We start from the raw sequence: 57,671 nt of genomic DNA on the forward strand, positions 1-57,671 counted from the left end.
AAATATATACCCTAAATAATTCGAGTTGCTTAAAGGCGGCAAGGGAGTGAATCCCCAGGAGCATAGATAACTATGTGACTGGGGTGAGCGAGCGTAGCCAACACATAAGCAACTTGAAGTATGACGGGTATAATTGTATCCAACATGTTAACGTTCTATTTTATTATTGACAAACATCACACTGTTTTTAATTTCAAAATCACTAACAAAAGTTAATTAAGTATTATCTAACTCGCAGAATGTGTATTTTTACCTCTAAAGGATTAGTCTGAAATTAACCAGACATAAAAATCTATATCGGTAGCAATGGAGAACATGCTACGTACTATGGACACCGAACATTTTTGTGAGCAAATAAAAGTATCCGTACGCCAACCTCATAACACCATGAATTGGCGTGAGCGAGATCACATCAATAATGCACTCACCGATTCTGCCGGTGGTTCACGTAATAGTAGAGAACGTAAAGCTGACGATAAGTTTCCGGATAACCGGGACAACGCATCTACATTACAACGTCAGCCAATGCTCTTCATAACAAGCTCCGCTTCCCATCGCCTGAGGATTCTCTCCTCTGAACAAAGTCACAGAAAAAAGTTAAATATTTCCAATAACGTTTAAAAATTTTCTAGCCAGACATTTGAACATTAATCGCAAATACGGACATACCGAATATTGACCGCTTTCTGATGCTTATTCCAGCATAAAAGAATGTGGCACAGATCCATTTATCAAATATTGACTGGGTTTTTCGCGAGGGTAAATAAAATGTTATTTAGTATACAACTTCTTATAATATTAATATGTTTGTTTTATGGTGCCAGAAAGGGCGGTATCGCACTGGGTTTGTTAGGCGGTATCGGTCTGGTCATTCTGGTTTTCGTTTTCCATCTCCAGCCAGGTAAACCACCTGTAGACGTTATGCTGGTCATTATCGCCGTGGTTGCTGCCTCCGCAACCTTGCAGGCCTCCGGCGGTCTTGATGTTATGCTGCAAATTGCTGAAAAGCTGCTGCGTCGTAACCCAAAATACGTCTCCATCGTGGCACCGTTTGTCACCTGCACCCTGACTATCCTTTGTGGTACAGGTCACGTGGTGTACACCATTCTGCCTATCATCTATGACGTTGCGATTAAGAACAATATTCGCCCGGAACGTCCGATGGCGGCGAGTTCTATCGGTGCGCAGATGGGTATCATTGCCAGCCCGGTTTCCGTGGCCGTCGTGTCACTGGTTGCCATGCTGGGTAACGTAACGTTTGAAGGCAAGCACCTCGAATTCCTCGACCTGCTCGCTATCACCATCCCCTCTACCCTGCTGGGTATTCTGGCGATCGGTATCTTCAGCTGGTTCCGTGGTAAAGATCTGGACAAAGACGAAGATTTTCAGAAGTTCATTTCCGTTCCTGAAAACCACCACTATGTCTATGGCGACACCGCCACGCTGTTAGATAAGAAGCTGCCTAAGAGCAACTGGCTGGCAATGTGGATCTTCCTGGCCGCTATCGCTGTCGTTGCCGTGCTCGGTGCGGTATCTGAATTGCGTCCTTCTTTTGGCGGTAAACCACTGTCAATGGTTCTGGTTATCCAGATGTTCATGCTGCTGACCGGCGCACTGATTATCATCCTGACCAAAACCAACCCCGCATCTATCTCTAAAAATGAAGTCTTCCGTTCAGGTATGATCGCGATTGTAGCGGTGTACGGTATTGCCTGGATGGCGGAAACCATGTTCGGCGCGCACATGTCTGAAATTCAGGGCGTACTGGGCGAGATGGTGAAAGAATATCCGTGGGCCTATGCGGTTGTCCTGCTGTTGGTCTCCAAGTTTGTAAACTCCCAGGCTGCGGCGCTGGCGGCTATCGTGCCGGTCGCGCTGGCTATCGGCGTTGATCCAGCGTACATCGTTGCCTCTGCTCCGGCATGCTACGGTTACTACATTCTGCCGACCTACCCGAGCGATCTGGCTGCCATTCAGTTTGACCGTTCCGGCACAACCCGCATTGGCCGCTTCGTCATTAACCACAGCTTTATTCTGCCTGGTTTGATTGGCGTAAGCGTATCCTGCGTATTTGGCTGGGTGTTCGCTGCAATGTACGGTTTCCTGTAATCACACTTCGCGTGCCGTCCCTTTTTGTACGGCACGCCACTCATAAAATGCAGAACAATTTACGTTTCTGATAAAAAAGAAAAGGCTGGAAGCAAATGTCAAAAGTTGAATTCACTTACCAGGCGCCTTTCCCGCTGGGGGAAGACAAAACTGAGTACTATCTGCTGACATCCGATCACGTCAGCGTCGGCGAGTTTGAAGGCGAGACAATCCTGAAGGTAGAACCAGAAGCGCTGACGCTCCTGGCCCAGCAAGCCTTCCACGATGCCTCCTTCATGCTCCGCCCGGAACACCAGCAGCAAGTCGCCTCCATTCTCCACGACCCTGAAGCCAGCGAAAACGATAAGTACGTGGCGCTGCAATTCCTGAGAAACTCTGAAATCGCCGCCAAAGGCGTACTGCCGACCTGCCAGGATACCGGCACGGCAATTATCATGGGCAAAAAAGGCCAGCGCGTCTGGACCGGCGGCGGCGACGAAGCTGCGCTCTCCAAAGGCGTCTTTAACACCTACATTGAAGACAACCTGCGCTACTCGCAAAACGCTGCGCTGGATATGTACAAAGAGGTCAATACCGGGACTAACTTACCCGCACAAATCGACCTGTACAGCGTTGATGGCGATGAATACAAATTCCTGTGTGTGGCCAAAGGCGGCGGCTCTGCCAACAAAACGTACCTCTATCAGGAAACCAAAGCACTGCTGACCCCCGGCAAACTGAAAGATTACCTGGTCGATAAGATGCGCACGCTCGGTACGGCGGCCTGCCCGCCTTACCACGTCGCCTTTGTCATTGGCGGCACCTCAGCAGAAAGCACCCTCAAAACGGTGAAACTGGCCAGCACGCACTACTATGACGCGCTGCCGACCGAAGGTAATGCCCATGGTCAGGCGTTCCGTGACGTTCAACTGGAACAAGAACTGCTTGAAGAAGCACAGAAACTGGGTCTCGGCGCACAGTTTGGCGGCAAATACTTCGCACACGATATCCGCGTGATCCGCTTACCTCGCCACGGCGCATCTTGCCCGGTAGGCATGGGTGTATCCTGCTCTGCCGACCGTAACATCAAGGCCAAAATTAATCGTGACGGTATCTGGATTGAAAAACTGGAGCATAATCCAGCCCAGTACATTCCAGAATCGCTGCGTCAGGCAGGTGAAGGTGAAGCGGTTAAGGTTGACCTGAACCGCCCGATGAAAGAGATCCTCGCCCAGCTTTCTCAGTACCCGGTATCTACGCGCCTGTCGTTAAGCGGCACCATCATTGTGGGTCGCGACATTGCCCATGCGAAGCTGAAAGAGCGTATTGATTCCGGTGAAGGCCTGCCACAGTACGTGAAAGATCACCCGATCTACTACGCGGGTCCGGCAAAAACACCAGCGGGTTATCCATCAGGCTCCTTAGGCCCAACCACCGCAGGTCGTATGGACTCCTACGTTGATCTACTGCAATCCCACGGCGGCAGCATGATCATGCTGGCGAAAGGGAACCGCAGCCAGCAGGTAACCGACGCCTGCCACAAACACGGCGGCTTCTACTTAGGCAGCATCGGCGGTCCGGCAGCGGTACTGGCACAGCAGAGCATTAAGCATCTGGAGTGTGTGGAGTATCCGGAATTAGGAATGGAAGCAATCTGGAAAATCGAAGTTGAAGATTTCCCGGCTTTCATCCTGGTCGATGACAAAGGCAACGATTTCTTCCAGCAAATTGTCAGCAAGCAATGCGCTAACTGCGCGAAGTAACCTATCTGGCCCGGCACCGGACTGTTCCCAATAGTTGGACTCCCAACCTTTGAGGACAGCCCGGTGATCCCCCCGGGCCACTCTCCCCTCCCCCTCAAAAACGGATATTGAATTTTTATCACACCCGATAAATAGTAGCCTTTTCGACTACTCGCAAAATCACCATGATCCGCACACTAAATACTTCAACGCTAAACGCTGGCGCACTAGTACTGGCGCTAATCCTTGTCTATACCGGCTTCTGCGCCACAGAAAAAATCACCTGGCTGATGGAAGTCACTCCAGTCATTATTGTCGTGCCGCTACTCCTTGCCACAGCCAGGCGCTATCCGCTGACGCCGCTGCTCTACACGCTGATTTTCCTGCATGCCATCATTCTGATGGTGGGCGGTATGTACACTTACGCTAAGGTGCCGATTGGCTTTGACGTTCAGGAATGGCTGAATCTGAGCCGCAACCCCTATGACAAACTGGGCCACTTCTTCCAGGGTCTGGTGCCAGCCTTGACGGCCAGAGAGATTTTGCTGCGTGGCAATATTGTTCGTGGCCGTAAGATGCTGGCATTTTTAGTCTGCTGTGTCGCGCTGGCGATCAGCGCCACTTATGAACTGATTGAGTGGTGGGCGGCGCTGGCGATGGGCCAGGGTGCAGATGATTTCCTTGGCACGCAGGGCGACCCGTGGGATACCCAGTCAGATATGTTCTGCGCCCTGCTTGGCGCGTTAACTACGGTGATGCTGCTGGCGCGAGTTCATTGCCAACAGCTGCGCCGCTATAAGTTAATAACCATGAACTGATTGCCGGATGTCGCTGACGCTAATCCGGCCTGTACGTCTCCGTCTTATCGATGTAACCAGGCCGGTAGCCAGTCACCGTGTGAAGCGATCAGGTCGTCCACCAGCGCATAAATCTCCTCAATACCCAGTACCGCTGCGGTGTGGGGGTCCATCATTGCCGCGTGATACACCCGATCACGGTTTTCCGTCAGGATGGCTTCCGTCAACAGAGTCTGCACATTGATATTGGTTTGCATCATTGCCGCCAGATGCGATGGGAGAGTGCCCACCTTAGTCGGTTGAATGCCGTTGGCATCAACCAGACACGCCACTTCCACACAGCAGCCCTGTGGCAGGTTATCGATCAGGCCGTCATTACGCACGTTGCCATAAATCACGCTCGGTTCACCGGTCCAGATAGCATTCATGATCGTGCTGGCATATTCCCGCGACGGATTGATATCAATCCGCTCCGCCGTTTTGTACTCCTCCAGCTCTTTATGCCAGTTCGCCAGTTGTTCCACGCAACGTTTCGGGTATTCATCCAGCGGCACCTTGTAGCGCTCAATCAGGTCTTCACGTCCCGGCTTAATAAACCACGGCGTATATTCAGCAAAATGTTCTGAAGACTCGGTCACGAAGTACCCCAGTTTTTTGAGCATCTCATACCGCACGATGTTCTGGCAGCGGTTGTTCCCGTGAATATTAGGCTTCGGCGCCTGACCGGTGTCATAAGCGGCCAGCAGTTCCGGGTACAGATCCACATAGCGGCCCTCTGCCGTTTTTCGTTCCAGCTCCAGGTAAAACGCCATATGGTTGATCCCGGCACTGCGATAGCGCAACGTGGCAGGATCGATATTCAAATCACGCGCCAGCTCCTCCGCTGTCCCCTGAACGGAATGGCAAAGCCCAACCTGTTTTATCTGCGGATAACGTGCATACATAGCCCAGGTGTTCATCGCCATCGGATTGACGTAGTTAAGCATCGTGGCATGCGGGCAGACGTCGGTCATGTCTTCACAAATCTGCCATAAATGCGGGATGGTACGCAGCGCGCGCATGATACCGCCCGGCCCCAGGGTATCAGCAATGGTTTGTTCCAGACCATGACGCTTACACACATCAAAATCAGTGACGGTACACGGCTCATAGCCGCCAATCTGGAAGGCGACAACCACAAAGTCGGCATCCTGCAACGCCGCTTTCCGATCGGTATGGCAGGTGATGTGACCGGATGCACCCGCGGAATCCATCAGTTTGCGCACCACAATATGCGATTCCTCAAGGCGTGTGGGATCGATATCCATTAAAGCAATATGCGCAGATTTCAGTGCATCGCGGTGAAAGACATCCCCAAGAATGTTTTTGACGAAAATCGTTGAACCGGCGCCGATAAAGGTAATTTTGGGTGCAGACATCATCACTCTCCAGAACGTTATTGAACATTGTCAGGATGACACGCGGTGACGATGAAAACCTCCGGCTTCTGTAATGAGCATTCCCAAAAACTCAGATCATCTTTCCGCTCGCACAAAATCTGAGTTAACAGGATAAAACTAGCTAAAAAGCAGAGAATACGGCTCAAAACATTCACTAAGATGAAATACAGTTACCCGATTTGCGTCCCGATTCTCAGTCTTACCTGTGCGCAAATGGCATGATTATGAGCATTCAGGAAATGGAGTGACCATGACAACACTGCCAATACCGCTTCTCCCCCCCGATCCGCACATGTGCAGTAGCGATGAGCAGCAGACCCGCAGCCCTCTGACGCTGTACTCAGAGTATCAACGCATGGATATCGAACTACGCCCACCGCATGCCATGGACAACAGTCACTGGCACGGCCAGGTGGAGGTGAACGTACCGTTCGACGGTGACGTTGAGTATGTAATCAATAACGAAGTGGTGCAGATAAAACAGGGGCATATCACATTATTCTGGGCCTGTACGCCGCATCAACTCACTCGCCCCGGTACCTGCCAGCAAATGGCAATTTTCAACTTACCGATGCACCTGTTTCTCTCCTGGCCGCTGGATCGTGAACTGATCAACCACGTCACGCATGGCATGGTCATTAAATCACTGGCGACACAGCAGCTCAGCGCCTTTGAAGTTCAGCGCTGGCAGCAGGAACTGAGCAATCCAAACGAACAAATTCGCCAGTTGGCGATCGACGAAATTGGTCTGATGCTTAAGCGCTTTAGCCTGTCAGGATGGCAACCGATTCTGGTCAGTAAAACCTCGCGCACGCACAAAAACAGCGTCTCCCGGCATGCCCAGTTTTATGTCAGCCAGATGCTGAGTTTTATTGCCGACAACTACGATCAAGCGCTCTCCATCAACAACGTCGCAGAACACGTGAAGCTCAATGCCAACTATGCGATGGGGATTTTCCAGCGCGTAATGCAGCTCACCATGAAGCAGTACATTACCGCGATGCGGATCAACCACGTCCGCGCGCTACTGAGCGATACCGATAAAACTATTCTGGACGTGGCGCTGACCGCCGGGTTTCGCTCCAGCAGCCGCTTTTACGACACCTTCAACAAATTTGTCGGCATGTCACCACAGCAATACCGCAAGCTGAGCCAACAGCGGCGACAATCCTCAGCCCTCTGACCCCCGGCAATATCACTATCAGCCAAAAAAATAATTCCCCTGTCGATAAACGGCAGGGAAAAACCACCACACACACTAATCAACAATTTGTTTTTGAAAGATAAAATCACAAAATAGTCTATTTTTTAACCACTTTACTCCCGTATTTATCAGGTAAATACTTGCCCTCGTCACACATCCTCCACTACGGGAAAAAGACGATGAAAGTATTAATTGTTGAAAGTGAATTTCTGCATCAGGACACCTGGGTCGGCCATGCGGTCGAACGTCTGGCGGATGCCCTGAGTCGGCAAAATGTGACCGTCATTAAGTCCACATCATTCGATGATGGTTACGCCATCCTGGCCGCCAATGAAGCCATTGACTGCCTGATGTTCAGCTACCAAATGGAACAACAGGATGAACACCTCAACGTCAGGCAATTGATCGGCAAGCTTCACGAACGCCAGCAAAACGTTCCCGTTTTCCTGCTGGGCGATCGGGAAAAAGCCACCGCATCGCTGGATCGCGATCTGCTGGAGCTTGTCGATGAATTCGCCTGGATTCTGGAAGATACCGCCGACTTTATCGCCGGGCGCGCCATTGCGGCGATGACTCGCTATCGCCAGCAGCTTCTGCCACCGCTGTTCAGCGCGTTGATGAAGTACGGCGACATCCATGAATATTCCTGGGCCGCACCGGGCCACCAGGGCGGCGTCGGATTTACCAAAACTCCAGCCGGTCGTTTCTATCATGACTACTACGGCGAAAATCTGTTCCGTAGCGACATGGGTATCGAACGCGCCTCCCTGGGCTCTCTGCTTGACCACACCGGCGCATTTGGCGAGAGTGAAAAATATGCCGCCCGCGTCTTTGGCGCTGACCGTTCATGGTCCGTGGTGGTCGGCACATCCGGCTCTAACCGCACCATCATGCAGGCCTGCATGACCGACAACGACGTGGTCGTTCTGGACCGTAACTGCCATAAATCTATCGAGCAGGGGCTGATCCTCACCGGGGCAAAACCGGTGTATATGGTGCCAAGCCGTAACCGTTACGGCATTATCGGGCCTATCTACCCGCAGGAAATGCAACCGGAAACGTTGCAGAAAAAAATCAGCGAAAGCCCGCTGACGCAAGGCAAAACTGGGCAAAAACCGTCTTACAGCGTGGTCACCAACTGCACCTACGACGGCGTCTGCTACAACGCGAAAGAAGCACAGAACCTGCTGGCACAAACCAGCGATCGTATACACTTCGATGAAGCCTGGTACGGCTATGCGCGCTTCAACCCGATTTACAACGACCACTACGCCATGCGTGGAGAGCCTAGCGACCATAATGGCCCCACCGTATTTGCCACCCACTCCACCCACAAACTGCTGAATGCACTTTCTCAGGCCTCGTACATTCACGTGCGTGAAGGCCGTGGAGCGGTGAATTTCTCTCGCTTTAACCAGGCGTATATGATGCACGCCACCACTTCGCCGCTGTATGCCATCTGCGCCTCAAACGACGTGGCGGTCTCGATGATGGACGGTAACAGCGGCCTGTCGCTCACTCAGGAAGTAATCGACGAAGCGGTTGATTTCCGCCAGGCAATGGCGCGGTTATACAAAGAATTCACCGCCGAGGGCGACTGGTTCTTCAAACCGTGGAACAAAGAGGTGGTTACCGATCCAAAAACCGGTAAAACCTACGATTTTGCGGATGCACCAACCCAACTGCTGACCACCGACCAGAATTGCTGGGTGATGCGCCCGGGTGAATCCTGGCACGGCTTTAAAGACCTACCGGATAACTGGAGCATGCTGGACCCAATTAAGGTCAGCATTCTTGCCCCGGGAATGGGTGACGACGGCGAGCAGGAAGAGAACGGTGTGCCCGCGGCGCTGGTTACCGCCTGGCTTGGACGTCACGGTATCGTACCGACCCGTACCACTGACTTCCAGATTATGTTCCTGTTCTCAATGGGGATCACCCGCGGGAAATGGGGCACGCTTATCAACACGCTGTGTTCCTTCAAGCACCATTACGATGCCAATACCCCGCTGTCACAGGTGATGCCAGAACTGGTAGAGGAGCATCCTGACACTTATGCCAACATGGGCATTCACGATCTGGGCGACACCATGTTCGCCTGGCTGAAAGAAAACAACCCTGGCAGCCGCCTCAATGCGGCCTATTCCGGCCTGCCTGTCGCTGAAATCACCCCGCGTGAAGCCTATAACGCCATCGTGAGCGACAACGTTGAGATGGTGGCCATCGAAAATCTGCCGGGCCGTATTGCCGCCAATTCCGTTATCCCTTACCCACCGGGAATCCCGATGCTGCTGTCCGGGGAAAACTTTGGCGATGCCAATAGCCCACAGATCAGTTACCTGCGTTCGTTGCAATCCTGGGACCATAACTTCCCTGGTTTTGAACATGAAACCGAAGGAACGGAAATTATCGACGGCATGTATCACGTCATGTGCGTGAAAGCATAATGTCGCTTTATAGATAGTCCGATGTTTAAGGTAGACATGTCATGCTTGAGTAATTCCTGAGTATTGCTGCAAAACAATAACACTGTCATACCTTTTGCGCGGGGCCACCCCGCGCTTTTTTTATACAGCGAAAGCACGTTGCCACTCACGTAAATTATTATGTACACCCCAATAATCCCTGAAGATATTGTAATTGCTCCAAATCACGCTATTTTATCGCAGGTTTTGATTCATCATACAATTCCATTTGACCGGTATTACTCACCCTTCGGCGAGCGACGGTATTTTATATTCATATTCCAGGAGTTCGGGTATGAGGGTTTGCAGCAAAGCAGCTTGTGTTGTTGTATTAACGGAGAAAGATGTTTGGTTAAGGATTAACGGTAAAGAAGCCATCAGTTTAAAAGCCAACCACATGGCACTGGTGGCATGTGATAATAATATTATCGACTTTTCTTCACTCAATAATGCTCTGGTGGTTCACATCAGTCGCGACATTATTAAAGATTACTTACGATTTTTAAATAAAGATCTCTCGCAAATCCCCCTCTGGCAACGCAGTGCCAATCCGGTAATGACCGCCGTCTGCCTGACGCCGGATGTGTTTCGGGTCGCCGCCCAGCACAGTGTAATGGATACGCTGAACGAAGGGGAAGCAGAGCGGACGCGTGCGCTGCTGTTCACCGTGTTATCACGCTTTCTCGACAGCAAAAAGTTTCTCTCATTGCTGATGCATATGTTACGCAGCCGCATCAGCGACAGCGTTTATCACATCATTGAAAGCGATATTCATAAAGACTGGAATTTGAGTCTGGTCGCCAGTTGCCTGTGCCTGAGCCCCAGTTTGTTAAAGAAAAAGCTCAAAAATGAAAACACAAGTTACAGCCAAATAATTACCACCTGTCGCATGCGTTATGCTGTCAATCAATTATTGATGGACGGAAAAAACATATCTCAGGTATCACAACTGTGCGGATATAACAGTACGTCATACTTCATCTCTGTATTCAAAGAGTTCTACGGGATGACTCCACTGCATTATGTCAGTCTGCACCGGGAACAAACGGCCGCCTGATTTTTAATCATTTAGCAATAAGCCATAATAATATCAGCATTGGCGATACTCCCCTTTCGCCATAATTTAATTATCTTCTGCGGAGGTATGATACGTCGTCATTTATCCTTATCAGGAGTTAAGAAATATGTCGACGGATGCTGATGCTCACAAAGTGGGCTTAATCCCCGTCACCTTAATGGTGTCGGGGAATATTATGGGTTCCGGTGTGTTCCTGCTACCTGCCAACCTGGCGTCAACTGGCGGGATTGCAATCTACGGATGGCTGGTCACAATTATCGGTGCGCTGGCGCTATCGATGGTGTACGCCAAAATGTCGTCCTTAGACTCCAGTCCCGGTGGTTCTTATGCGTATGCCCGCCGCTGCTTCGGTCCCTTCTTAGGCTACCAAACCAACGTCCTGTACTGGCTGGCCTGCTGGATCGGTAACATCGCTATGGTGGTCATTGGCGTGGGTTACCTGAGCTACTTCTTCCCCATTTTAAAAGACCCGCTAGTGTTAACACTGACCTGCGTCGCCGTACTGTGGATCTTCGTCTTGCTGAACATCGTCGGGCCAAAAATGATCACTCGCGTACAGGCCGTTGCCACCGTGCTGGCGCTGGTGCCGATTGTCGGGATTGCCGTCTTCGGCTGGTTCTGGTTCCGTGGTGAAACCTATATGGCGGCCTGGAACGTCAGCGGCATGAACACCTTTGGTGCGATCCAAAGCACCTTAAACGTTACCCTGTGGTCATTCATCGGGGTGGAAAGTGCCTCCGTCGCCGCAGGCGTGGTCAAAAACCCTAAACGTAATGTTCCTATCGCCACCATCGGCGGGGTGCTGATTGCCGCCGTCTGCTATGTGCTTTCCACCACCGCGATCATGGGTATGATCCCTAACGCGGCGCTGCGCGTTTCGGCCTCCCCGTTCGGCGATGCCGCCCGCATGGCGTTGGGTAACACCGCTGGCGCGATTGTCTCCTTCTGTGCGGCAGCCGGTTGTCTCGGTTCACTGGGCGGCTGGACGCTGCTTGCCGGACAAACCGCAAAAGCGGCGGCCGATGACGGTCTGTTCCCACCGATTTTCGCCCGCGTAAACAAAGCCGGAACGCCGGTTGCCGGGTTAATTATCGTTGGGGTCCTGATGACCATCTTCCAGTTCAGCAGCATGTCGCCGAACGCCGCCAAAGAATTTGGTCTGGTGTCTTCTGTCTCGGTCATCTTCACGCTGGTGCCTTACCTGTATACCTGTGCCGCCCTGCTGCTGCTGGGCCATGGTCACTTTGGTAAAGCACGTCCCCTGTACTTGCTGGTGACCTTCGTGGCATTCATCTACTGCATCTGGGCAGTGGTCGGCTCTGGCGCCAAAGAAGTGATGTGGTCATTCGTGATGCTGATGATCATCACCGCGTTGTATGCCCTTAATTACAACCGGATCCATAAAAACCCGTATCCACTGGATGCCCCGGTTAACAATAATTAATGTAAGTTACCGTGGTGCATATAGGTCGGATAAGACATCACCGCCATCCGGCCTCAAGCCAATCTTAAGTTCTTAAGGTTGGCTTAACTTTACTTTGCGAGGATCTGCCCCACTTAGTCGATGGAATTTCCTCTTCATGTTAAAGCATCTGTTTAAAAGACCGATTCTCGGGCACATCAGCTGGCTTCTGCTGATCTCTTTTTATCTGGCCACCTTCCTGAACATTGCGTTCTATAAACAGGTGCTGCAAGACCTCCCGCTGGACTCACTGCGCAACGTACTGGTGTTTTTATCCATGCCGGTGGTGGCCTTTAGCGTTATGAACATTGTGCTGACGCTAGCCTCATTTCTGTGGCTTAACCGCCTGTTGGCCTGCATTTTCATTCTGGTGGGTGCCTCTGCCCAGTATTTCATCATGACCTACGGCATCATCATTGACCGCTCGATGATCGCCAATATGATGGATACCACACCGGCAGAAACCTTCGCCCTGCTGACGCCGCAAATGATCCTCACGCTCGGGCTGAGCGGTATTCTGGCGGCGATCATCGCCTGCTGGATAAAAATTAAACCGACGACACCGGTATTGCGCAGCGTGCTGTCTCGTGGCGCAAATATTCTGGTATCCGTACTGCTGATCGTGCTGGTCGCCACCTTCTTCTACAAAGATTACGCCTCGCTGTTTCGCAACAACAAAGAGCTGGTTAAATCCCTCAGCCCGTCCAACAGCATCGTAGCCACCTCATCCTGGTATTCCCATCAACGTCTGGCAGATTTGCCGCTGGTGCGTATTGGCGAAGATGCCCACCGCAATCCGTTAATGCTGAAAGAAAAGCGTAAAAACCTCACCATCGTGGTGCTCGGCGAAACCTCGCGCGGGGATAATTTCTCACTGTCGGGGTATTCACGCCAGACCAACCCGTTGCTGGAAAAAGATAACGTGGTCTATTTCCCACGCACCACCTCCTGCGGGACGGCGACGGCGGTGTCTGTACCCTGCATGTTCTCCGACATGCCGCGCGAGCACTATGATGAAGAACTGGCACACCACCAGGAAGGTGTGCTCGATATCATTCAACGGGCAGGAATCAACGTGCTGTGGAATGACAACGACGGTGGCTGCAAAGGCGCATGCGACCGCGTACCGCATCAGAATATGACCAAGCTGAATCTGCCGGGGCAGTGCATCGACGGTGAATGTTACGACGACGTTCTGTTCCACGGGTTGGAAACGTACATTAATAACCTGCAAGGCGACGGCGTGATTGTGCTGCACACCATCGGCAGCCACGGCCCGACCTATTACAACCGCTATCCGCCGCAATTCAAGAAATTCACCCCGACCTGCGACACCAACGAGATCCAGACCTGCTCGCAGCAACAGCTGGTGAACACCTACGACAACACCCTTCTGTACGTTGACTATATTGTTGATAAAGCAATCAATATACTGAAAGCACATCAGGATAATTTCACCACCAGCCTGGTCTATCTTTCCGATCATGGAGAATCGTTAGGAGAAAACGGCGTCTATTTGCACGGCCTGCCGTATTCCATTGCGCCAGAAACACAAAAGCATGTGCCGATGCTGCTGTGGTTGTCAGAGGACTACCAACAGCGCTACCAGATCTCACAGACTTGTTTGCAAAAACGGGCCAGCACAGAAGATTTCTCACAGGATAATTTATTCTCAACACTGCTGGGATTAACGGGCGTACAGACCAGGAATTACCAGGCCGCAGATGATATTCTGCACCCATGCCGGGGAGGCTAACTGAATGAAAATTCTGATTGTTGAAGACGATACGCTGTTACTACAGGGACTGATCCTTGCCGCTCAAACAGAAGGCTATGCCTGCGACGGCGTATCAACCGCCCGTGCCGCAGAGCAGTGTCTGGAGACCGGGCATTATAGTCTGGTGGTGCTGGATCTCGGCTTGCCCGATGAAGACGGTCTGCACTTTCTCAACCGCATCAGGCAGAAAAAATACACGATTCCGGTGCTGATCCTCACCGCCCGCGACACGCTCAAAGACCGTGTTGCCGGGCTGGACGTAGGTGCCGATGACTATCTGGTCAAACCGTTTGCGCTGGAAGAGTTGCATGCCCGTATTCGGGCGCTGCTGCGTCGCCATAACAATCAGGGTGAGAGCGAGCTGATTATCGGTAACCTGACGCTGAATATTGGCCGTCGCCAGGTGTGGATGGATAGCCAGGAGGTTATCTTAACGCCGAAAGAGTACGCGCTGCTGTCGCGCCTGATGCTCAAGGCGGGTAGCCCGGTACACCGGGAAATCCTGTATAACGACATCTACAGCTGGGATAACGAACCGTCAACCAATACGCTGGAAGTCCACATTCATAACCTGCGCGACAAAATCGGTAAAGCCCGTATTCGCACGGTCAGGGGATTTGGCTACATGCTGGTTGCTACTGAGGAAAGCTAAGTGAAGCTGATGCGTTTTTTAAAGCAGCCGTTGCCCCTACGCCATCGTTTAATGCTGACGATCGGCCTGATTCTGGTGGTCTTTCAGCTGATTAGCACCTTCTGGCTGTGGCATGAGAGCACCGAACAAATACAACTGTTCGAACAGGCGTTACGCGAAAACCGTAACAACGATCGCCATATCATGCATGAGATCCGCGAGGCCATCGCCAGCCTGATCGTCCCCGGCATTTTTATGGTCAGTCTGACGCTGCTGATTTGCTATCAGGCCGTGCGGCGGATCACCCGCCCGCTTGCCAACCTGCAAAAAGAGTTAGAAGCGCGCACCGCTGATAACCTGACTCCCATCGAAATCCGCAGCTCCACCGTTGAGATACAGGCGGTCGTCTCGGCGCTCAATCAGCTGGTGGCGCGCCTGACCAATACCCTCGACAATGAGCGTTTATTTACTGCCGACGTCGCCCACGAGCTGCGCACACCGTTATCTGGTGTTCGCCTGCATCTGGAATTACTGTCAAAAACCCACAACGTGGACGTTTCGCCGCTTATCGCCCGCTTAGACCAAATGATGGACAGCGTGTCGCAGCTGCTGCAGCTTGCCCGCGTGGGTCAGTCGTTTTCTGCGGGGAATTACCAGCATGTCAAACTGCTGGAGGACGTCATACTGCCTTCCTACGATGAGCTCAGCACCATGCTGGATCAGCGGCAACAAACGCTTCTATTACCCGAGAGCGCTGCCGATATCGTGGTGCGCGGCGACGTTACGCTGTTGCGTATGCTGCTGCGTAACCTGGTCGAAAACGCACATCGCTACAGCCCGGAAGGCAGTAATATTAGAATTAGCCTGAATACTGACCCGGAGGCGCAGATGGTCGTTGAGGACGAAGGGCCTGGCATTGATGAAAGTAAATGCGGGGAGTTAAGCAAAGCGTTTGTGCGCATGGACAGCCGTTTTGGCGGTATTGGGCTGGGACTGAGCATTGTCAGCCGTATTACCCAGCTCCATCGCGGGCAATTTTTTTTGCAAAATCGTACTGGAGCCACCGGCACCCAAGCCAGCGTAGTGCTGGAGAAAGATCAGTAAGAGCTCACCCAAACGTACAAAAAGCTGCTCACGATCAGCACGCTGCACACGGTGGTTAAACTTTCATAGATACGGGTTTTCATGACACTCTCCTCCGAAGATAAGGAGGAGAGTGTATCTGGCAGAGATTAAGCCAACCTTAAGGGATAACCCGTAGACTGGATAAGCGTAGCGCCATCAGGCACTAAGTTTACTCATCAATACGTGGATGTTGCTGGACCAGGCGCGTACGCTTAACCTGTAAATCCGCAATTTCCTGATCGATATCTTCAATCTTCTGCTCAATATTATCGTAGTGCTCACCGAGGATTTCTTTCGCTTCCTGAATATCCGAAGCGGCAGGCGTCGCGCCTTTCAGCGGCTGATTAGCGGTCTCTTTCATCGTCATGCCGGTAATTAAACCGACCACCGCAACCACCATCAGATAGTAAGCCGGCATCATCAGATTCTGCGAACTTTCCACCAGCCAGGCGGCCAGCGTCGGTGTCAGACCAGCAATCAATACCGAAATATTAAATGCCGCAGCCAGCGCACTGTAGCGGATGTGCGTCGGGAACATCGCCGGTAACGTTGACGCCATTACCCCGGTAAAACAGTTAAGAATTACCGCCAGCATCAGTAAACCGGCAAAAATCAGGCCGATGACGTTACTGTTAATCAGGATAAAGGCCGGGATCGCCAGCACAAACAGCGCAATACTGCCCATGATCACAAACGGACGACGCCCAAAACGGTCACTGAGCAGCCCCATTATCGGTTGCACAAACAGCATACCAATCATAATGGCAATAATAATCAGCACACCGTGATCTTCAGAATAATGCAGGTTATGCGACAGATAGCTCGGCATGTACGTGAGCAGCATGTAGTAGGTGACGTTGGTAGCAATCACCAGACCGGTACACGCCAGCAGGCTGCGCCAGTGTTTAGTGGCAATTTCTTTAAATGAGACTTTCGGTCCTTCTTGCAGACCCTGGCGGTCTCCCTGTTCCAGTTTTTCGACGTGCTGCTGGAACGCAGGGGTTTCTTCCAGTGCGTGACGCAGATACAGGCCAATCAGCCCTAACGGCAGCGCAATGAAGAACGGAATACGCCAACCCCACTCAAGGAAGTTTTCCTCACCAACGACGGTCGAGATCAACACGACTACGCCCGCACCCAGCACAAACCCGGCGATCGAGCCAAAGTCCAGCCAGCTGCCCATAAATCCGCGTTTACGGTCCGGGGAGTATTCCGCGACGAAAATCGAGGCACCGGTGTATTCCCCGCCTACCGAGAATCCCTGCGCCATCTTACACAGCAGCAGCAATATCGGCGCCCAGATACCAATCGAAGCATACGACGGGATAAGCCCGATACAGAAGGTGCTTATCGACATAATCACAATGGTGATAGCGAGGATCTTCTGGCGACCGTACTTATCGCCGAGCATACCGAAGAACAACCCGCCAAGCGGTCGAATCAGAAAGGGAACGGAGAAGGTAGCGAGTGCAGCAACCATCTGCACGCTGGGGTCAGCCCCCGGGAAGAACACTTTACCTAATGCGTAGGCAACAAATCCATAAACACCAAAATCGAACCATTCCATCGCATTACCCAGCGAGGCTGCGGTAATGGCTTTTCGCAGTTTACCGTCATCAATAATGGTGACATCGCGAAGCGTAATGGGTTTTATTTTTTTCCTTTTTAGCATACCAGTCCTCATAGACTTAGCCCTGTCGCGCACAGAGATTCTCCCAACGCAGCATGCGCTAAGGTCATCGCCGAGCGGGGAATGCACAGGCGCAATCCCTGTAACAAGCGTAGCAGGTTTACTTACACTGAACGGAAATGCGCAGTACAACCGAACCTGTTGACGCCTGATTGGGCGGTTAATGACCTCTTTACCCTAACAGTGTTTAAATCTGTGATCAACTTCACACATAGTATTTCATTTCGTCAACCTGCGTAAATAAGGTCATTCTGAGTCAACTTTTTCACATGGAAGGGTTGCGATTAATTACCTATTCACTACAAGAAAATATTGCTTATTTACGCCAACAATCACGGTGGTCACTATTATCCAGCCAGGCAAAATAACATCTAATCTCTTCACAAATAATTTACAGGTTTTTTAATAATCAGAAGCTTTGGGAGTTTTTGCATGAAATATGTGACAAAGATAACTAAAACACTGTTTTATTTTGATTGAATCATCGTTCTTATGAATGCACACTAATTCCAGACGCACTACCCCTGGGAGCAATGACACGCTCAATGTTTACCGCGTTAGATTTTAAAAACAAAGAGATAGCAACTTTTCTTTGTTATGAAACACAAATAACTTGTTGAATTTAATTACTATTTTGTTTTCTTTCGCGTTTATTACCAGCGACAAGACATGAGGACGTTTATGAAAATCAAGGCCACGATTGAACGCATCCCCGGCGGAATGATGTTGATTCCTCTGTTATTAGGTGCGGTGTTAAATACGTTAGCTCCTGATACCGGTGCATATTTTGGTTCATTTACCAAAGGGATGATTAGCGGCACCGTTCCCATTCTGGCAGTGTGGTTTTTCTGTATCGGTGCTTCTATTGATTTACGGGCTACCGGCACGGTATTACGCAAGTCCGGTACGCTGGTATTAACCAAAATAGCTGTGGCCTGGGCAGTGGCAATGATTGCCGCATCATTCATTCCTGATACCGGTATTCAAACCGGATTCTTTGCAGGTCTTTCCGTGCTGGCAATTGTCTCTGCAATGGACATGACTAACGGTGGCCTGTACGCCAGCCTGATGAACCAGTATGGCACCAAAGAAGAGTCCGGCGCCTTCGTTCTGATGTCTCTGGAATCTGGTCCGCTGATGACCATGGTTATTCTGGGTTCTGCGGGTCTCGCTTCCTTTGAGCCACACCATTTCGTCGGGGCCGTATTGCCGTTCCTGATTGGTTTTGCGCTGGGTAACCTGGATCACGATCTGCGTTCCTTCTTCAGCAAAGCAACGCCGGTACTGATTCCGTTCTTTGGCTTCGCACTGGGGAATACCATTAACCTGAGCGTCATCGTTGACACCGGTCTGCTGGGTATCCTGCTGGGCGTTGCGGTCATCGTGATTACCGGCATCCCACTGATTATTGCTGACCGCGTGATTGGTGGCGGGAACGGTACGGCAGGCGTAGCGGCCTCTTCTGCAGCCGGTGCTGCGGTAGCAAACCCGGTGATTATCGCCCAGATTAACCCGGCATTTGAACCTGTTGCCGCCTCCGCTACCGCGTTGGTTGCCGCCAGCGTGATTGTCACGGCGATTCTGGTCCCGATTATCACCGCCCTGTACGCCAGACGGTTTAATAAAGCGCCGGCCGCCACAGAAACGGTAACGACACCGGCTGACTCACTGCACCACTAAGTCCGTTCTATCGACTCACCGTCCCTTCTCAGCCCCTGAGCAGGGACGGTGCAAAAATCTCCTCAACCATCGCATCCACCAGCCGTTTTGCCGAACATAGTCTCGGCATCCCCAGCGCCACATTCTGCCACCGCTGCGTCACCGACCCGCTCACCGGGTGCTGCTCCGTATCACACCAGTCGCCCAACCAACTCAGCATATCGTTGTGCTCGCTCGAACCGCCAACGGCAGGCGAATTCAACCATTGATGATAATAATGACGCGTAGTAGGCGCGGCATTTACACTGTGCGCCAGGGCCTGGGTCGCCATCGTGCGTAGATTATCTTTGAGCATCGACGCTACGTCAGCGTTGCCCAGTCGACAGGCATCGCCAAACGCGCCCCAGCGCAACTCTTCCAGCGCGACAAAGCAACGTCCCGGCAACGACCAGCCGTCATATGCCCCCGCCCGCCAGCGGGTAAAAATTTGTTCGCTGTGCGCGCCCGCCTGAACGGTTAGCCCGCGCTGCGTCAGCGCCTTCTCTTTATAGGCACTGCGTTGCTTAAACCAGCTGGAGAGCACATCGATCTGCTGCATAATACCGGGCGTGGATTGCCCGCGCGGACGCTCCGTCACTTGCAGGAACGCCAGTCCTTCGGCAATACGCACCAGCGCCAGATGGCCGGGGTCAATCATACCCGCCAGTTTTTCTACCAGCTTCAGGCGCATCATCAAATTTTCGCTGGAGACACCCGCCATAACCCACGCGCGCAGCTGCGTCTGGGATAACACTTCCTGCGTCAACCGCGCACGCAGCAACCGCTGCTGTTGCAGAAAACCACCGGAACGTTTGGTTTCATCTCCCTGAACCAGATCGACCATAAACTTCGGATAAACGCACTCCAGCGTTCGCCCGGGGCCTTCCAGTAACACGTTAGTCATGTGTGCTCGGCTGAAAAAAGGGTGTGAATATCGTCACGCAGCAAGCGGGAGTCTTCATTAATCCATGAGGCGATCGCAATACGGTGCTGCAGTTGTTCACTCAATGCGGTCACTGCAGATTCGTTTTGCTGGCGCAGGTGCAGACTCTCACGCAGGCTCGCCTGCAATTGTGCCAGGCACAGTGAAAAATCTGCAAAAAACGTCGCCATGCCTGCCGTAACGGAAATATCGACCTGTGCCGCTAAAGCTTTACGGATTTGTTGGCAGAACAGCGTAACGTACTGTACAAGGCTATTATTCAACGCATTGATATCAATGAGATAACGTGTTTTTACGGCGGCATCATCACTCCATCCCCAGTTCGGCTGGTTCAACCAACGTGAGAACATATCGCGCACCCCGCCCGCAGAGGATGTGCCCTCATCCAACTGCGTATCCTGCTCAATCGCTTCATTGAACAGTTGGCGGGTATTAAAGTTAAACATCGCCGAATGAAACGCCGGAAAGCGGATCCGGGCGCGGAACCCGGCATGGCTCAACTCCTCTTTCACCCGCTGCTCAATAGGTCGCATCGCATCATTTAACGTCCGCGACAACGTCGACTCGAGTTGCTCAAAACGCAGGCCTAAATCGCGGCTGATGCTCTCCTGAGCCGCCAGCAGGACGACTTCACAGGACGAACGAATTTTATCTAAGACAATCTTGGCGCGTCCTTCATCATGCAGCACCAGCATGTCTCCGGCCATTTCCGCCGCTGTCATGGCCGCCCCTATGCCGTGTTGTGACATTCTCAGCACGTTTTCTTTTTCAAAGAGCGTGTTGATACTGCAAAGGATCTCCGCCTGTTGCTGGTTGAGAAACACGGTAGTCGCCTCCAGAGCCAGATCAACTTCGTGCTTAACCTCATCACTGACCTGTTCCTGACCGACCTGGATCTGCTGCATATCGTCTTCAATATGGCCGATGTTCAGCTGCAGCTTGTCACTCGCTACCGTTAATCCGTGATAGCGAAACTCAAGATACTCGTGCGCGCTTTGGGCATAGTTCAATAACTTATGTGACGCAGAGCGTAACGCATAGAGCGAGGCATTGGCGTAAGCGGCATGAATAACGTTCTGAATCGGCTGCTCAAACAGCGAGTCTGCCCAGAGTAAATCGGCAGCATGCCGAATATGCTCGGTATCATCCAGATCGGCCGTGCGCCAGCGCCGACCAAGCGCAGCTTCGGCAAAATCCTGCACCCAGCGTTGTTCCTGATGATCCGGCAACCGCCCGTGCGTCATCAGTTCATGACGTGCACGGTTCGCCAGATACCCCCACATGGAAGACACCGGATAAATACGCTCAGGCGTAATACCGCCCTTCATCAACGTGCCGGAAATCAATGCCCGTACCTGCTCTTCATCATCGCTGTTACGGTCTTTCTGATCGAATTTATTTACCAGAGCATACAGCGGTACCGATTTGCCTACCGCGGTGATCGCCTGGCGCACTTCCTCATCCGAAATCGACTTCAGTTGGGTGTAGTCCATCACCGCCAGGACCGCAGACGCCCGCGCCAGCTGTTCATTCAACATCTTTTGTAAATGCGGCTGTCCGGCTTCATTTGGCCCCGGCGTATCCAGCAGGGTTAATTGCCCCGGATAGCTTGCCTGCCCGGCCAAATGTACAAACTCGACCTCAATAACCGGAATATTCTCTATCGCAGCGTACGCAGAAAAAGGGAAATCAACCGCCAGCGCTTTTGACAGACGCACCAGATCGTTCAGACTCTTAAGACACTGGAAAATAGGTTCTGCACCTAAATAATACCGTTCAAACGCCACGCCGTTTTCAATGCGCTGCAGCAGCGTATTCATATCCTTATCAATTTCCAGCTCATGGGTAAGAGACTGGCGATCGCACTCGCGCACACGCTGCTGCAAAATCTTCATTAAGGCATCAATCGGCGCAACATGAGAAAAATGCAGCACCGGATCTTTCTGGCCTGGTGTATGGCGGATCAACGTCGGCAGGGCCGTCATCGGTCGATTACGATTAGGTAGCACTTCCGTTCCTACAATCGCATTAATCGTCGTCGATTTTCCCGCTTTCATCGTGCCGACAATGGCCAACACCATTTCCAGACGAGTGACCTTCCGCAGCTCATTATTGAGCGTTGCTTGCTGGACATCCATGCCACGCGCGCTGAAATGCAGGGGTTGTACGTGTCCGCTTTGTTCACCTCTTTTCAGAGCAACATCATCCAACGACGTCGTAGGCAATTTTTGCAACTGCCTGAGATGGTCAAGAGAGAGCATCAGCAGGCGTTCAGCTTCCTGACTTAATTCATATATTGTCTGTGTGTACATGGAAAATTTTTCCTTAACGCAAATAACCTTACTTTTATTTAGCCAAATCTTTTTATTTATGGATTTTCGGCTTTTATCATTACGTGTGGAAATAATTAAAATCAAAACAACCAATTGATATTATTAAAATAATATTTGTTATGTGACCGCTAGCCTGATGCCTCTCCCTTACTGTAATAAGTAAGAAAGATAAACAGAGTAGTTCAGTTTTAAAAAATGCCAGCTTAATTCCCCTACCTAAATTAAGGGGTAATGAGATATCCATTCACAATAACTAAGCCATACTGAGGATCATGTTACCTATAAATATCAGGTGGTTCGCCTCACCTTAACTTAAATAACAAAACGTAGCAATTTCCCTTAAAAAATAATCAGACACGCTTTCAACAACGTGAAAAAGCGGGTGTTGCGGCCAGTATATACACCATCGCCCTGTGCTTAATCGGACAGTAGTCCCGACAATCACAGGGATTTTATGTATAATTGCGGCCTTTTTCGGCAATCTGCCATTTTTTGGGCGCTTTTGCCCCTGCTGACTTTTGAGGAAATCTACATGTCATTACCACACTGCCCACAATGCAACTCCGAATACACCTACGAAGATAACGGCATGTTCATCTGCCCGGAATGCGCTCACGAATGGAACGATGCTGAACCGGCGCATGACAGCGACGAACTGATTGTGAAAGATGCCAACGGCAACCTGCTGGCCGACGGCGACAGCGTAACCGTCGTAAAAGATCTGAAGGTCAAAGGGAGTTCTTCCATGCTGAAGATCGGTACCAAAGTCAAAAACATCCGCCTGGTTGAAGGCGACCACAATATCGATTGCAAGATCGATGGCTTTGGCCCAATGAAGCTGAAATCCGAGTTTGTGAAAAAGAACTGATTTTTCCAGGCCGGATCAGGCGGTTATGCCGCCATCCGGCTTTTATTGCCCGGTGGCGCTTCGCTTACCGGACCTACGATAACTACACTTAACTGGCTTCTCTTACCTGAGGTAAAGATCATGCCGTTAAGTCCCTACATCTCCTTTGCAGGCAACTGCGCTGACGCCATTGCGTACTACCAACACACGCTGGGCGCTGAACTACTCTACAAAATCAACTTCGGTGAAATGCCCCAGTCGGCGCAGGACAGCGAAGAGGGTTGCCCTTCTGGAATGAAATTCCCCGATACCGCCATCGCCCACGCCAATCTGCGCGTTGCGGGCAGCGACATCATGATGAGCGACGGCGTCGCGACAGGAAAAGCCCACTATTCCGGCTTCACGCTGGTCCTCGACACGCAGGATGTCAACGAAGGGAAGCGCTGGTTTGACAACCTCGCAGCAACAGGCCAAATCGAAATGGACTGGCAGGAAACGTTCTGGGCACACGGCTTCGGTAAAGTCACCGATCAGTACGGCGTGCCGTGGATGATCAACGTCGTCAAACAGCAGCAACCCCCTACGGAGTAATCCTGCGGGAGGCTTGTCCTCCCGTACTGTCATCAAACATCGCTCAACTCTTCATCTTCAAGTAACCATCCCTTAACGAAAATGTCACATTAATCCGCCACGATGGGGCCACTTTTTTAGGGAGGCCGCATCATGCAAACGGTTATTCGCGTCGAGAAACTCTCCAAATCATTCAATCAACATCAGGCGCTGAATGCGGTTGATCTGACTATCCATTCCGGTGAGATGGTGGCTCTGCTTGGGCCATCAGGTTCCGGAAAATCCACCCTTTTACGTCACTTAAGCGGTTTGATTACGGGTGATAAATCGCCAGGTAGCCACATCGAGCTGCTAGGCCGCACGGTGCAACACGAAGGCCGACTGGCGCGCGACATCCGCAAAAGCCGCGCCCATACAGGCTATATCTTCCAACAGTTCAATCTGGTGAACCGTCTCACCGTGCTGGAGAACGTGCTGATTGGCGCGCTCGGCAGCACGCCGTTCTGGCGCACCTGTTTTAGCTGGTTTACGCCAGAGCAGAAGCAACGGGCGTTACAGGCACTGACCCGCGTTGGCATGGCGCACTTTGCCTACCAGCGCGTTTCCACGCTCTCCGGTGGACAGCAGCAGCGCGTCGCTATCGCCCGCGCCCTGATGCAGCAAGCCAAAGTGATCCTCGCCGATGAGCCGATTGCCTCGCTGGACCCGGAATCAGCACGCATCGTGATGGACACCCTGCGCGACATTAACCAGACCGACGGCATCACCGTCGTGGTCACGCTACATCAGGTGGATTATGCCCTGCGCTACTGCGAACGCATTGTCGCGCTGCGCCAGGGGCACGTCTTCTACGACGGCAGCAGCCAGCAGTTTGATAACGATCGATTTGACCATCTCTACCGCAGCATGAACCGCGTCGACCAGAACGCGCAGGCTGCCTAGTTCTAAAAAACCAGGCGTTATTGGCGCAGCCAGGCTGGAGACGGCCAGCGCGGAAAAACCGGAGCGTACACGCAGTACGTGAGGATTTTGAGCACTGCCCGGATTCAGGCTGGCAAGTGAAATAGCCTGGAACAATGACTAATTAAGGAAACGACATGAGCTATAAGACAGTTGCCGCGCTGGCTTTCACCAGCATGTTCAGCATCAGCACCTTGTTAAGCCCGGCATATGCCGATGAACAAGAAAAAGCGCTGAACTTTGGCATTATTTCGACCGAATCACAGCAAAATCTGAAGCCACAGTGGGAACCGTTCCTGAAGGACATGGAAAAATCGCTGGGCGTAAAAGTGAATGCCTTCTTCGCCCCGGACTACGCCGGGATCATCCAGGGCATGCGCTTTAACAAAGTCGATATCGCCTGGTACGGCAACCTCTCGGCGATGGAAGCGGTGGATCGCGCTAACGGACAAGTCTTCGCCCAGACCGTCGCGGCAGACGGATCGCCGGGTTACTGGAGCGTATTGATCGTCAACAAAGACAGTCCGATCAACAACCTTAACGATCTGATCGCCAAACGTAAGGATCTCACCTTCGGCAACGGCGATCCAAATTCCACCTCGGGCTACCTCGTCCCCGGTTACTACGTCTTCGCGAAAAACAACATTGCTGCCAGCGACTTCAAGCGCACCGTTAACGCCGGGCATGAAACCAACGCCCTGGCCGTCGCCAATAAGCAGGTGGATGTTGCCACCAACAACACCGAAAACCTCGACAAGTTAAAAACCTCTGCACCGGAAAAATTGAAAGCGCTGAAGGTGATCTGGAAATCGCCGCTGATCCCAGGCGATCCGATCGTCTGGCGCAAAAACCTCTCCGAAACCACCAAGGACAAGGTGTACGACTTCTTTATGAGCTACGGCAAAACACCGGAAGAGAAAGCCACGCTGGAACGCCTGGGCTGGGCGCCGTTCCGCGCCTCCAGCGACCTGCAGTTGGTACCGATTCGCCAGCTGGCGCTGTTTAAAGAGATGCAGGGCGTGAAGGACAACAAAGGGCTGAACGCGGAAGAGAAAACCAGCAAAACCTCAGTGATTAAAGCGCAGCTGGATGACCTCGACCGCCTGACCGCCGCGCTGGGTGCTATGACCAGCGTCACCAAAGCGGTGCAGTAAACCTGGTGCCCAAATTGTAGGCCTGATAAGCGCAGCGCCATCAGGCAATGCAAGGGATTCCATGCCGGATGGCGGTGCCAGCACCTTATCCGGCCTACAACAGACCCGAAACATCGACACCCAGGAGCTAAATATGCAAACCATCACCGTCGCCCCGCCCAAGCGTAGCTGGTTCTCGCTGCTGAGCTGGGCCATTCTTCTCGCCGTGCTGGTCGTCTCGTGGAAAGGTGCCGAAATGGCCCCGCTCACGCTGATCGAGGATTCCGGCAATATGGCGACCTTCGCCGCCGACTTCTTCCCGCCGGACTTCAGCCAGTGGCAGGACTATCTCAGCGAAATGGCCGTCACCCTGCAAATCGCCGTCTGGGGAACCGCCCTCGCTGTGGTGCTGTCGATTCCTTTCGGCCTGATGTGCGCCGACAACCTGGTGCCGTGGTGGATTTACCAGCCGATGCGTCGCCTGATGGACGCCTGTCGCGCCATCAACGAAATGGTCTTCGCCATGCTGTTTGTGGTTGCGGTCGGTCTCGGGCCGTTCGCCGGGGTGATGGCGCTGTTTATCCACACCACCGGGGTGCTCTCCAAACTGCTTTCCGAGGCGGTAGAAGCCATTGAGCCGGGTCCGGTAGAAGGCATTCGCGCCACGGGTGCCAACAAGATTGAAGAAATTCTCTACGGCGTGCTACCGCAGGTCATGCCGCTGCTCATCTCCTACTCGCTGTACCGCTTTGAGTCCAACGTCCGCTCCGCCACGGTAGTCGGAATGGTGGGCGCAGGCGGTATCGGTGTGACCTTATGGGAGGCGATTCGCGGCTTTCAGTTCCAGCAAACTTGCGCCCTGATGGTGTTAATCATCGTCACCGTCAGCCTGCTGGATTTCCTCTCCCAGCGTTTGCGTAAGCACTTCATCTAATCAGCGAGGCATTGATTGCTATGCACTTGTCTACACATCCGACCAGTTATCCGACGCGTTATCAGGAAATTGCCGCCAGACTTGAGCAGGAGCTTCGTCAACATTATCGCTGCGGTGACTACCTTCCGGCCGAGCATCAGCTTGCCGCCCGCTACGAGGTAAACCGCCACACGCTGCGACGCGCCATTGACCAGCTGGTCGAACGCGGCTGGGTACAGCGGCGTCAGGGCGTCGGCGTGCTGGTGCTGATGCGCCCGTTCGATTACCCGCTGAATGCCCAGGCGCGCTTCAGTCAGAACCTGCTGGACCAGGGCAGCCATCCCACCAGCGAGAAGTTGCTGGCGGTGCTGCGCCCGGCCTCGAGCCATATTGCCGACGCGCTCAGCGTCACCGAGGGCGACAACGTTATCCATTTGCGCACCCTGCGCCGGGTGAACGGCATCGCGCTCTGTCTTATCGACCACTATTTTTCTGACCTCACCCTCTGGCCACTGTTGCAGGGCTTTAACCACGGCTCACTGCACGACTACCTGCGCGAGCAGTGGGGTCTGACGTTACTGCGCACGCAAACACGCATCAGCGCCCGCCGCGCGCAGGCCAAAGAGAGCAAGGTACTGGAAATCCCCAACATGGCGCCACTGCTGTGCGTGCGCACCCTGAACCACCGTGAAGGCGAAGAACACGCGACGGAATACTCCGTCAGCCTGACCCGCGCCGACATGATCGAATTCACCATGGAGCACTGAATGCACCTTGATACCGCCACCCGCCAGCGCTGGATGCGCGCGCTGGCTTACAGCAACGCTAAAGACCTGAATGCGCGCGTCAACGCGCTGAAACTGACGCCAGAATATGAACTCATCCGCGCGCCGGAAAGCGGGCTGATGCAGATCCAGGCCCGCATGGGCGGCACCGGCAACCGTTTTTTTGCCGGTGATACCACGATAACCCGCGCCGTCGTGCGCCTGAAGAGCGGCACGCTAGGCTACAGCTACCTGCTGGGACGCAACAAACCCCACGCCGAGCAGTGCGCGGTGATCGACGCGCTGCTGCAAGAACAAACGCATTTCCACAACCTAATGGAAACCTTAATTGCCCCGCTGGAAGCGGAACGCGATGCGCTAATTAACGCTCGCCGTGCCGAAGTCAACGCCAGCCGGGTCGACTTCTTCACACTGGTACGCGGAGATAACGCATGACACGATCTACGGCACTACAGAGCGCCTTTAATTTACCCGTCCAGGATGCGCAGCAGTGCTTTCGTCGCCTGCTGAAAGCCATGAGCGAGCCGGGCGTAATTGTCGCCCTGCATCAGCTGAAACACGGCTGGCAGCCGCTGGGCCTGGCGACCACCAGCGTACTGCTGACCCTGGTCGACGGTGACACCCCGGTGTGGCTGGCTCCTGCCATGGATAACGACATTGCCCGACAGAACCTGCGTTTTCACACCAATGCCCCACTGGTAGAACAGCCGCAGCAGGCCGCCTTTGCCATCGCCGATAACCGTATTAGCAGCGAACAGCTCAACGCCCTCTCTTCCGGTTCCGCCGTGGCACCAGAGACCAGCGCGACCCTGATTGTGCAGATCGCGGGCTTAAGCGGCGGACGCATGCTGCGCCTGACCGGGGCAGGAATCGCCGAAGAACGGATGATCGCCCCGCAATTACCGGAATGCCTGATTGATGAACTGACCGAGCGCCCGCACCCGTTCCCGCTGGGGATTGATCTGATCCTCACCTGCGGCGAACGGCTGCTGGCTATTCCGCGAACCACCCATGTGGAGGTGTGCTGATGTACGTTGCCGTCAAAGGGGGCGAGAAGGCAATAGCCAACGCCCACGCCCTGCAGGAGAACCGACGCCGGGGCGATGCGCACATTGCCGAACTGAGCGTGGCGCAAATCGAACAGCAGATGAACCTGGCCGTTGACCGGGTGATGACCGAAGGCGGTATCGCCGACCGTGAACTGGCGGCACTGGCGCTGAAGCAGGCCAGCGGCGACAACATTGAAGCCATCTTTTTGCTACGCGCTTACCGCACGACGCTGGCAAAACTGGCGGTGAGCGAACCGGTAAACAGCGCGGAGATGCGCCTCGAAAGGCGAATTTCTGCCGTCTACAAGGATATTCCCGGCGGGCAGTTGCTGGGTTCAACTTACGACTACACCCACCGCCTGCTCGATTTCACCCTGCTGGCCAATGGCGAGACACCGCCGCTGCGCGCTGCGGAGAGTGAACAGGACGCCGCCCCACACGTCTTCTCCCTGCTGGTGAATCAGGGGCTGGCGAAGCGCGAAGAGGACGACGGCGCTCAGCCCGATGACATCACCCGCACGCCGCCGGTGTATCCCTGCTCGCGCGCCTCGCGCCTGCAACAGCTGATGCGCGGTGACGAAGGGTATCTGCTGGCACTGGCTTACTCCACTCAGCGTGGTTACGGGCGCAACCACCCGTTTGCCGCCGAGATCCGCAGCGGCTATGTGGCGCTGGAAATAGTACCGGAAGAGCTGGGATTTGCGGTAAACGTCGGCGAACTGCTGATGACTGAATGCGAAATGGTGAACGGCTTTGTCGCGCCGGAAAATGACTCTCCCCATTTTACCCGCGGCTACGGGCTGGTGTTCGGCATGAGTGAACGCAAAGCGATGGCAATGGCGCTGGTGGACCGCGCCCTACAGGCACCCGACTACGATGAAACGGTCACGGGACCGGCGCAGGACGAAGAGTTCGTGCTGGCGCATGCGGATAACGTCGAAGCGGCGGGTTTTGTTTCGCACCTCAAACTTCCCCACTACGTCGATTTCCAGGCCGAGCTGGAACTGCTCAAACGCCTGCAACAGGAGGCCGTCCGTGACCGCTAATCTTTCCGGCTACAATTTTGCTTATCTCGATGAACAAACGAAACGCATGATCCGCCGGGCACTGCTGAAAGCGGTCGCCATTCCAGGGTATCAGGTGCCGTTCGGCGGGCGTGAAATGCCCATGCCCTACGGCTGGGGCACCGGCGGTATTCAGCTTACCGCCAGCGTGATAGGTGAAGCTGACGTGCTGAAGGTGATTGACCAGGGCGCGGATGACACCACCAACGCGGTGTCCATTCGCAACTTCTTCAGGCACGTGACCGGGGTAAACACCACCGACGCGACCTGCGACGCGACGCTTATTCAGACCCGTCACCGCATCCCGGAAACGCCGCTCACGGAAGATCAGATTATTATTTTCCAGGTGCCGATCCCCGAGCCGCTGCGCTTTATCGAACCGCGCGAAACGGAAACCCGCACCATGCACGCGCTGGAAGAGTACGGCGTGATGCAGGTGAAGCTGTATGAGGATATCGCCCGCTTCGGCCATATCGCCACCACCTACGCCTATCCGGTCAAGGTCAACGGGCGCTACGTGATGGACCCGTCACCCATCCCAAAATTCGACAATCCGAAAATGGACAGGATGCCCGCGCTGCAACTGTTCGGGGCCGGGCGTGAAAAACGCATCTACGCCGTACCGCCGTATACCCGAGTAGAAAGCCTCGATTTCGACGATCACCCGTTTACCGTGCAGAGCTGGGATGAACCCTGCGCCATCTGCGGCTCCACCCACAGCTATCTCGACGAAGTGGTGCTCGACGACAGCGGCAAACGGATGTTTGTCTGCTCCGACACCGACTACTGCCGCCAACAGAGCGAGGCACTAAGCCAATGACGCAACCGCTGCTTTCCGTCAATAACCTGACCCATCTCTACGCGCCGGGCAAAGGCTTCAGCGATGTCTCTTTTGACCTGTGGCCTGGCGAAGTGCTGGGCATTGTGGGCGAGTCCGGTTCCGGCAAAACGACCCTGCTGAAGTCGATTTCCTCGCGCCTGACGCCGCAGTCTGGCGAAATTGTGTACCAGAACCGTTCGCTGTACGGCATGAGCGAAGCCGACCGTCGCCGCCTGCTGCGCACCGAATGGGGCGTGGTACATCAGCACCCGATGGACGGCTTGCGCCGTCAGGTATCAGCAGGCGGTAATATCGGTGAACGCCTGATGGCCACCGGCGCACGCCACTATGGCGACATCCGCGCCACCGCGCAGCGCTGGCTGACCGACGTCGAAATTCCCGCCTCGCGCATCGACGATCTGCCCACCACCTTCTCCGGCGGCATGCAGCAGCGCCTGCAGATCGCCCGTAACCTCGTCACCCACCCAAAACTGGTGTTTATGGATGAACCCACCGGCGGGCTGGACGTTTCCGTACAGGCCAAACTGCTGGACCTGCTGCGCGGCCTGGTGGTGGAACTGGATCTGGCCGTGGTGATTGTCACCCATGATTTGGGCGTGGCGCGCCTGCTGGCAGACCGTTTACTGGTGATGAAACAGGGTCAGGTGGTGGAAAGTGGATTAACCGACCGCGTGCTCGACGATCCGCATCATCCGTACACCCAACTGCTGGTGTCGTCGGTGTTGCAGAACTGATTTTTTGTTGTGGCGGCTGCGCCTTATCCGGCCTACAGGTGCGTTTTTTGTAGGCCGGATAAGGCGTAAGCCGCCATCCGGCAATAAGAACCATGAGGCTCAAATGATCCGCGTAGAAAATGTCAGTAAAACCTTTGTACTGCACCAGCAAAACGGCGTGCGCCTGCCGGTGTTGCACAACGCCACTCTGGATGTAAAAAGCGGTGAGTGCGTGGTGCTGCACGGTCACTCGGGCAGCGGGAAATCAACGCTACTGCGTTCGCTGTACGCCAACTATCTTCCGGACACCGGCCATATTCATATTCAGCACGGCGACGAGTGGGTGGATCTGGTGCAGGCCCCGGCGCGGAAAGTGCTGGAAGTGCGCCGTTCCACCATCGGCTGGGTCAGCCAGTTCCTGCGCGTGATCCCCAGGATCTCGGCGCTCGATGTGGTGATGCAACCGCTGCTGGACCTGGGCGTCTCCCGCGACGTGTGCGCGGCCAAAGCGGCGCGCCTGCTGGAACGTCTGAACGTTCCGGAAACGCTGTGGCATCTCGCCCCATCGACCTTTTCCGGCGGTGAGCAGCAGCGTGTCAACATTGCGCGCGGGTTTATCGTCGATTACCCGATTTTACTGCTCGATGAGCCCACCGCATCGCTGGACGCCAAAAACAGCGCCGCCGTAGTGGCACTGATAGAAGAAGCCAAAGCGCGCGGCGCGGCGATTGTCGGAATTTTTCACGATGAGACCGTTCGCGACCGCGTGGCGGACCGTTTGCACCTGATGGGAACCGCAGCATGATTATCAACAACGTAAAGCTGGTGCTGGAAGACGAGGTGGTGCAGGGATCGCTGGAAATGGAGGACGGCGTTATTCGCGCCGTTACCGAAAGCCAGAGCCGTCTGCCCGAGGCGATGGACGGTGAAGGTGGCTGGCTGCTGCCGGGGCTTATCGAACTGCACACCGATAATCTCGACAAATTCTTCACCCCGCGCCCGAAGGTGGACTGGCCCGCGCATTCGGCGATGAGCAGCCATGACGCGCTGATGGTCGCCAGCGGCATCACCACCGTGCTGGATGCGGTGGCGATTGGCGATGTTCGCGACGGCGGCGATCGCCTGGAAAATCTGGAAAAGATGATCAATGCGGTGGAAGAAACGCAGAAGCGCGGGGTCAACCGCGCCGAGCATCGTCTGCATCTGCGCTGCGAACTGCCGCACCACACCACCCTGCCGCTGTTTGAAAAGCTGGTCGGGCGCGAGCCGGTGACGCTGGTTTCGCTGATGGATCATTCGCCGGGCCAGCGCCAGTTCGCCAATCGCGAGAAGTACCGCGAGTATTATCAGGGCAAATATTCGCTCACCGACGAGCAGATGGCCCGCTATGAAGAAGAACAGTTGGCCCTCGCGGCGCGCTGGTCGCAGCCCAACAGGACTGCCATCGCGCAGATGTGTCGTGAACGCCGTATTGCGCTGGCAAGCCACGATGACGCTACCCATGACCATGTGCTCGAATCGCATCAACTTGGCAGCGTGATCGCCGAGTTTCCCACCACGTTTGCAGCTGCAGAAGCCTCACGCCAACACGGCATGAACGTGCTGATGGGCGCACCCAACATCGTGCGCGGCGGCTCGCACTCCGGCAACGTCGCGGCGCATAAGCTGGCTGAACTGGGGCTGCTGGATATTCTCTCTTCCGATTACTACCCGGCCAGCCTGCTCGACGCAGCGTTTCGTGTGGCGGACGACGACGCCAACCGCTTCACGCTGGCACAGGCGATTCGTCTGGTGACCCGCAACCCGGCGCGGGCGCTGAATCTCGACGATCGCGGCGTTATCGCCGAAGGTAAACGCGCGGATCTGGTGCTGGCGCACCGCAAAGGCGATCACGTGCATATCGACCACGTCTGGCGGCAGGGAAAAAGGGTGTTCTGACTATGGGAAAACTGATCTGGCTGATGGGGCCATCCGGCTCCGGTAAGGACAGCCTGCTGGCCGAACTCCGCCAGCAGGAACAGGCGCAACTGCTGGTGGCACATCGTTATATTACCCGGGCCGCCAACGCAGGGAATGAGAACCACATAGCCCTCAGTGAACAAGAGTTTTTTACCCGTGCTGGACAGAATCTGCTGGCGCTGAGCTGGCATGCCAACGGCTTGTACTACGGCGTCGGCGTGGAGATTGACCTCTGGCTGCACGCCGGGTTTGATGTGGTGGTAAACGGCTCCCGCGCCCATCTGCCGCAGGCGCAAGCTCGCTATGGAGACGCGTTGCTGCCCATCAGCCTGCAAGTGTCTGCAGACATTTTACGCCAGCGCCTGCAGGCGCGTGGACGCGAGAGCGAGACGGAAATCGCCGCCCGCCTCGAACGCGCCGCCCGCTACGCGCCGTTTGGCTGTCACACGCTCAATAATGATGGAAGTTTGCTACAGTCAGTCGATACATTGCTCACGCTGATGGGACGCAAGGAGAAGAAACATGCCTGTCTGTGAATTACGCCGCGCCACGCTGTACGATGTCGATGCGGTTTACGCGCTGATTTGTGAACTGAAGCAGGGCAAGTTTGACCATCAGGCCTTTAGCGCCGGGTATGCGGCCAATCTGCAGGATCACAACATGTGCTACCAGCTGGCGCTGCTCGACGGACAGGTCGTCGGGATGATTGGTTTGCATCTGCAGTTTCACCTGCACCACGCCAACTGGATCGGCGAGATCCAGGAATTAGTGGTGATGCCGCAGGCGCGCGGGTTAAAAGTGGGCAGCCAACTGCTGGCCTGGGCCGAAGAGACGGCGCGTGAAGCGGGCGCAGAAATGACCGAGTTGTCCACCAGCATTCAACGCCACGACGCACACCGCTTTTACCTGCGCGAAGGCTATTTGCAGAGCCATTTCCGCTTCACCAAGCCGTTGTAGGGAGACGTTATGAGTCTGACCATCACGCTGACGGGTACCGGCGGCGCGCAACTGGTGCCGGTTTTTGGCTGCGACTGCCCCGCCTGCCAGCGGGCACGTATTCAATCGCAATATCGCCGCCGACCCTGTAGCGGCGTGGTCAAATTCAACAAGGCAATTACGCTGCTTGATGCAGGGATCCCGCATCTGATGGACGACTGGCCCGCCGGTAGCTTCCGCCAGTTTCTGCTCACCCACTACCATATGGATCATGTGCAGGGACTGTTTCCGCTGCGCTGGGGCGTGGGGAAAACGATCCCGGTATATGGGCCGCCGGATGAACAGGGCTGCGACGATTTGTTTAAGCATCCCGGCATTCTCGACTTTAGCCACACCGTCGAACCGTTTGTGGTGTTTGATTTGCAGGGGTTACAGGTGACACCGCTGCCGCTCAACCACTCAAAGCTGACGTTTGGCTATCTGCTGGAAACCGCGCACAGCCGCGTAGCGTGGCTGTCAGATACCGCCGGTCTGCCCGACAAAACGCTGACGTTTCTGGGCAACAATCAACCGCAGGCGATGATCATCGACTGTAGCCATGCCCCGCGCACGCAACCGCCGCGCAACCACTGCGATGTAAATACCGTGATTGCGCTCAATGACGTTATCCGCTGCCCACGGGTGATTCTGACCCACATCAGCCATCAGTTCGACGAGTGGCTAATGCATAATCCGCTACCGACAGGTATCGAGGCCGGGTATGACGGCATGGAGATTGTGCTGGATTAAGCGGTGACACTTCATAATAAGACTTGTTAACAGGTCTTTCCATCCTATATTAAGACCAGTTAAATGGTCTTAAGGAGCGATTATGCCGCATATCATTTTAAGCGACACCACCGCGAGCGTGAGCTAAAAAAGAACCCGATGGCGACTGTTAGCGCAGGAGATGGGTTTCCGGTCGCAATCCTGAACCGTAACCAGCCCGCCTTTTATTGTGTTCCAGCTGAGCTTTACGAAAAAATGCTTGATGCACTGGACGATCAGCAACTGGTTAAATTAGTCCATGAACGGAACCAACAGCCACTGGTGGATGTTGATCTGGACAGCTATTTATGAGTTATACGGTAAAGTTCAGGGAAGATGCGCTGAAAGAATGGCAAAAATTGGATAAAACCATTCAGCAGCAGTTTGCCAAAAAACTTAAGAAATGCGGTGAAAATCCGCATGTCCCCTCCGCGAAGCTCAGGGGAATAGAAGATTGCTATAAAATCCAACTACGCACTTCAAGGTTCCGTCTTGTTTATCAAGTTATTGACGACACCCTGGTCATCGCTGTCGTTGCCGTCGGTAAACGCGAGCGTAGTGAAGTTTATAATCTTGCCAGCGAAAGACTGCGTTAACGATCGTAATCGTCTTCCATTCTACGCTCTTCATCTTCCAACTGACGCCGTTCCTGATCGAGCCGACGCTGGCGGTCATCCAGCTGCCGACGGCGGTCTTCAAACTGGCGGCGACGATCGTCATATTGCCTGCGGCGATCGTCGCTTACCTGGCGTTGCCAGCTTTCGTCGCGCGAGTCGTCGTAATCCCGATTATTATCAGGCTTATAGGCGTCGCTGACGGCGCGTTGAATATTGCCGATGGCGTCATCAATAATATCCGCCTGCGCCGACACGGTAGTCAGCATCAGCAAACTGAAAAAAAAGATCGTCGGGGAGCGTGTCATAAACCAGCCTCAAAAAGAAACTCGCCCCACGGTAATCAAAGCGCTTGCTCACGAGTAGCGGAGGAATCTCAATTGCGCGGATGACGCAGCGCCTGCGCCAATTCCCCGCGGGTAAACGGTTTTCGCAAAAGTGCCACCTCGGGCAGGGCCGGGTTATGTGCCGGACGCAAATCCTGGCCGCTGATCAACAGGATGGCTAACTGCGGGTAATGCTTTAGCGCATGGTTAACCACATCCACGCCGCTTAATCCACCGGGCAGCATGAGGTCGCTGATCAGAATATCGATCTCTGAAGACGCGGCCAGCAGGTGCATTGCCTGCTCGCCGTTGGCGGCCTCCAGCGTCAGATAACCCAGCAGATGAAGCTGCTCACACAACGTCTGGCGTACATCGGCCTCATCTTCGAGCACCAACACCAGTTTCTCACCGCTGTTCGCCACGTGTTCCGCCACAGGGACGTCCTGAGGCTGCACCGGCACAATGGCGCGCGGGAGCTGTAACCGGACCGTGGTTCCCTGCCCCGGCGCGCTCTCAATTTCCACCCGACCACCGGACTGACGCACAAAACCGTACACCATCGACAGACCCAGCCCACTGCCGCTGCCGGTCTGTTTGGTGGTGAAGAACGGTTCAAAGACCTGCGCTTTGATCTCCTGCGACATCCCGCAGCCCTGGTCGGCCACCTCCAGCATCACCATGTCCTGCTTGCGTCCGTCGCTGCGCGTGACCCGCTGATTCCAGCTGCGAATTTTAATCGTACCCGCCTGCCCGTCCATCGCATCACGGGCGTTCATCACCAGATTAATAATGGCGTTTTCCAGCTGGCTGACGTCGATCCATGCCGGCCAGGCGGGTGACTGCGCTTCAATCTCCAGCGTCAGCGTCGCCGGTAGCGAATGGCGCATCAGCTCCCCCAGGTTCTCCAGCAACGTTTTCAACTCCACCGCATGTGGGTGCAGCGATTGCTTGCGCGAAAAAGCCAGCAGTCGCTGGGTCAGCAGCGCCCCGCGCTCGGCGGCTTTTAGCGCCCGGTTGATGCGCGGCGCATCGGGCGAGTCCGGACTGACCAAATCCAGACTGCCAATAATCACCGCCAGCAGATTATTGAAGTCATGCGCTAATCCGCCCGTCAGTTGCCCCACCGCCTTCAGCTTTTGGCTGTGCAGTAGCGCTTCTTCCAGTCCCTGACGTTCGGTGCGGTCGATTTCCATTTGCGTCGTTTTTTCTTTCAGCAGCCGGGTGGTGTGCTCCAGCGACGCCGTATTGCGGGCAAACACGCTAAAGGCGCGCGCCAGCTCTCCCAGCTCATCGCGCCGCTGCAGCGCCGGCACGATGACGTCTGATTCTCCATGCGCCAGCCGGGTCATCGCCCGCGAGATAGCCGTCAGGTTAGAACCTAAGTTGCGGTAGATATACCAGCCGGCAAAGCCGGTGATCACCACCGCCAGCAGCGCAAAAATCATAATAAACAGCACCCCGGACTGCAGTTCCTGATGGCTTTGCACCACCCGCTGCTCGGAGATACTCGCCACCTGCGAGACATACTGGTTGATATCGCTGTTGAGGATCGCCACCAGCGCTTTGATATGGAACATATACCAGCTAATCGCCAGGTCACTCTGCTCCAGCGCGGACGAAAGCGGCTCCAGCTTATGCAGTTCCAGGTTGAAGTCGCTAAGAATACGACTCACCAACTGGCTGGGGTTTTGCAGAACAAGCGCGGGCATAACGCCGCCCAACTGTTTGATTACCGAACGCGGCGTCGGCGTTTCAATAGCAGCGACGATCAGGCGATCCATCTGCTCCAGCAGCGCGTTATCTTGCGCGCCGGTGAGTTTTTGCAGATGGCGTAAATAACTTTGATTCTGGTACAGCGAACTGAGCAGAGCGTTTCGTTCCAGGTGCCGCAACTGCCCGCGCTGCAGCATACCTTCCACGCTGCTTTGCAGCTCATTACTGCGTTGGATAATCCGCTCGACCAGCCCCGACTCCTGCTGCGCTAGCGGCGCGTTGGCCAACTGTTCCAGAGAATGCTTAAGCGCGCGCTGGGTCTCCTGTAGCCGTTCCGCTTCACCTTTGTATTCCAGCGCGCCGACGACCTGTGAGAGCCGCACCGCCGCCGTCGCGACGTTCGCCGTGTCGCGCGCCAGATTCATGCTGCCGGTCATGTCATCAACGGTTTGCTGCTGCACCTGTTCCTGGATCTGGCTGGCGTGCTGAAACCCCAGCACCGCCACGCCGCTGACCATCAGCGTGACCGCCACCACCAGCAGATTGAAGAACAGCAATCGCCCGCGCGCACTGGCGAAAAAGTGACGTCCGGGTTGCGGCATATCACGCTCCATGAAGAAAAATCGCAATATGACAAATATGAACGGCTTCTGACATTTTGCATTTACATTCCTGTGATGGACTGCTGATATCGGCCACCCCGCAGGAGATCCGTTATGAGCAAGACACCGGTTCTGGAGATGCGCAATATTGCCAAAGCATTCGGCAAATTTTACGCGCTGAAAGGGGTTGATTTAACGGTGTGGTCCGGAGAAATCCACGCCCTGATGGGTGAAAACGGCGCCGGGAAAAGTACCCTGATGAAGATCCTCGCCGGGGCCTATACCGCCACCAGCGGTGAGATCCTGATTGACGGTCAGCCCTTTCATATTCGCGGACCCAAGGATGCGCTGAGCGCTGGCATCACGCTGATTTATCAGGAGATGCAGCTCGCGCCAAATCTGACGGTAGCGGAAAATATCTTTCTTGGCAGCGAACTGTCGCGCGGTGGTTTGGTACAGCGCAAAGAGATGGTGATGCAGGCGCAAAAGGTCATCGACCGGCTCGGGGCACAGTTTAAGGCCAGCGATCGGGTCATGACGCTGACCATCGCCGAGCAGCAGCAAGTGGAAATAGCCCGCGCCCTGCACCGTAACAGCCGCATCCTGGTCATGGATGAACCCACCGCAGCCCTCTCTTCACGTGAAACCCACCGCCTGTTTGAGCTGATCATGCGCCTGCGTGATGAAGGGATGGCGATTATCTACATCAGTCACCGCATGGCGGAAGTATATGAGCTCTCGGATCGCGTCAGCGTGTTGCGCGACGGGCAGTACGTCGGTAGCCTGACCCGCGACAAGCTCAACGCCTCTGAACTGGTGCGCATGATGGTTGGCCGCCCGTTAAGCGATCTGTTCAACAAAGAGCGCGATATCCCTTTAGGCAAAGCACGCCTGAACGTGCATCACCTGACCGACGGCAGCAAAGTCCAGCCATGCAGTTTACTGGTGCGTTCCGGGGAGATTGTCGGCCTGGCCGGACTGGTCGGTGCCGGTCGCTCCGAGCTGGCGCAGCTGATTTTTGGCGTGCGCAAAGCCATCAGCGGCCTGATTGAAGTCGATGGCGAGCCGGTGGTGATCCACTCCCCGCGTGAGGCCATCGATCACGGCATCGGCTTTCTGACCGAGAACCGCAAAGAACAGGGGCTGTTTTTAGAGCTGGCGGCGGCTGAAAACATCACCATAGCCACGCTGGAGCGTGACGCCAACTGGGGCATGCTGAACCGCAAAAAAGCGCAGACCATCTCCGATGACGCCATTCAATTGCTCAACATCCGCGTGCCCCACGCGCAGGTCCGCGCAGGCGGGCTATCCGGCGGCAATCAGCAAAAATTACTTATCTCGCGCTGGGTGGCGATTGGCCCGCGCATTTTGATCCTCGACGAACCCACGCGCGGCGTGGACGTCGGCGCCAAAAGCGAGATCTACCGGATCATGAACGAGATGGCGCGCAAAGGTGTGGCGATCTTAATGATCTCCAGCGAACTGCCGGAAGTGGTCGGCATGAGTGACCGGGTGTACGTGATGCGCGAAGGCAGTATTGCCGGTGAGCTGAACGGACAAAGCATTACTCAGGAAAATATTATGACGCTGGCAACCGGCGTGAACGACTCCCATCATCAGGCGGTGTCCCATGAATAATCCAACCCCTTCCCAGCCGGTGGTGAAATCCGCCTCGGCGAAAAAAATGTTGATGGGCGATCTGATGCAAACGGTCGGTATCTTGCCCATTTTAATCCTGATTGTGGCGGTATTTGGCTTTATCGCACCCAACTTTTTTACTGAAAGTAACCTGCTCAACATCACGCGTCAGGCGTCGATCAACATCGTGCTGGCGGCGGGGATGACCTTCATCATTCTCACTGGCGGGATCGACCTTTCCGTCGGTTCCATTCTCGGCACCACCGCGGTGGCGGCGATGGTCGTGTCGCTGATCCCGGAGCTGGCAATGTTGTCGATTCCGGCGGCATTGATGCTTGGCCTGGCACTGGGGCTGTTTAACGGCGCGCTGGTCGCCTTTGCCGGACTGCCACCGTTTATCGTCACCCTCGGCACCTATACCGCGCTGCGCGGCGCGGCTTACCTGCTGGCGGACGGCACCACGGTTATCAACTCCAATATCAGCTTCGAGTGGATTGGTAACAACTACCTCGGGCCAATCCCGTGGCTGGTGGTGATTGCGTTGGCGGTCATTGCGGTGTGCTGGTTCATTCTGCGTCGCACCACGTTGGGCGTTCATATTTACGCGGTGGGCGGCAACATGCAGGCCGCGCGGTTAACCGGTATCAAAGTGTGGCTGGTGCTGCTGTTCGTCTACGGCATGAGCGGGCTGCTTTCCGGCCTTGGCGGGGTGATGAGCGCCTCGCGACTGTACAGCGCCAACGGCAACTTGGGCATGGGCTATGAGCTGGACGCCATCGCCGCGGTGATCCTCGGCGGCACCAGTTTTGTCGGCGGGATCGGCACCATCACCGGCACGCTGGTGGGGGCGTTGATTATCGCTACGCTCAATAACGGCATGACGCTAATGGGCGTGTCTTATTTTTGGCAACTGGTGATCAAAGGGGCGGTGATCATCATAGCGGTGCTTATCGACAAATACCGTACCCGACACCATCAAAGTGCATAGACAAGCTTACTGGCCTACCCATTTGTAGGCCTGATAAGCGCAGCGCCATCAGGCGTATAACAACAATACCCTACGTGAGGAAACGAGTATGCGTTTGAAGCCATTAGTTACCGCGCTCTGTGCTGGCGCACTGCTTGCCGCGACGCCGTATGTGCAGGCAAAAGAACTGAAATCCATCGGCGTAACGGTCGGCGATCTTGCCAACCCGTTCTTCGTGCAGATAACCAAAGGTGCGGAGCTGGAAGCGCGCAAGCTGGCGGGGGATAACGTCAAAGTGACGCTGGTGTCCAGCGGCTACGATCTCGGTCAACAGGTGTCGCAGATAGACAACTTTATTGCCGCCAAAGTCGACATGATCATTCTTAACGCGGCGGATTCCAAAGGCATCGGCCCGGCGGTAAAACGGGCGAAAGACGCAGGAATTGTGGTCGTCGCCGTTGACGTGGCAGCGGAAGGTGCTGACGCCACCATCACCTCCGACAACACTCAGGCCGGTGAAATGGCCTGTAAATACATCACCGACCGCCTGAAAGGGAAAGGCAACGTCGTTATCATCAACGGGCCGCCGGTTTCCGCCGTGCAGAACCGCGTGGAAGGCTGCCAGACCGAGTTCAAACGCCACCCGGACATCAAGGTGCTGTCGCATAATCAGAACGCGAAGGGCAGCCGTGAAGGTGGGCTGGAGATCATGACCGCTCTGCTGGCGGCCAATCCGAAGATCGACGGCGTGTTCGCGATTAACGATCCGACAGCGATCGGGGCCGATCTGGCCGCAAAACAGGCGCAGCGTAGCGAATTCTTTATTGTCGGCGTCGACGGATCGCCGGACGGCGAAGAAGCACTGAAGCGGGAAAATTCATTATTTGTGGCGACCCCGGCACAAGATCCGCAGGTGATGGCAGCCAAAGCGGTCGAAATCGGCTATGACATATTGCAGGGTAAACCCGCGCCGAAAGAGCCCGTGCTGATTCCGGTGACGATGATCGATAAGAACAACGTCGGCAGCTATAAGGGTTGGACGGTAAAATAAGTCGCCACAACAACGCCGGATGGCGGCAAAAATGCCTTATCCGGCCTACAAGATCGCTATGAATTTGTAGGCCGGATAAGCGCAGCGCCATCCGGCATTATATTAAGGAGAATTCTGTCCATGAAACGCTCCGCAATAAATGAGATTCTGGGTCACACGCGCCAGTTTTTTTCCTTGCACGACGTGCATCTCCCGCCCTTCGCAAGCTTCCCACCCACCCAATGGCGCAAACTCGACGCCGGAGCCTGGCGTGAAGTCTTTGACCTCAAACTCGGCTGGGACGTCACCGCATTCGGCGGTGATAACTTTGCCGCCCTGGGCTTAACGCTGTTTACCCTGCGTAATGGTTCACCAAAAGGCATGCCCTATGAGAAATGCTACGCCGAAAAAATCATGCACGTCCGCGATGGCCAGGTGACGCCAATGCATTTTCACTGGCGCAAGCGCGAAGACATTATTAATCGCGGCGGCGGTAATTTGATTGTCGAACTGTGGAACGCCGGAGTCAGAGAACAAACGGAAGACAGCGACGTCAGCGTGGTGATTGACGGCTGCCGGCAAACGCACGCCGCAGGCAGCCAGCTGCGCCTGACGCCGGGGGAAAGCATCTGCCTGACGCCCGGTCTGTATCATAGCTTCTGGGCCGAAGAAGGATTTGGCGACGTGCTGGTTGGCGAAGTGTCTTCGGTTAACGACGACGATCACGATAACCATTTCCTGCAACCCATCGCCCGCTATAACGACATTGAAGAAGACGAACCGGCGCTGCTGGTGTTGTGTAACGAATACCGCCTGTTCCGCTAACCAAGGAGCACATTATGCCGTTGATTTCCCTCGCCGATGGCCTCGCCCATGCCCGCGAGCACCGCTATGCCTTAGGCGCGTTTAACGTTCTGGATTCGCACTTCCTGCGTGCGCTGTTTGCCGCCGCGAAGCAGGAACGATCGCCGTTTATTATCAACATTGCCGAAGTGCATTTTAAATATATTTCGCTGGATTCTCTGGTCGAAGCGGTAAAGTTCGAAGCCGCACGCCATGACATTCCGGTGGTGCTTAACCTCGATCACGGCCTGCATTTTGAGTCGGTGGTGCGGGCGCTGCGCTTAGGCTTCAGCTCGGTGATGTTCGATGGTTCTACGCTGGAGTACGAGGAGAATATTCGCCAGACCCGCGAGGTGGTGAAGATGTGCCACGCCGTCGGCGTGTCGGTGGAAGCGGAGCTGGGGGCCGTCGGCGGCGATGAAGGCGGCGCGCTGTACGGCCATGCCGACGAGTCGCTGTTTACCGACCCGATGTTGGCACGAGATTTCGTCGACAGAACCGGCATTGATGCCTTAGCCGTCGCCATTGGCAATGCGCACGGAAAATATAAAGGCGAACCGGTGCTCGACTTCCCGCGCCTGGATGCTATTCGCCAGCAGGCGGCGATCCCACTGGTACTGCACGGCGGCTCCGGCATTAGCGACGACGATTTCCGGCGCGCCATCGAGCTTGGCATCCACAAGATCAACTTCTACACCGGTATGTCACAGGCGGCGCTGGCGGCGGTGGAGTCGCGGATGAACAACCGCCAGCCGCTGTACGACGAATTTGCTGAGCTGCTGCTGGGTATCGAAGAGGCCATTACCGATACCGTTTCCGAACAGATGCGCATCTTTGGCAGCGTGGGGCAGGTCTGATGGAACGCAGAGGCATTATCGCCGCAGGCAATATGCTGGTCGATCATGTGCATCAAATTGTGCAGTGGCCAGAGTGTGGCTGGCTGGCGGAGATCACCCACAGCGAACGCGCGACCGGCGGTGCGCCTCTGAACGTGCTGCTGACGCTGGCGAAAATGCACACCGGGCTACCGCTGCAGGCGGTGGGATTGATCGGTCAGGACAGCGATGGCGACTACATTATGGCGATGCTCGAGCAGTATCACGTGAATCGCCAGCACGTGCAGCGCACCACGTCCGCCCCCACCTCGATGTCGCAGGTGATGACCGACCCAAGCGGCCAGCGCACTTTTTTTCATTCTCCCGGTGCAAACCGGCTGCTGGATCTGCCCGCCTTTGAGCAGCTTGATAGCACGATGAAAATTTTCCATCTCGGCTATCTGCTGCTGCTCGACAGCCTGGACAAGCCGGATGATACCTTTGGCACGCGCAGCGCCCGGCTGCTGGCGCAAATGCGCGACAACGGGTTTGAAACATCGCTGGACCTGGTGTCGCGCAAGGGCGATCCGCGCTATCAGCCGCTGGTAATGCCCGCGCTCCGTCATCTCGATTATCTGGTGATCAACGAGCTGGAAGCCGGCGAGTTCAGCGGGCTGGCGATCCGCCAGCCCAACGGTGAGCTGCATATCCCGCACATCGCCAGCGCCGCACGTGAGCTGCTGGACGCGGGCGTGCGCCAGCGGGTGGTGATCCACTGCCCGGAAGGCGCCTGGGGCGAAACACCGGATCGGGCCGGGGCGTGGATACCGTCACAGTTACTGGCACAGGAGGAGATCGTCGGCAGCGTCGGCGCGGGTGACGCGTTTTGCGCCGGATTTTTGTATGGCTGCCATGAACACTGGCCGCTGGAAGAGAGTATCCGACTGGCGCACGCCTGCGCGCGGGCCAGTTTGTTGTGCGCCAATGCCATCGACGGCGCGAAAACGCTGGCAGAGTTAAAAGCAGAAATGGCTGACGCCTGATGCGCTACGCTTATCAGGCCTACGTTCGCATCGTCCGGAAATATGCCTGATGCGCTGCGCTTATCAGGGCTACGACCGTATCAGGCCTACGGGGTCGTTATCGCTTTTGTAGGCCGGATAAGGCGTTTACGCCGCATCCGGCAACTGCACACGATCACGCCGCCTTATCATGATATTGCACGTCGGCGGCAAACACATAACCCAGCCCGCGCAGGGTTTTTATCAGCATAGGCTGATGCGGGTTGGCTTCTATTTTGCGCCGCAATCGCATGATTAACACGTCGATGGTGCGATCAAACACCTCGACGCTGTCGCTGCGCGTCAGTTCCAGCAGTTGCTCGCGGCTCAACACCCGCCGGGCATGTTGTGCCAGCGCCAGCAGCAGGCTGTATTCGCCCTGCGTCAGGTCGACTTTCAACTGCTGGGGATTACGCAACTGGCAGCCCGCGGTATCCAGATGCCAGCCATTAAAGGAAAGCCCGGTGGTTTGCGCACCCGAGCCTTCAGGCATGAGCACGCCTACGCGTCTGAGCACCGCCTTCACCCGCGCCACCAGCACCCGCGCGTTGAACGGTTTACCGATGTAATCATCAGCGCCCATTTCCAGCCCGACCACCACATCCGACTCACTGCCCATACCCGTTAGCATCACCACCGGCAGGCCGGGCCTCATCTTTTGCACCTGTTGCAGCACCATCAGACCGTTGGTGTCGGGCAGCACCATATCCAGTAATACCAGCGCAATATCCGGCTGAGTCTCAATACAGCGCAACGCCTCCTGCCCGGTATGACAGGCCGTCACGGCAAAGACGTGTTCGCTCAGCACATCCTCCAGGAGTGCGCAGATTGTTACATCATCATCCACAACCAGTATGGCCGGCTTCATTGTTTTTCCCCATCTTGCGCCAACTCAAATGAGTGTGAATGATTCTGCACAGAGTGACAGAGATAAGGCACAAGGACGTGCGGGAAACATAGCCCCGGTCACACTGCCAGGCCGTCACACTTGTAGGATTCGTCACGTCAAATATGACGACAGCCTGTTTTTCGTCAGGGTTTTGCGCAAATGATGCCCGTATTATCGGCTAATGACCCTGATAAAAACATGGCATAAAAGATGCATAACAAAAGCGACAAGCGCGTATGCGCGATTTGATTAACTGGAGCGAGACCGATGAAAAAAGTCGTCACGGTTTGCCCATATTGCGCATCAGGTTGCAAAATCAACCTGGTGGTCGATAACGGCAAAATCGTCCGGGCTGAGGCGGCGCAGGGGAAAACCAACCAGGGTACCTTGTGTCTGAAGGGCTACTATGGCTGGGATTTTATCAACGATACCCAGATCCTAACCCCTCGCCTGAAAACCCCAATGATCCGTCGCCAACGTGGCGGCAAACTGGAATCTGTTTCCTGGGATGAAGCGCTGGATTACGTGGCAACACGCCTGAGCGCCATCAAAGCGAAGTATGGCCCGGATGCCATTCAGACGACCGGTTCATCTCGCGGAACGGGTAATGAAACCAACTATGTAATGCAAAAATTCGCGCGCGCCGTTATTGGTACCAATAACGTTGACTGCTGCGCTCGCGTCTGACACGGCCCTTCGGTTGCAGGTCTGCACCAATCGGTCGGTAACGGCGCAATGAGTAATGCGATTAACGAAATTGATAACACCGATTTAGTGTTTATTTTCGGGTACAACCCGGCGGATTCCCACCCTATCGTGGCGAATCACGTGATTAACGCTAAACGCAACGGGGCGAAAATTATCGTCTGCGATCCGCGCAAAATTGAAACCGCGCGTATTGCCGACATGCACATCGCGTTAAGAAACGGCTCGAATATCGCGCTGCTCAACGCCATGGGTCATGTCATCATCGAAGAAAAACTGTACGACCAGGCGTTCGTCGCCTCACGTACGGAAGGCTTCGAAGAGTACAGCAAGATTGTCGAAGGCTATACGCCAGAGTCCGTCGAAGAGATTACTGGCGTGAGCGCACAGGAAATTCGTCAGGCTGCGCGTATGTACGCATCGGCAAAAAGTGCGGCAATCCTGTGGGGCATGGGCGTGACCCAGTTCTATCAGGGTGTGGAAACCGTGCGTTCACTGACCAGCCTCGCGATGCTGACCGGTAACCTCGGTAAGCCAAGCGTCGGCGTTAACCCGGTACGTGGCCAGAACAACGTTCAGGGCGCGTGCGACATGGGCGCGCTGCCGGATACCTATCCGGGCTATCAGTACGTTAAATTCCCGGAAAACCGCGAGAAGTTCGCCAAAGCCTGGGGCGTGGAAAGTCTACCTGCCCATACCGGCTATCGCATCAGCGAACTGCCGCACCGTGCGGCGCATGGCGAAGTACGCGCGGCGTACATTATGGGTGAAGATCCATTACAGACTGATGCTGAACTGTCCGCAGTGCGCAAAGGCTTTGAGGATCTGGAACTGGTCATCGTGCAGGATATCTTCATGACCAAAACCGCCGCTGCCGCAGACGTTATTTTACCGTCTACGTCATGGGGTGAGCATGAAGGCGTCTTCTCGGCGGCTGACCGTGGTTTCCAGCGCTTCTTTAAAGCGGTTGAACCGAAGTGGGATCTGAAAACGGACTGGCAGATTATCAGTGAAATCGCCACCCGTATGGGCTACCCGATGCACTACAACAACACCCAGGAAATCTGGGATGAGTTGCGTCATCTGTGCCCGGATTTCTACGGTGCCACCTACGAGAAGATGGGCGAACTGGGCTATATCCAGTGGCCTTGCCGCGACACCTCGGATGCCGATCAGGGCACGTCTTACCTCTTCAAAGAGAAGTTCGACACCCCGAATGGTCTGGCGCAGTTCTTCACCTGCGACTGGGTAGCGCCAATCGACAAACTGACCGACGAGTACCCGATGGTCCTGTCGACGGTGCGCGAAGTCGGGCACTACTCTTGCCGTTCAATGACCGGCAACTGTGCGGCGCTGGCGGCATTAGCGGATGAACCGGGCTACGCCCAGATCAACACCGCCGATGCTGAACGTCTGGGCATTCAGGATGAAGAGCTGGTGTGGGTTAACTCACGCAAAGGCCGGGTCATTACCCGTGCAGCAGTCAGCGAACGTCCGAACAAAGGCGCGATTTACATGACCTACCAGTGGTGGATTGGGGCATGTAATGAACTGGTCACCGAGAACCTGAGTCCGATTACCAAAACGCCAGAGTACAAGTACTGTGCCGTCAACGTTGAGCGCATTGCCGACCAGCGTGCTGCCGAGCAGTATGTGATTGATGAGTACACCAAGCTGAAAGCCAGCCTGCGCGAAAGCGCGATGGGCTGATCTGCCGGATGGCGGCATGAATGCCTTATCCGGCCTACGACCTGTTTCCACTGTAGGCCTGATAAGATGCGTTGGCATCGCCATCAGGCATTTTCCTTACAACGGTCTCCATTCGGAGGCCGTTTTTTTATGCAAATAATCTCTCTATACTGTTCGTTCCCTACTCTAAATCTAAAAATAAGATGAAACGACTTTTCGCCTTGATGGTGTTATTGACATGTTTTGCCCATGCCGAAGAACCTGGTAGCCAGTTCCTGAAGGCCGCCGAGGCTGGAGACCGACGCGCACAATACTTTCTCGCCGATACCTGGTTTAGTTCAGGCGATTTGAGTAAAGCCGAATACTGGGCGCAAAAGGCCGCCGACAATGGAGATTCGGACGCCTGGGCTTTGTTGGCACAAATTAAAATTACCAATCCAGTCAGTCTGGATTATCCGCAAGCCAAAACGCTGGCTGAAAAAGCGGCCCAGGCGGGCAGTAAGAGCGGCGAAATTACCCTGGCACGGATCCTGGTCAATACCCAGGCGGGGCATACCGATTACCCCAAAGCCATTACGCTGTTACAAAACGCCTCGGAGAATCTGGAGAGCGACTCCGCCGTTGATGCACAGATGCTGCTCGGCCTGATTTACGCCAACGGCGTAGGCATTCCCGCAGACGATGACAAAGCCACCTGGTATTTCAAACGCAGCTCCGCTATTTCGCGTACCGGGTATTCCGAGTACTGGGCCGGGATGATGTTCCTGAACGGTGAGCAGGGTTTTATTGAGAAGAACAAACAAAAGGCGCTGCACTGGTTGAATCTGAGTTGTACGGAAGGGTTTGATACCGGCTGCGAGGAGTTTGATAAGTTAACGAACGGGTAATGGTGTAAGCGTTGTCGTTGTAGGCCTGATAAGCGTAGCGCCATCAGGCAACCCGGAGCAGATTGCCGGATGGCGGCGCAAGTGCCTTATCCGGCCTACAGACCGTCGCTGCCCGTAGGCCGGATAAGCGGTGGCGCCATCCGGCAATCTGTCATTACTTACTGATTGGCGGTCTTATCAAAACGACCCAATACTTCACGCTCATAGGCCAGCGCTTTTTTACGGTCAAATTTGTGTTCCCACTTGGCGATAACCAGTACCGCCAGCGCGTTACCCACCACGTTTAGCGCCGTACGCGCCATGTCGAGGATACGATCAACACCGGCGATAAACGCCAGACCTTCCAGCGGAATGCCCACGCTACCCAATGTTGCCAGCAGCACCACAAACGACACGCCCGGCACGCCCGCGATCCCTTTCGAGGTCACCATCAGCGTCAGCACCAGTACAATTTCCTGCCACAACGACAGGTCAATGCCGTACAGCTGGGCGATAAAAATCGCGGCGATACTCTGGTACAGCGTCGAACCGTCAAGGTTGAACGAATACCCGGTCGGCACCACAAAACTGGTGATTGAGGCCGGTGCGCCATAGGCTTCCATCTTCTCAATAATACGCGGCAGCACGCTCTCAGAGCTGGCGGTAGAGTAGGCCAGAATCAGCTCGTCTTTCAGAATACGAATCAGGATCCAGATGCTCAAACCGCACACGCGCGCCACGATACCGAGCACCACCAGCGCGAAGAACAGGATGGCGAAATGCACCAGCAGCACCAGCTTCGCCAGCGGCCACAGGGAGGCAAAACCGAAGTTCGCCACGGTGACGGCGATCAGCGCAAAAACACCGACCGGCGCATAACGCATCACCATGTGCGTTACTTTAAACATCGTTTCAGAGATGGAACGGAACACGGTTACCAGCGGTTCGCGGTGAGTGGCCGGCAGTGAAGACAGGCCCAGACCAAACAGCACCGAGAAGAAGATAATCGGCAGCATGTCGCCTTTCGCCATCGACGCAACGATGTTGGTCGGCACCAGTGACAAAATCGTACCCATCAGGCCATGCGCGTGGCTCTGCACTTCTGCGGTTGTACTTTGATATTTCGAAATATCCACGGTCGCCAGCTGCGACATATCGACACCGGTACCAGGCTGGAACACATTCGCCAGCGTGATGCCGAGGATAATTGCCACGGTGGTGATCACTTCGAAATAGATAATGGTTTTGGCGCCAATACGGCCCAGCTGTTTGGCATCACCTACCCCGGCAATACCGACGATCAGCGTGGAGATAACAATCGGCACAACAATCATTTTGATCAGGTGGATAAAGATATCCCCTGCCGGAGACAGCAGGTTGACCACCAGCCATTCGCGGCTGTCACTGTGGTAATGCAGGTAACTCCCCAGCAAAATGCCCAGCACCATGGCGATCAAAATCTGCCAGGCCAGGCTGACTTTCAAATTTTTCATAACAACGGACTTCCTCGATGGAGCGCTATTTCACATATAACCTATGGGAATAGTACATACTGAAAGGGTATGAATTGTGTTGCGTTCGTTTATAGAATTTTTTAACGCTTATACCCAAAACAATTCGAGTTGCAGGAAGTCGGCGACGCAGCAAATCCTCAGGAGCTTACATGAGTAAGTGACTGGGGAGAGCGAGGAAAGCCAACACACCTGCAGCTTGAAGTATGACGGGTATATTATCATTATCATCTGCATGGCATTCCGCGCAACCCTTTAAGAACAGGGCCTTTAGCTGATTTTATGCATAAAAACGCGAGTTTGTGCGGGTCATCATGAATAACTTTTTGTTATAAAAGAATATTTATTTGATAAAAAATGAAGAATTATGACTGTGCGTTTTTTTCGCTAATTTGTTCAACTGCTGTTTTTTTACACAGTGAAAACGATGCAAATCACAAAAAAACAAAATTATTTTTGTCGATTCTGCAGCAATTTCGCCATATTGATCGAGTCAATCAATTGAGCACGATCCACCCTCGGTGAGTTTAAATCGAGGACTGTTTGCCACTGCAAAATAGCTTGCGCGTAGTCGGCCTGCATAAACGCATCGGCAGCCAGCAGCATCAGCGCGGTGACTTCTGTCGGGTCCAGCGCCAGCGATTTATCGATCATCTCACGGGTTTGCGGCGTCATGTGCTGCCCGGCCTGATAGTACAGCACCGTCGCCAGCGCCGAATAGATCTCGGCGTTTTCACCGCGCAAACGCAGCGCCTGCTCATAGGCCAGTAGCGCATTATGATACGCGTTTTGCCAAAGATAATACTCACCCAGTTGCGCCCACTGCGTGCTGTCCTGCGGGTTGGCTCGTATTTTTGACTGCAACGAAAGCAGCTGTTTTTCCTGCATATTTTCATCAGAAAACGCGTGCAACGGGTCCGCCAGTCGCGCCTGCTCTTGCTGGACAGCCTGCCATTTTGGCGACAATAAATACCCTCCAGTGCAGACAACCACCATCAGCACAGCCACAGCAGCCAGGCGTTTTACCGGCATCGGACGTAACGGTGTACAACATTCAGGCTGACTCATCGTTCGTCCTCTTCTATACGCTGACACGTTCTCACCCGCCAGATAATCACGCCCACCAAAAGCAATAACAGGCACGGCAACGCCCACAGCAGCAGCGTTTGCTCATTGAGCGGCGGGTTATAGCGGACGAAATCACCGTAACGATCGGTCATCCACGTGGTGATCTCGTGTTCACTTTTACCCTCTGCCACCATGCTGTAAACCTGATGACGCATACTGACCGCCACCGGCGCATTGGACTCCAGTAAGTTTTGATTCTGGCACTGTGGGCAGCGCAACTGGCTGGCAATAGACAGTGCCTTTTCCTGCTGTTGCGGGTTGTCAAAACGCCAGGTGTCGACAACCTGGGCATGCGTAGCGAAAGTGATGAAAAACAAGACGATCGTTAAGAGTAAAAACTTTCTGCCGGATGGCGCTGCGCTTATCCGGCCTACGGTTTGCGTACCCTGTAGGCCGGATAAAGCGTTTACGCCGCCATCCGGCAACGCTGTGATTAATTTACGCATCGCGCTTTCTCCCCCGCCAGCCGCTGAGCAGCGCACCGAGCACCATCAGCAGCCCTCCGCCCCAAATCCAACGTACGCCGCTTTGCACGTACAGGCGCATGGCGTAGCGCTCCGGTCCGGTTTTTTCGCCAATCACCGCGTACCAGTCGTGCAGCAGGTTCCAACGGATACCCGGCTCCATCATTTGTTGGCGACGCGCGGCATAGAAGCGTCTTTCGGGCTGCAGGCTGCCGATGCGTTTCTCATCCTGCCAGAGCGTAATCAGCGCTTTCTCGCTGGTGTAGTTTCCTTTTGCTTCCAGAGAGAGGTGCTCAAAGCGGAAAACATAACCCGCCAGTTCAACCTGCTGTCCAGGACTCAGATTCAGACTCATTTCCTGGCGGCTCCCGCTGGAGAACACAATCCCTGCCGCAAAAACCAGCACACCAGCATGCGCCAGCAGCGCCGGAAGCTGGCTTCGCAGCGGCACCTTCCGGCTTCTGATCGTCGCTATTACGATGACCACCAGCATCAGCAGGCCAAACGGCAGCGTTGCACGGTTGAAGTAAGGTGCCCCAACGGAGAGTCGTCCCCAACCAAACAGGCCGTAAATCATCGGATACAGCGTGCCAATCAGCACAATCAGCAGCACCGCGCAAAACAGCAGCAGCGCGACCAGAATCATCATCTCACGCGACCAGCCGCCAAAACGTACCGTGTGACCTACGTCCCGCGCGCGCCAGGCATACAGACCGAGCGAGGCCAGACTTAACACGGTAAACAGCGCAAACAGCGGTGCAGCGCGGACGTTGTCCAGCGCGAAGGCATGAACAGAAACCAGAATGCCGGAACGCACAATCAGCGTGCCCAGCAGGGATAAGATCAGCGTGACAATCGCCAGTAGCAGCGACCAGTGCTGGAAGCCTCCACGCTGGCGCGAGACATACAGGCTGTGCAGTAGCGCGCTGGCGGAAAGCCAGGGTAATAAGGAGGCGTTTTCTACCGGGTCCCAGAACCACCAGCCGCCCCAGCCCAGTTCGCAATAGGCCCACCAGGAGCCAAGAATGATACCCAGCGTCAGGGCGCACCAGCCGGGCAGTGCCCAGCGCCAGCACACCCAGGCAGTCTGTGCATTTAAGCCGCCACGCAGCAGCGAAGCCAGCGCCACGCCGGCCGCCACCATCAGCCCACCGTAGCCCAGATACAGCAGCGGTGGATGCAGAATCAGCCCCAGATGTTGCAGCATCGGGTTCAGGTCGCGTCCTTCAATTGCCGGCGGGAAGATGCGTACGAACGGATCGGACCACACCACCACGAATAGCAGCAATGACGCGGTCATCATTGACAGGACGCTGAGGGTTAACGGAAACAGCGCGTCCGGCTCGCGCCTGGAGCGCCAGGCGAACAGTGCGCTCCAGGCGGAAAGAAACAGCACCCACAGTAGCAGCGATCCTTCATGACCACCCCACACCGCCGCCAGCTTTAACCCCCACGGCAGCAAGCTATAGCTGTGCTGAGCAACGTAAACAACGGAGAAATCACTGGTCAGGAAACAGAACACCAGAATAGCAAAGGCCAGCAACAGCAACGTAAACTGCGTCCACACGCCCACACAGGCCAGACGCATAACGCCCTGCCAGCGCTGACGTACGCCCGTCAGCACGGCAAGCGGGGTCAATACGTTGACCCCGAGACTTAACAACAATGCCAGAAAACCGGCTTCAGGAAGGAGTACGTCCAGAAATCACCTTGCCCTACGCAACCGTCAGTTGCCCTGCATACAGAATGAAAAAGCGCAGCAACAGCACGCCGGTCAGGCTGGCACCGCATACTGCCAGCACACCGTGAAACGTCGGGCTGCGATTTGCCCAAGGTTTCAGCAGCATCGGCAGGATCAGCCCCAACCCGGCCACGCCCAGCCAGAACCACCAGGTCCAGAAACCACCGCCCAATGCCGCAACCAGCGCGCGCATTTTGCCGTCATCACCCAGCGCCAGCCCAACAAAGAAGGCTGCCAGCAGGAAGATTTCCAGCCACACCACCGGGGTTTCCATGCGGTGTACAAAATGCGCCTCGGTGGTGTGCGGGTTACCGCGATGGCGTAATGCCATGGCGATCAGCGCCACCGCCGCACCGGACGATATCCCGGAGAACAGGAACAGCACTGGCAGGATCGGGTTATTCAGGAATGGATAGGATTTCAATGCCGACAGCAGGAACCCAGTGTAGGCCCCGAGCAGCACCGCCAGCACCAGCATCACCGTTTCCAGCAGACGATGGAACGGTGTGATCAGCGCCAACAGTTTTGGCACGATCGCCAACCGTGGCACGAAGCGCTGTTGCAGGGCAATCACTTCTTTTTCAAAGATTTTTGCCAGCCACAGCACCAGCACCACCATATACAACTGGAACAACATGACTCCCATCGACATCACCGAGGTGAAGCTATAGTGGAACATCAGTTTCCAGAAGGTCCATGGACGCGTCAGGTGAAAAACCAGGATCAGCAGGCCAAGAATAATCGCTCCCGGCCCGAGTACCAGCGTGGTACGTAGTAACGTACTGTCTGAACCACCCGATTCCGGATGCAGCCGTCGCAACAATACCGCCAGCGTGACCAGCCCGGCGGAAATACCGATGAGGAACAGATAGATGGCGATGGGCCAGTCCCACACCAGTGATTCAAAATGGAATGCAGAAGCGGGTGTCATTGGCTCACCTCCCCGTATTTAAAGGGAACGCGGTAGACCTTCGGTTTGGTGCCCAGCGCCAGCTTGTAACGGTAGGTATTTTTCTGGTGCAACAGACGAGAGATCTCGCTGTTGGGATCGTCCAGATTACCAAACGTCAGCGCTTTCGTCGGACATGACTCAACGCAGGCAGGCTGCTTGCCCGCTTTCAGGTTGGTTTTACGGCAGAAGTCGCATTTATCCGCCGTCTTGTTGACCGGATGAATAAAGCGCACACGGTACGGGCAGGCGGCGATGCAATACTGGCAACCGACGCACAAATCCGGGTTCACATCCACAATACCGGTGGCGGCATCGCGATACGATGCCCCCGTCGGGCAGACGTCAACGCAGGGGGCATGATCGCAGTGCTGACACGAGTGGCGGAAGAAACGGTACTTCACATCAGGAAACGTCCCCAGCGGCTCGCTGCGAATAATCGTCAGACGCGATACACCTTCCGGCACGTTGTTCACTTCCCGACAGGCATCCATGCAGGCGGTACAGCCGATGCATAATGACTCATCATGTATCATGCCGTAACGCACGCCGTTGATGTTTAACGTCTTCGCCACGACGCGTCCCGCCGTCCCGCTAACAGCCACCAGCGCGCCGACGCCGGTGATAAACTGGCGACGAGAGCAACTCATGGATGCTCCTTAAGCAAGGGAATCGACGCCGGATTAAAGTTTGGATTGTTACGCTGATCGCTGTGGCAATCGACGCAAATCTTGATCCGTCCTTTATCGCTTAGCGTCTGCATCGTGTCTTGCTTCGGATGCAGTGAGTGACAGCTGGCACACGCTACTTTCGTCACGTGGACATCGTGCGGCCAGAACGCTTTTTGCAACTGCTCAGGCAGGTGACAGGACATACAGACGCTGTTTTGCTGCTCCACGTTGTACATCGGCTCGTTAAAGCGCATCACATCCTTCACCCCTTCGCGGTGATTGGGTGACGGCTGGCCGTGACAGTTGGTGCAGGTGACCGGCAGTTTATTATTCGGGTTGATCACTTCGGCATGTTTACCATGCATGCCTTCGGTATCGGGCTTGTGACAATCCAGACAAGCGGCATCCGGATTACGCTGTTGGGTTACCGTAAAGCGTTGATCCGAGTCCTGTGGCGTGGGGGTAGCGGCATTCCCGCACAGGCTCCAGAACAGGCCTGACGCCAGCACCCCAGCAGTTAATAACGAACGTAGTACGCTCATATTCACTCCGTTGAGTTATCCGCCCCTTACGGGGCGGAAGGGGGTTATTGGCTTAACAGACCGTTTTTACGCGCCTGGTCTTCCCACTGCGGAATCACCGTTTTGATGAAGTCCTGCTTCTCAGCATTGATTTGCTGCATGTTCAAACCGATCGCTTTCTGGGCTTTCTCTTTCGTCGAGATATCCGGCAGCGGAATTTCATGGGTGATGCCTTTGGTCGCCAGCAAACGAACCAGTTTGGTACGTGCATCGGCGGCTTTATCCATCGCGCTACCCAACATGCGCAGGCCTTCTTCCGGCGCGTGCATGTGAATACCGTGCGAGGCAATTGACAGATCCCAGCGCCATTGCGCGTGGCGAATGTCTTCCAGAATCGGCTTCATTTCAGCTTCCGTTGCGCCCGCATCCCATGCGGCTTTCGCTTCGAAGTGAGCATGTACCAGCTGATCTTCCACCTTGATTTTCAGGTCATGAATCGCTTGTTTACGCTCGGCAACCACTTTTTGCAGGGACGCTTTGTCCTGGGTGTGGCAGTTGGCGCAGGTCTGAGGGAAGTTATCGAACGGGTTACCAATTTTATGGTCGGTGTAGATCTTGCCTTCGGCGTTTTGCACTTTCGGCATGTGACAGTCAATACAGGTCACGTTGTTCTTGCCGTGAATGCCCGCAGTCCAGGTTTCATATTCCGGGTGCTGCGCTTTCAGCATCGGCGTTTTAGACAGGGAGTTGGTCCAGTCAGAGAACGCAATGGCGTCGTAGTATTTCTCCATGTTCTCGACTTTCATCCCCTCGTCCCACGGGAACTTAACGGCTTTGTTTTTACCGTCGAAGTAGTACTCCACGTGACACTGACCGCAGACCATGGACTGCTGATCAAAGCGACCGGCTTTATCGAACGGTTTACCGATGCTTTCCATCGCGCGTTCCGCATAAGGACGAGACAGCGTCAGCTCTGGTTTCCCTTTGGCAAAATCTGCCGACGCGGTGTTATGGCAATCTGCACAGCCTAAGTTGTTAACAATTTCCGGACCGCCGCGCGCCCATTTGCCGTGGAAGTAACCGTCTTCGCCGTCTTTCTGGATCAGACGCGCCACATCAGGGCTTTTACAGCTCCAGCAGGCCATTGGCAGCGGGCCGTCTTCTGCGGTTTTAGGCGCGCCGGTACGTAAGGTTTCACGGACATCAGTCACGGCGTACGCGTGCCCACGTGGTTTGTTGTAATCACGCGAGAAAGGATATCCCGCCCACAGAATCACCAGTCGCGGATCTTCTGCCAGCGCATCTTCACGTGCGGACTGCTCCGACGTGGCTTTCCAGGAGAGGTATTGATCGGGATGCTGAGGAGCGAAGGTTTCATTCTTCGCTTCAACGGTGACGGTTTTTGCGGGTACTGGGGTTTGTTCAGCGTGAACGGCAGAGATAAATAAAAACGGTAAGATCAGGCTGAAGAAACGGAGTACGGGTGATTTTGTCCTTGCCATAGGGGGGTCTCATCCAGATGACGCCATTGTCTGCAATGGCGATTCTTTTATTGTTTTCCATAACAGCAACCACACTTATACTGTCATGACATTGCTCCACCCTCTTTGTAACAAAAAACCACACTTAAAATGTTGTTTTTAATCAATTGTAAGTGCATGTAAAATACCACTTTAGAGTTATTAACCCCCTCAAACCTCTCACTCTTTAGTCTATTCCCGATACAGATCACCTTTTCAAAAACTTTCATATAACTTCATGTTATCGCGAGATTTAATCAATTTTTGCTAGTTCCCTTCAAAAATCAGTTTGCCGCTAATTTGCACAATTCGGTTATTGCGTGATCTGCCGCTCAAATCCCAAACAAAACTCCAAAAGC

51 protein-coding genes and 2 pseudogenes are annotated in these 57,671 nt (G+C 54.7%); 38 read left to right on the forward strand and 15 right to left on the reverse strand.

Going from position 1 to position 57,671, the window contains the following annotated elements:
• Positions 1 to 315: 315 nt before the first annotated feature.
• The 4 genes from IMQ48_RS01205 (at position 316) to IMQ48_RS01220 (ending at position 4,648) form a co-directional block, all read left to right on the forward strand.
• Positions 316 to 621, forward strand: coding sequence for a hypothetical protein (locus tag IMQ48_RS01205; RefSeq protein WP_196207576.1), 306 nt, complete (start codon positions 316 to 318; stop codon positions 619 to 621).
• 147 nt (positions 622 to 768) lie between these two features.
• On the forward strand, positions 769 to 2,109 hold the full coding sequence (dcuB, locus tag IMQ48_RS01210) for an anaerobic C4-dicarboxylate transporter DcuB (protein ID WP_096758637.1): 1,341 nt from the start codon (positions 769 to 771) through the stop codon (positions 2,107 to 2,109).
• Between the two features lie 95 nt (positions 2,110 to 2,204).
• Positions 2,205 to 3,851: a class I fumarate hydratase FumA gene (gene fumA / locus IMQ48_RS01215; RefSeq protein ID WP_196207577.1), complete on the forward strand. Its 1,647-nt coding sequence runs from the start codon at positions 2,205 to 2,207 to the stop codon at positions 3,849 to 3,851.
• 164 nt (positions 3,852 to 4,015) lie between these two features.
• The gene (locus IMQ48_RS01220) at positions 4,016 to 4,648 is read left to right on the forward strand and encodes a DUF2238 domain-containing protein (protein WP_196207578.1); all 633 of its coding nucleotides are present in this window, start codon (positions 4,016 to 4,018) and stop codon (positions 4,646 to 4,648) included.
• Positions 4,649 to 4,692: 44 nt separating this feature from the next.
• On the opposite strand, the gene melA is transcribed toward IMQ48_RS01220, so the two are convergent.
• The gene (gene melA, locus IMQ48_RS01225; protein ID WP_196207579.1) at positions 4,693 to 6,048 is read right to left on the reverse strand and encodes an alpha-galactosidase; all 1,356 of its coding nucleotides are present in this window, start codon (positions 6,046 to 6,048) and stop codon (positions 4,693 to 4,695) included.
• Positions 6,049 to 6,316: 268 nt separating this feature from the next.
• Here melA and melR point away from each other — a divergent pair, with 268 nt between their 5' ends.
• From melR to pmrB, 7 genes are all read left to right on the forward strand, one after another.
• Positions 6,317 to 7,249: a transcriptional regulator MelR gene (melR, locus tag IMQ48_RS01230; RefSeq protein ID WP_196207580.1), complete on the forward strand. Its 933-nt coding sequence runs from the start codon at positions 6,317 to 6,319 to the stop codon at positions 7,247 to 7,249.
• A 200-nt stretch (positions 7,250 to 7,449) separates the two neighbouring features.
• Complete coding sequence (adiA, locus tag IMQ48_RS01235) at positions 7,450 to 9,717, forward strand: arginine decarboxylase (RefSeq protein ID WP_196207581.1); 2,268 nt, start codon at positions 7,450 to 7,452, stop codon at positions 9,715 to 9,717.
• 313 nt (positions 9,718 to 10,030) lie between these two features.
• A complete protein-coding gene (locus IMQ48_RS01240; RefSeq protein WP_196207663.1) occupies positions 10,031 to 10,792 on the forward strand; it encodes an AraC family transcriptional regulator in 762 nt (253 codons plus the stop codon).
• A gap of 127 nt (positions 10,793 to 10,919) precedes the next feature.
• The gene (gene adiC / locus IMQ48_RS01245; protein ID WP_196207582.1) at positions 10,920 to 12,257 is read left to right on the forward strand and encodes an arginine/agmatine antiporter; all 1,338 of its coding nucleotides are present in this window, start codon (positions 10,920 to 10,922) and stop codon (positions 12,255 to 12,257) included.
• Positions 12,258 to 12,393: 136 nt separating this feature from the next.
• Positions 12,394 to 14,031 carry a phosphoethanolamine transferase EptA gene (gene eptA / locus IMQ48_RS01250; protein ID WP_196207583.1) on the forward strand — a complete coding sequence of 546 codons (1,638 nt, stop codon included), beginning with the start codon at positions 12,394 to 12,396 and terminating at the stop codon, positions 14,029 to 14,031.
• 4 nt (positions 14,032 to 14,035) lie between these two features.
• Complete coding sequence (pmrA, locus tag IMQ48_RS01255; RefSeq protein WP_196207584.1) at positions 14,036 to 14,704, forward strand: two-component system response regulator PmrA; 669 nt, start codon at positions 14,036 to 14,038, stop codon at positions 14,702 to 14,704.
• On the forward strand, positions 14,705 to 15,787 hold the full coding sequence (pmrB, locus tag IMQ48_RS01260; protein WP_370551824.1) for a two-component system sensor histidine kinase PmrB: 1,083 nt from the start codon (positions 14,705 to 14,707) through the stop codon (positions 15,785 to 15,787).
• On the opposite strand, the gene pmrR is transcribed toward pmrB, so the two are convergent.
• Together pmrR and proP are read right to left on the reverse strand one after the other, a co-directional pair.
• Positions 15,781 to 15,870: an LpxT activity modulator PmrR gene (pmrR, locus tag IMQ48_RS01265; RefSeq protein WP_003826741.1), complete on the reverse strand. Its 90-nt coding sequence runs from the start codon at positions 15,868 to 15,870 to the stop codon at positions 15,781 to 15,783. The two genes, pmrB and pmrR, sit on opposite strands and share 7 nt — an antisense overlap.
• A 107-nt stretch (positions 15,871 to 15,977) precedes the next feature.
• Complete coding sequence (gene proP / locus IMQ48_RS01270; RefSeq protein ID WP_196207585.1) at positions 15,978 to 17,480, reverse strand: glycine betaine/L-proline transporter ProP; 1,503 nt, start codon at positions 17,478 to 17,480, stop codon at positions 15,978 to 15,980.
• Between the two features lie 699 nt (positions 17,481 to 18,179).
• Between proP and kdgT the strand changes: the two genes are divergently transcribed.
• Positions 18,180 to 19,178: a 2-keto-3-deoxygluconate transporter gene (gene kdgT / locus IMQ48_RS01275; RefSeq protein ID WP_196207586.1), complete on the forward strand. Its 999-nt coding sequence runs from the start codon at positions 18,180 to 18,182 to the stop codon at positions 19,176 to 19,178.
• Between the two features lie 28 nt (positions 19,179 to 19,206).
• On the opposite strand, the gene IMQ48_RS01280 is transcribed toward kdgT, so the two are convergent.
• Entirely contained in the window at positions 19,207 to 20,100 is an 894-nt protein-coding gene (locus IMQ48_RS01280) for a diguanylate cyclase regulator RdcB family protein (RefSeq protein ID WP_196207587.1), read from the reverse strand.
• On the reverse strand, positions 20,097 to 22,451 hold the full coding sequence (crfC, locus tag IMQ48_RS01285; RefSeq protein ID WP_196207588.1) for a clamp-binding protein CrfC: 2,355 nt from the start codon (positions 22,449 to 22,451) through the stop codon (positions 20,097 to 20,099). Before crfC ends, IMQ48_RS01280 begins: the two co-directional genes overlap by 4 nt.
• Before the next feature lie 553 nt (positions 22,452 to 23,004).
• Between crfC and IMQ48_RS01290 the strand changes: the two genes are divergently transcribed.
• From IMQ48_RS01290 to IMQ48_RS01375, 18 genes and pseudogenes are all read left to right on the forward strand, one after another.
• Positions 23,005 to 23,340 (forward strand): zinc ribbon domain-containing protein YjdM, encoded by a 336-nt coding sequence (locus IMQ48_RS01290; protein WP_096758651.1) that lies wholly within the window; start codon positions 23,005 to 23,007, stop codon positions 23,338 to 23,340.
• A 120-nt stretch (positions 23,341 to 23,460) separates the two neighbouring features.
• Entirely contained in the window at positions 23,461 to 23,910 is a 450-nt protein-coding gene (yjdN, locus tag IMQ48_RS01295) for a VOC family metalloprotein YjdN (protein ID WP_196207589.1), read from the forward strand.
• 132 nt (positions 23,911 to 24,042) lie between these two features.
• On the forward strand, positions 24,043 to 24,831 hold the full coding sequence (gene phnC / locus IMQ48_RS01300; protein ID WP_196207590.1) for a phosphonate ABC transporter ATP-binding protein: 789 nt from the start codon (positions 24,043 to 24,045) through the stop codon (positions 24,829 to 24,831).
• 155 nt (positions 24,832 to 24,986) lie between these two features.
• The gene (gene phnD / locus IMQ48_RS01305; protein ID WP_196207591.1) at positions 24,987 to 26,003 is read left to right on the forward strand and encodes a phosphonate ABC transporter substrate-binding protein; all 1,017 of its coding nucleotides are present in this window, start codon (positions 24,987 to 24,989) and stop codon (positions 26,001 to 26,003) included.
• Between the two features lie 133 nt (positions 26,004 to 26,136).
• Positions 26,137 to 26,916, forward strand: a complete 780-nt coding sequence (gene phnE, locus IMQ48_RS01310; RefSeq protein ID WP_135323480.1) for a phosphonate ABC transporter, permease protein PhnE — start codon at positions 26,137 to 26,139, stop codon at positions 26,914 to 26,916.
• Between the two features lie 20 nt (positions 26,917 to 26,936).
• Positions 26,937 to 27,662 carry a phosphonate metabolism transcriptional regulator PhnF gene (gene phnF, locus IMQ48_RS01315; RefSeq protein ID WP_196207592.1) on the forward strand — a complete coding sequence of 242 codons (726 nt, stop codon included), beginning with the start codon at positions 26,937 to 26,939 and terminating at the stop codon, positions 27,660 to 27,662.
• Entirely contained in the window at positions 27,663 to 28,115 is a 453-nt protein-coding gene (gene phnG, locus IMQ48_RS01320) for a phosphonate C-P lyase system protein PhnG (RefSeq protein WP_196207593.1), read from the forward strand.
• On the forward strand, positions 28,112 to 28,708 hold the full coding sequence (gene phnH / locus IMQ48_RS01325) for a phosphonate C-P lyase system protein PhnH (protein ID WP_181540127.1): 597 nt from the start codon (positions 28,112 to 28,114) through the stop codon (positions 28,706 to 28,708). Before phnG ends, phnH begins: the two co-directional genes overlap by 4 nt.
• Positions 28,708 to 29,775: a carbon-phosphorus lyase complex subunit PhnI gene (locus tag IMQ48_RS01330; protein ID WP_196207594.1), complete on the forward strand. Its 1,068-nt coding sequence runs from the start codon at positions 28,708 to 28,710 to the stop codon at positions 29,773 to 29,775. Before phnH ends, IMQ48_RS01330 begins: the two co-directional genes overlap by 1 nt.
• Positions 29,776 to 29,821: 46 nt before the next feature.
• Complete coding sequence (phnJ, locus tag IMQ48_RS01335) at positions 29,822 to 30,613, forward strand: alpha-D-ribose 1-methylphosphonate 5-phosphate C-P-lyase PhnJ (RefSeq protein WP_137399228.1); 792 nt, start codon at positions 29,822 to 29,824, stop codon at positions 30,611 to 30,613.
• A complete protein-coding gene (phnK, locus tag IMQ48_RS01340; RefSeq protein ID WP_196207595.1) occupies positions 30,610 to 31,368 on the forward strand; it encodes a phosphonate C-P lyase system protein PhnK in 759 nt (252 codons plus the stop codon). Before phnJ ends, phnK begins: the two co-directional genes overlap by 4 nt.
• 103 nt (positions 31,369 to 31,471) lie before the next feature.
• Positions 31,472 to 32,152, forward strand: coding sequence for a phosphonate C-P lyase system protein PhnL (phnL, locus tag IMQ48_RS01345; protein WP_196207596.1), 681 nt, complete (start codon positions 31,472 to 31,474; stop codon positions 32,150 to 32,152).
• Positions 32,149 to 33,285: an alpha-D-ribose 1-methylphosphonate 5-triphosphate diphosphatase gene (gene phnM, locus IMQ48_RS01350; RefSeq protein ID WP_196207597.1), complete on the forward strand. Its 1,137-nt coding sequence runs from the start codon at positions 32,149 to 32,151 to the stop codon at positions 33,283 to 33,285. Before phnL ends, phnM begins: the two co-directional genes overlap by 4 nt.
• A 2-nt stretch (positions 33,286 to 33,287) precedes the next feature.
• On the forward strand, positions 33,288 to 33,842 hold the full coding sequence (phnN, locus tag IMQ48_RS01355) for a ribose 1,5-bisphosphokinase (protein WP_196207598.1): 555 nt from the start codon (positions 33,288 to 33,290) through the stop codon (positions 33,840 to 33,842).
• Entirely contained in the window at positions 33,829 to 34,263 is a 435-nt protein-coding gene (gene phnO, locus IMQ48_RS01360; protein WP_196207599.1) for an aminoalkylphosphonate N-acetyltransferase, read from the forward strand. Before phnN ends, phnO begins: the two co-directional genes overlap by 14 nt.
• A gap of 9 nt (positions 34,264 to 34,272) precedes the next feature.
• Entirely contained in the window at positions 34,273 to 35,031 is a 759-nt protein-coding gene (gene phnP, locus IMQ48_RS01365; RefSeq protein WP_196207600.1) for a phosphonate metabolism protein PhnP, read from the forward strand.
• 82 nt (positions 35,032 to 35,113) lie between these two features.
• Positions 35,114 to 35,361: pseudogene (locus IMQ48_RS01370) on the forward strand (type II toxin-antitoxin system Phd/YefM family antitoxin).
• The gene (locus IMQ48_RS01375) at positions 35,358 to 35,645 is read left to right on the forward strand and encodes a type II toxin-antitoxin system RelE/ParE family toxin (RefSeq protein WP_196207601.1); all 288 of its coding nucleotides are present in this window, start codon (positions 35,358 to 35,360) and stop codon (positions 35,643 to 35,645) included. Before IMQ48_RS01370 ends, IMQ48_RS01375 begins: the two are co-directional and overlap by 4 nt.
• Here IMQ48_RS01375 and yjdP read toward each other — a convergent pair.
• Together yjdP and IMQ48_RS01385 are read right to left on the reverse strand one after the other, a co-directional pair.
• A complete protein-coding gene (gene yjdP / locus IMQ48_RS01380) occupies positions 35,642 to 35,971 on the reverse strand; it encodes a DDRRRQL repeat protein YjdP (protein WP_096758667.1) in 330 nt (109 codons plus the stop codon). The genes IMQ48_RS01375 and yjdP overlap by 4 nt on opposite strands.
• 68 nt (positions 35,972 to 36,039) lie before the next feature.
• Positions 36,040 to 38,304, reverse strand: coding sequence for an ATP-binding protein (locus IMQ48_RS01385; protein ID WP_196207602.1), 2,265 nt, complete (start codon positions 38,302 to 38,304; stop codon positions 36,040 to 36,042).
• Positions 38,305 to 38,418: 114 nt separating this feature from the next.
• On the opposite strand from IMQ48_RS01385, the gene IMQ48_RS01390 reads away from it, so the two are divergent.
• The 6 genes from IMQ48_RS01390 (at position 38,419) to IMQ48_RS01415 (ending at position 44,640) form a co-directional block, all read left to right on the forward strand.
• Complete coding sequence (locus IMQ48_RS01390) at positions 38,419 to 39,942, forward strand: sugar ABC transporter ATP-binding protein (RefSeq protein ID WP_196207603.1); 1,524 nt, start codon at positions 38,419 to 38,421, stop codon at positions 39,940 to 39,942.
• Positions 39,935 to 40,930 (forward strand): ribose ABC transporter permease, encoded by a 996-nt coding sequence (locus IMQ48_RS01395; RefSeq protein WP_196207604.1) that lies wholly within the window; start codon positions 39,935 to 39,937, stop codon positions 40,928 to 40,930. The genes IMQ48_RS01390 and IMQ48_RS01395 overlap by 8 nt, the downstream gene beginning before the upstream one ends.
• An 88-nt stretch (positions 40,931 to 41,018) precedes the next feature.
• The gene (locus IMQ48_RS01400; RefSeq protein WP_096758671.1) at positions 41,019 to 41,960 is read left to right on the forward strand and encodes an ABC transporter substrate-binding protein; all 942 of its coding nucleotides are present in this window, start codon (positions 41,019 to 41,021) and stop codon (positions 41,958 to 41,960) included.
• A gap of 120 nt (positions 41,961 to 42,080) precedes the next feature.
• A complete protein-coding gene (locus tag IMQ48_RS01405; RefSeq protein WP_196207605.1) occupies positions 42,081 to 42,764 on the forward strand; it encodes a D-lyxose/D-mannose family sugar isomerase in 684 nt (227 codons plus the stop codon).
• Between the two features lie 14 nt (positions 42,765 to 42,778).
• Entirely contained in the window at positions 42,779 to 43,639 is an 861-nt protein-coding gene (locus IMQ48_RS01410; protein ID WP_196207606.1) for a ketose 1,6-bisphosphate aldolase, read from the forward strand.
• Positions 43,636 to 44,640, forward strand: a complete 1,005-nt coding sequence (locus IMQ48_RS01415; RefSeq protein WP_196207665.1) for a carbohydrate kinase family protein — start codon at positions 43,636 to 43,638, stop codon at positions 44,638 to 44,640. The genes IMQ48_RS01410 and IMQ48_RS01415 overlap by 4 nt, the downstream gene beginning before the upstream one ends.
• Positions 44,641 to 44,794: 154 nt before the next feature.
• On the opposite strand, the gene IMQ48_RS01420 is transcribed toward IMQ48_RS01415, so the two are convergent.
• Entirely contained in the window at positions 44,795 to 45,526 is a 732-nt protein-coding gene (locus tag IMQ48_RS01420) for a response regulator (RefSeq protein ID WP_196207607.1), read from the reverse strand.
• A gap of 288 nt (positions 45,527 to 45,814) precedes the next feature.
• On the opposite strand from IMQ48_RS01420, the gene fdhF reads away from it, so the two are divergent.
• On the forward strand, positions 45,815 to 47,962 hold the full coding sequence (fdhF, locus tag IMQ48_RS01425) for a formate dehydrogenase subunit alpha (RefSeq protein WP_196207608.1): 2,148 nt from the start codon (positions 45,815 to 45,817) through the stop codon (positions 47,960 to 47,962).
• Positions 47,963 to 48,144: 182 nt separating this feature from the next.
• The gene (gene yjcO / locus IMQ48_RS01430; protein ID WP_117343592.1) at positions 48,145 to 48,828 is read left to right on the forward strand and encodes a Sel1 family TPR-like repeat protein YjcO; all 684 of its coding nucleotides are present in this window, start codon (positions 48,145 to 48,147) and stop codon (positions 48,826 to 48,828) included.
• 158 nt (positions 48,829 to 48,986) lie between these two features.
• Here the strand turns inward: yjcO and gltP are convergent, their stop codons facing one another.
• The 7 genes and pseudogenes from gltP to nrfA all read right to left on the reverse strand — a co-directional run bounded on the left by gltP (position 48,987) and on the right by nrfA (position 57,294).
• Positions 48,987 to 50,300 (reverse strand): glutamate/aspartate:proton symporter GltP, encoded by a 1,314-nt coding sequence (gltP, locus tag IMQ48_RS01435; RefSeq protein WP_196207609.1) that lies wholly within the window; start codon positions 50,298 to 50,300, stop codon positions 48,987 to 48,989.
• A gap of 468 nt (positions 50,301 to 50,768) precedes the next feature.
• On the reverse strand, positions 50,769 to 51,386 hold the full coding sequence (gene nrfG, locus IMQ48_RS01440) for a heme lyase NrfEFG subunit NrfG (protein ID WP_196207610.1): 618 nt from the start codon (positions 51,384 to 51,386) through the stop codon (positions 50,769 to 50,771).
• Positions 51,383 to 53,612: pseudogene (nrfF, locus tag IMQ48_RS01450) on the reverse strand (heme lyase NrfEFG subunit NrfF). The gene nrfG and the pseudogene nrfF overlap by 4 nt, the downstream one beginning before the upstream one ends.
• Positions 53,613 to 53,625: 13 nt before the next feature.
• Entirely contained in the window at positions 53,626 to 54,582 is a 957-nt protein-coding gene (nrfD, locus tag IMQ48_RS01455) for a cytochrome c nitrite reductase subunit NrfD (protein ID WP_196207612.1), read from the reverse strand.
• Positions 54,579 to 55,250 (reverse strand): cytochrome c nitrite reductase Fe-S protein, encoded by a 672-nt coding sequence (nrfC, locus tag IMQ48_RS01460; protein ID WP_135912720.1) that lies wholly within the window; start codon positions 55,248 to 55,250, stop codon positions 54,579 to 54,581. Before nrfC ends, nrfD begins: the two co-directional genes overlap by 4 nt.
• Positions 55,247 to 55,813 (reverse strand): cytochrome c nitrite reductase pentaheme subunit, encoded by a 567-nt coding sequence (nrfB, locus tag IMQ48_RS01465; RefSeq protein WP_146718042.1) that lies wholly within the window; start codon positions 55,811 to 55,813, stop codon positions 55,247 to 55,249. The genes nrfC and nrfB overlap by 4 nt, the downstream gene beginning before the upstream one ends.
• Before the next feature lie 44 nt (positions 55,814 to 55,857).
• Positions 55,858 to 57,294, reverse strand: a complete 1,437-nt coding sequence (nrfA, locus tag IMQ48_RS01470; RefSeq protein WP_096758690.1) for an ammonia-forming nitrite reductase cytochrome c552 subunit — start codon at positions 57,292 to 57,294, stop codon at positions 55,858 to 55,860.
• Positions 57,295 to 57,671: the final 377 nt, after the last annotated feature.

The organism is Citrobacter sp. Res13-Sevr-PEB04-36 (assembly GCF_015672735.1).
In the GTDB taxonomy this organism is placed as follows: domain Bacteria; phylum Pseudomonadota; class Gammaproteobacteria; order Enterobacterales; family Enterobacteriaceae; genus Citrobacter.

Coding starts and splice junctions, on each gene's coding strand:
- IMQ48_RS01205 (WP_196207576.1), top strand. CDS start 316: ATGCTACGTACTATGGACACCGAACATTTTTGTGAGCAAATAAAAGTA.
- dcuB (WP_096758637.1), top strand. CDS start 769: ATGTTATTTAGTATACAACTTCTTATAATATTAATATGTTTGTTTTAT.
- fumA (WP_196207577.1), top strand. CDS start 2,205: ATGTCAAAAGTTGAATTCACTTACCAGGCGCCTTTCCCGCTGGGGGAA.
- IMQ48_RS01220 (WP_196207578.1), top strand. CDS start 4,016: ATGATCCGCACACTAAATACTTCAACGCTAAACGCTGGCGCACTAGTA.
- melA (WP_196207579.1), bottom strand. CDS start 6,048: ATGATGTCTGCACCCAAAATTACCTTTATCGGCGCCGGTTCAACGATT.
- melR (WP_196207580.1), top strand. CDS start 6,317: ATGACAACACTGCCAATACCGCTTCTCCCCCCCGATCCGCACATGTGC.
- adiA (WP_196207581.1), top strand. CDS start 7,450: ATGAAAGTATTAATTGTTGAAAGTGAATTTCTGCATCAGGACACCTGG.
- IMQ48_RS01240 (WP_196207663.1), top strand. CDS start 10,031: ATGAGGGTTTGCAGCAAAGCAGCTTGTGTTGTTGTATTAACGGAGAAA.
- adiC (WP_196207582.1), top strand. CDS start 10,920: ATGTCGACGGATGCTGATGCTCACAAAGTGGGCTTAATCCCCGTCACC.
- eptA (WP_196207583.1), top strand. CDS start 12,394: ATGTTAAAGCATCTGTTTAAAAGACCGATTCTCGGGCACATCAGCTGG.
- pmrA (WP_196207584.1), top strand. CDS start 14,036: ATGAAAATTCTGATTGTTGAAGACGATACGCTGTTACTACAGGGACTG.
- pmrR (WP_003826741.1), bottom strand. CDS start 15,870: ATGAAAACCCGTATCTATGAAAGTTTAACCACCGTGTGCAGCGTGCTG.
- proP (WP_196207585.1), bottom strand. CDS start 17,480: ATGCTAAAAAGGAAAAAAATAAAACCCATTACGCTTCGCGATGTCACC.
- kdgT (WP_196207586.1), top strand. CDS start 18,180: ATGAAAATCAAGGCCACGATTGAACGCATCCCCGGCGGAATGATGTTG.
- IMQ48_RS01280 (WP_196207587.1), bottom strand. CDS start 20,100: ATGACTAACGTGTTACTGGAAGGCCCCGGGCGAACGCTGGAGTGCGTT.
- crfC (WP_196207588.1), bottom strand. CDS start 22,451: ATGTACACACAGACAATATATGAATTAAGTCAGGAAGCTGAACGCCTG.
- IMQ48_RS01290 (WP_096758651.1), top strand. CDS start 23,005: ATGTCATTACCACACTGCCCACAATGCAACTCCGAATACACCTACGAA.
- yjdN (WP_196207589.1), top strand. CDS start 23,461: ATGCCGTTAAGTCCCTACATCTCCTTTGCAGGCAACTGCGCTGACGCC.
- phnC (WP_196207590.1), top strand. CDS start 24,043: ATGCAAACGGTTATTCGCGTCGAGAAACTCTCCAAATCATTCAATCAA.
- phnD (WP_196207591.1), top strand. CDS start 24,987: ATGAGCTATAAGACAGTTGCCGCGCTGGCTTTCACCAGCATGTTCAGC.
- phnE (WP_135323480.1), top strand. CDS start 26,137: ATGCAAACCATCACCGTCGCCCCGCCCAAGCGTAGCTGGTTCTCGCTG.
- phnF (WP_196207592.1), top strand. CDS start 26,937: ATGCACTTGTCTACACATCCGACCAGTTATCCGACGCGTTATCAGGAA.
- phnG (WP_196207593.1), top strand. CDS start 27,663: ATGCACCTTGATACCGCCACCCGCCAGCGCTGGATGCGCGCGCTGGCT.
- phnH (WP_181540127.1), top strand. CDS start 28,112: ATGACACGATCTACGGCACTACAGAGCGCCTTTAATTTACCCGTCCAG.
- IMQ48_RS01330 (WP_196207594.1), top strand. CDS start 28,708: ATGTACGTTGCCGTCAAAGGGGGCGAGAAGGCAATAGCCAACGCCCAC.
- phnJ (WP_137399228.1), top strand. CDS start 29,822: ATGATCCGCCGGGCACTGCTGAAAGCGGTCGCCATTCCAGGGTATCAG.
- phnK (WP_196207595.1), top strand. CDS start 30,610: ATGACGCAACCGCTGCTTTCCGTCAATAACCTGACCCATCTCTACGCG.
- phnL (WP_196207596.1), top strand. CDS start 31,472: ATGATCCGCGTAGAAAATGTCAGTAAAACCTTTGTACTGCACCAGCAA.
- phnM (WP_196207597.1), top strand. CDS start 32,149: ATGATTATCAACAACGTAAAGCTGGTGCTGGAAGACGAGGTGGTGCAG.
- phnN (WP_196207598.1), top strand. CDS start 33,288: ATGGGAAAACTGATCTGGCTGATGGGGCCATCCGGCTCCGGTAAGGAC.
- phnO (WP_196207599.1), top strand. CDS start 33,829: ATGCCTGTCTGTGAATTACGCCGCGCCACGCTGTACGATGTCGATGCG.
- phnP (WP_196207600.1), top strand. CDS start 34,273: ATGAGTCTGACCATCACGCTGACGGGTACCGGCGGCGCGCAACTGGTG.
- IMQ48_RS01375 (WP_196207601.1), top strand. CDS start 35,358: ATGAGTTATACGGTAAAGTTCAGGGAAGATGCGCTGAAAGAATGGCAA.
- yjdP (WP_096758667.1), bottom strand. CDS start 35,971: ATGACACGCTCCCCGACGATCTTTTTTTTCAGTTTGCTGATGCTGACT.
- IMQ48_RS01385 (WP_196207602.1), bottom strand. CDS start 38,304: ATGCCGCAACCCGGACGTCACTTTTTCGCCAGTGCGCGCGGGCGATTG.
- IMQ48_RS01390 (WP_196207603.1), top strand. CDS start 38,419: ATGAGCAAGACACCGGTTCTGGAGATGCGCAATATTGCCAAAGCATTC.
- IMQ48_RS01395 (WP_196207604.1), top strand. CDS start 39,935: ATGAATAATCCAACCCCTTCCCAGCCGGTGGTGAAATCCGCCTCGGCG.
- IMQ48_RS01400 (WP_096758671.1), top strand. CDS start 41,019: ATGCGTTTGAAGCCATTAGTTACCGCGCTCTGTGCTGGCGCACTGCTT.
- IMQ48_RS01405 (WP_196207605.1), top strand. CDS start 42,081: ATGAAACGCTCCGCAATAAATGAGATTCTGGGTCACACGCGCCAGTTT.
- IMQ48_RS01410 (WP_196207606.1), top strand. CDS start 42,779: ATGCCGTTGATTTCCCTCGCCGATGGCCTCGCCCATGCCCGCGAGCAC.
- IMQ48_RS01420 (WP_196207607.1), bottom strand. CDS start 45,526: ATGAAGCCGGCCATACTGGTTGTGGATGATGATGTAACAATCTGCGCA.
- yjcO (WP_117343592.1), top strand. CDS start 48,145: ATGAAACGACTTTTCGCCTTGATGGTGTTATTGACATGTTTTGCCCAT.
- gltP (WP_196207609.1), bottom strand. CDS start 50,300: ATGAAAAATTTGAAAGTCAGCCTGGCCTGGCAGATTTTGATCGCCATG.
- nrfG (WP_196207610.1), bottom strand. CDS start 51,386: ATGAGTCAGCCTGAATGTTGTACACCGTTACGTCCGATGCCGGTAAAA.
- nrfD (WP_196207612.1), bottom strand. CDS start 54,582: ATGACACCCGCTTCTGCATTCCATTTTGAATCACTGGTGTGGGACTGG.
- nrfC (WP_135912720.1), bottom strand. CDS start 55,250: ATGAGTTGCTCTCGTCGCCAGTTTATCACCGGCGTCGGCGCGCTGGTG.
- nrfB (WP_146718042.1), bottom strand. CDS start 55,813: ATGAGCGTACTACGTTCGTTATTAACTGCTGGGGTGCTGGCGTCAGGC.
- nrfA (WP_096758690.1), bottom strand. CDS start 57,294: ATGGCAAGGACAAAATCACCCGTACTCCGTTTCTTCAGCCTGATCTTA.